This is a genomic window from Nonomuraea sp. NPDC051941, assembly GCF_044593615.1.
The window spans coordinates 225,134-273,295 of the sequence record NZ_JBIUCF010000012.1; the positions used below are offsets into that span (position 1 = coordinate 225,134).

Annotated in this window: 55 protein-coding genes and 4 pseudogenes; 35 read left to right on the forward strand and 24 right to left on the reverse strand. The window is 69.9% G+C overall.

Annotated elements, in window-relative coordinates:
- Positions 1–59: 59 nt before the first annotated feature.
- A complete protein-coding gene (locus tag ACIHFD_RS21950; RefSeq protein ID WP_397368457.1) occupies positions 60–677 on the reverse strand; it encodes an ATP-dependent Clp protease proteolytic subunit in 618 nt (205 codons plus the stop codon).
- Position 678: 1 nt separating this feature from the next.
- The gene (locus tag ACIHFD_RS21955; RefSeq protein WP_192783338.1) at positions 679–1,242 is read right to left on the reverse strand and encodes a ClpP family protease; all 564 of its coding nucleotides are present in this window, start codon (positions 1,240–1,242) and stop codon (positions 679–681) included.
- Between the two features lie 146 nt (positions 1,243–1,388).
- Here ACIHFD_RS21955 and ACIHFD_RS21960 point away from each other — a divergent pair, with 146 nt between their 5' ends.
- Together ACIHFD_RS21960 and ACIHFD_RS21965 are read left to right on the forward strand one after the other, a co-directional pair.
- The gene (locus ACIHFD_RS21960) at positions 1,389–2,609 is read left to right on the forward strand and encodes a sensor histidine kinase (RefSeq protein WP_397368458.1); all 1,221 of its coding nucleotides are present in this window, start codon (positions 1,389–1,391) and stop codon (positions 2,607–2,609) included.
- Complete coding sequence (locus ACIHFD_RS21965; RefSeq protein ID WP_350734287.1) at positions 2,606–3,250, forward strand: response regulator transcription factor; 645 nt, start codon at positions 2,606–2,608, stop codon at positions 3,248–3,250. The genes ACIHFD_RS21960 and ACIHFD_RS21965 overlap by 4 nt, the downstream gene beginning before the upstream one ends.
- Positions 3,251–3,302: 52 nt before the next feature.
- On the opposite strand, the gene ACIHFD_RS21970 is transcribed toward ACIHFD_RS21965, so the two are convergent.
- Together ACIHFD_RS21970 and ACIHFD_RS21975 are read right to left on the reverse strand one after the other, a co-directional pair.
- Positions 3,303–4,166 (reverse strand): DUF2268 domain-containing protein, encoded by an 864-nt coding sequence (locus ACIHFD_RS21970; RefSeq protein ID WP_397368459.1) that lies wholly within the window; start codon positions 4,164–4,166, stop codon positions 3,303–3,305.
- A gap of 39 nt (positions 4,167–4,205) precedes the next feature.
- A complete protein-coding gene (locus tag ACIHFD_RS21975) occupies positions 4,206–4,982 on the reverse strand; it encodes a hypothetical protein (protein ID WP_350734290.1) in 777 nt (258 codons plus the stop codon).
- Between the two features lie 55 nt (positions 4,983–5,037).
- On the opposite strand from ACIHFD_RS21975, the gene ACIHFD_RS21980 reads away from it, so the two are divergent.
- The 4 genes from ACIHFD_RS21980 to ACIHFD_RS21995 all read left to right on the forward strand — a co-directional run bounded on the left by ACIHFD_RS21980 (position 5,038) and on the right by ACIHFD_RS21995 (position 8,766).
- Positions 5,038–6,039, forward strand: coding sequence for an AAA family ATPase (locus tag ACIHFD_RS21980; protein WP_355198869.1), 1,002 nt, complete (start codon positions 5,038–5,040; stop codon positions 6,037–6,039).
- Positions 6,040–6,046: 7 nt separating this feature from the next.
- On the forward strand, positions 6,047–6,979 hold the full coding sequence (locus ACIHFD_RS21985) for a DUF58 domain-containing protein (protein WP_350734294.1): 933 nt from the start codon (positions 6,047–6,049) through the stop codon (positions 6,977–6,979).
- Positions 6,976–7,923: a VWA domain-containing protein gene (locus ACIHFD_RS21990; RefSeq protein ID WP_397368460.1), complete on the forward strand. Its 948-nt coding sequence runs from the start codon at positions 6,976–6,978 to the stop codon at positions 7,921–7,923. Before ACIHFD_RS21985 ends, ACIHFD_RS21990 begins: the two co-directional genes overlap by 4 nt.
- 78 nt (positions 7,924–8,001) lie before the next feature.
- The gene (locus ACIHFD_RS21995) at positions 8,002–8,766 is read left to right on the forward strand and encodes a sulfite exporter TauE/SafE family protein (protein ID WP_397368461.1); all 765 of its coding nucleotides are present in this window, start codon (positions 8,002–8,004) and stop codon (positions 8,764–8,766) included.
- Between the two features lie 15 nt (positions 8,767–8,781).
- Here ACIHFD_RS21995 and ACIHFD_RS22000 read toward each other — a convergent pair whose 3' ends face one another.
- Positions 8,782–9,618 (reverse strand): SDR family oxidoreductase, encoded by an 837-nt coding sequence (locus ACIHFD_RS22000; protein ID WP_397368462.1) that lies wholly within the window; start codon positions 9,616–9,618, stop codon positions 8,782–8,784.
- A gap of 78 nt (positions 9,619–9,696) precedes the next feature.
- Between ACIHFD_RS22000 and ACIHFD_RS22005 the strand changes: the two genes are divergently transcribed.
- From ACIHFD_RS22005 to ACIHFD_RS22025, 5 genes are read left to right on the forward strand one after another with little or no spacing between them, the layout of a single operon-like run.
- A complete protein-coding gene (locus tag ACIHFD_RS22005) occupies positions 9,697–10,068 on the forward strand; it encodes a helix-turn-helix domain-containing protein (protein ID WP_364241313.1) in 372 nt (123 codons plus the stop codon).
- Between the two features lie 40 nt (positions 10,069–10,108).
- Complete coding sequence (locus ACIHFD_RS22010; protein ID WP_397368463.1) at positions 10,109–11,080, forward strand: helix-turn-helix transcriptional regulator; 972 nt, start codon at positions 10,109–10,111, stop codon at positions 11,078–11,080.
- Positions 11,081–11,129: 49 nt separating this feature from the next.
- Positions 11,130–11,759, forward strand: a complete 630-nt coding sequence (locus tag ACIHFD_RS22015; protein ID WP_397368464.1) for a LysE family translocator — start codon at positions 11,130–11,132, stop codon at positions 11,757–11,759.
- Entirely contained in the window at positions 11,756–12,490 is a 735-nt protein-coding gene (locus ACIHFD_RS22020) for an alpha/beta fold hydrolase (protein WP_397368465.1), read from the forward strand. Before ACIHFD_RS22015 ends, ACIHFD_RS22020 begins: the two co-directional genes overlap by 4 nt.
- A 3-nt stretch (positions 12,491–12,493) precedes the next feature.
- Entirely contained in the window at positions 12,494–12,706 is a 213-nt protein-coding gene (locus tag ACIHFD_RS22025) for a hypothetical protein (protein ID WP_185074419.1), read from the forward strand.
- Here ACIHFD_RS22025 and ACIHFD_RS22030 read toward each other — a convergent pair.
- A complete protein-coding gene (locus ACIHFD_RS22030; RefSeq protein WP_350734307.1) occupies positions 12,703–13,125 on the reverse strand; it encodes an SRPBCC domain-containing protein in 423 nt (140 codons plus the stop codon). The genes ACIHFD_RS22025 and ACIHFD_RS22030 overlap by 4 nt on opposite strands.
- Entirely contained in the window at positions 13,122–13,460 is a 339-nt protein-coding gene (locus ACIHFD_RS22035) for an ArsR/SmtB family transcription factor (RefSeq protein ID WP_397368504.1), read from the reverse strand. Before ACIHFD_RS22035 ends, ACIHFD_RS22030 begins: the two co-directional genes overlap by 4 nt.
- 62 nt (positions 13,461–13,522) lie before the next feature.
- Between ACIHFD_RS22035 and ACIHFD_RS22040 the strand changes: the two genes are divergently transcribed.
- Positions 13,523–13,864 (forward strand): VOC family protein, encoded by a 342-nt coding sequence (locus tag ACIHFD_RS22040; protein WP_363968619.1) that lies wholly within the window; start codon positions 13,523–13,525, stop codon positions 13,862–13,864.
- On the opposite strand, the gene ACIHFD_RS22045 is transcribed toward ACIHFD_RS22040, so the two are convergent.
- The gene (locus ACIHFD_RS22045; protein WP_397368466.1) at positions 13,861–14,709 is read right to left on the reverse strand and encodes a hypothetical protein; all 849 of its coding nucleotides are present in this window, start codon (positions 14,707–14,709) and stop codon (positions 13,861–13,863) included. The genes ACIHFD_RS22040 and ACIHFD_RS22045 overlap by 4 nt on opposite strands.
- 63 nt (positions 14,710–14,772) lie before the next feature.
- Here ACIHFD_RS22045 and ACIHFD_RS22050 point away from each other — a divergent pair, with 63 nt between their 5' ends.
- Together ACIHFD_RS22050 and ACIHFD_RS22055 are read left to right on the forward strand one after the other, a co-directional pair.
- Positions 14,773–15,342 (forward strand): CGNR zinc finger domain-containing protein, encoded by a 570-nt coding sequence (locus ACIHFD_RS22050; RefSeq protein ID WP_350734313.1) that lies wholly within the window; start codon positions 14,773–14,775, stop codon positions 15,340–15,342.
- A 67-nt stretch (positions 15,343–15,409) separates the two neighbouring features.
- Positions 15,410–15,880, forward strand: a complete 471-nt coding sequence (locus ACIHFD_RS22055; protein WP_397368467.1) for a pyridoxamine 5'-phosphate oxidase family protein — start codon at positions 15,410–15,412, stop codon at positions 15,878–15,880.
- A 282-nt stretch (positions 15,881–16,162) separates the two neighbouring features.
- On the opposite strand, the gene ACIHFD_RS22060 is transcribed toward ACIHFD_RS22055, so the two are convergent.
- The 3 genes from ACIHFD_RS22060 to ACIHFD_RS22070 form a co-directional block, all read right to left on the reverse strand.
- A complete protein-coding gene (locus tag ACIHFD_RS22060; protein WP_397368468.1) occupies positions 16,163–16,924 on the reverse strand; it encodes an SDR family NAD(P)-dependent oxidoreductase in 762 nt (253 codons plus the stop codon).
- A 389-nt stretch (positions 16,925–17,313) separates the two neighbouring features.
- Entirely contained in the window at positions 17,314–18,426 is a 1,113-nt protein-coding gene (locus tag ACIHFD_RS22065; RefSeq protein WP_397368469.1) for an acyltransferase, read from the reverse strand.
- Between the two features lie 65 nt (positions 18,427–18,491).
- Complete coding sequence (locus ACIHFD_RS22070) at positions 18,492–19,568, reverse strand: AMP-binding protein (protein WP_397368470.1); 1,077 nt, start codon at positions 19,566–19,568, stop codon at positions 18,492–18,494.
- 166 nt (positions 19,569–19,734) lie between these two features.
- Between ACIHFD_RS22070 and ACIHFD_RS22075 the strand changes: the two genes are divergently transcribed.
- The 15 genes and pseudogenes from ACIHFD_RS22075 (at position 19,735) to ACIHFD_RS22145 (ending at position 31,697) form a co-directional block, all read left to right on the forward strand.
- Positions 19,735–20,070 (forward strand): hypothetical protein, encoded by a 336-nt coding sequence (locus tag ACIHFD_RS22075; RefSeq protein WP_397368505.1) that lies wholly within the window; start codon positions 19,735–19,737, stop codon positions 20,068–20,070.
- Positions 20,043–20,357: a hypothetical protein gene (locus tag ACIHFD_RS22080; RefSeq protein WP_397368471.1), complete on the forward strand. Its 315-nt coding sequence runs from the start codon at positions 20,043–20,045 to the stop codon at positions 20,355–20,357. The genes ACIHFD_RS22075 and ACIHFD_RS22080 overlap by 28 nt, the downstream gene beginning before the upstream one ends.
- A pseudogene (locus ACIHFD_RS22085) lies at positions 20,330–21,130 on the forward strand (phosphoketolase); the annotation flags it as partial. The gene ACIHFD_RS22080 and the pseudogene ACIHFD_RS22085, both read left to right, overlap by 28 nt.
- 4 nt (positions 21,131–21,134) lie before the next feature.
- Complete coding sequence (locus ACIHFD_RS22090; protein WP_397368506.1) at positions 21,135–21,590, forward strand: hypothetical protein; 456 nt, start codon at positions 21,135–21,137, stop codon at positions 21,588–21,590.
- A gap of 190 nt (positions 21,591–21,780) precedes the next feature.
- Positions 21,781–22,854, forward strand: coding sequence for an NAD(P)-dependent alcohol dehydrogenase (locus ACIHFD_RS22095; protein WP_397368472.1), 1,074 nt, complete (start codon positions 21,781–21,783; stop codon positions 22,852–22,854).
- Between the two features lie 80 nt (positions 22,855–22,934).
- Positions 22,935–24,764: a glycoside hydrolase family 15 protein gene (locus ACIHFD_RS22100; RefSeq protein ID WP_397368473.1), complete on the forward strand. Its 1,830-nt coding sequence runs from the start codon at positions 22,935–22,937 to the stop codon at positions 24,762–24,764.
- On the forward strand, positions 24,761–26,143 hold the full coding sequence (locus ACIHFD_RS22105; protein WP_397368474.1) for a glucose-6-phosphate dehydrogenase: 1,383 nt from the start codon (positions 24,761–24,763) through the stop codon (positions 26,141–26,143). The genes ACIHFD_RS22100 and ACIHFD_RS22105 overlap by 4 nt, the downstream gene beginning before the upstream one ends.
- A complete protein-coding gene (locus ACIHFD_RS22110; RefSeq protein ID WP_397368475.1) occupies positions 26,143–26,313 on the forward strand; it encodes a hypothetical protein in 171 nt (56 codons plus the stop codon). The genes ACIHFD_RS22105 and ACIHFD_RS22110 overlap by 1 nt, the downstream gene beginning before the upstream one ends.
- Positions 26,297–27,753 (forward strand): annotated as a pseudogene (locus tag ACIHFD_RS22115) (IlvD/Edd family dehydratase). The gene ACIHFD_RS22110 and the pseudogene ACIHFD_RS22115 overlap by 17 nt, the downstream one beginning before the upstream one ends.
- A 160-nt stretch (positions 27,754–27,913) precedes the next feature.
- Positions 27,914–28,081, forward strand: coding sequence for a hypothetical protein (locus ACIHFD_RS22120; RefSeq protein ID WP_397368476.1), 168 nt, complete (start codon positions 27,914–27,916; stop codon positions 28,079–28,081).
- On the forward strand, positions 28,027–28,584 hold the full coding sequence (locus tag ACIHFD_RS22125; protein ID WP_397368477.1) for an NAD(P)-dependent oxidoreductase: 558 nt from the start codon (positions 28,027–28,029) through the stop codon (positions 28,582–28,584). The genes ACIHFD_RS22120 and ACIHFD_RS22125 overlap by 55 nt, the downstream gene beginning before the upstream one ends.
- 424 nt (positions 28,585–29,008) lie before the next feature.
- The gene (locus ACIHFD_RS22130; protein WP_397368478.1) at positions 29,009–29,953 is read left to right on the forward strand and encodes an acyltransferase domain-containing protein; all 945 of its coding nucleotides are present in this window, start codon (positions 29,009–29,011) and stop codon (positions 29,951–29,953) included.
- A gap of 55 nt (positions 29,954–30,008) precedes the next feature.
- Positions 30,009–30,209, forward strand: a pseudogene (locus ACIHFD_RS22135) (hypothetical protein); the annotation flags it as partial.
- Positions 30,210–30,401: 192 nt separating this feature from the next.
- On the forward strand, positions 30,402–31,175 hold the full coding sequence (locus ACIHFD_RS22140; RefSeq protein ID WP_397368479.1) for a maleylpyruvate isomerase family mycothiol-dependent enzyme: 774 nt from the start codon (positions 30,402–30,404) through the stop codon (positions 31,173–31,175).
- 312 nt (positions 31,176–31,487) lie between these two features.
- Positions 31,488–31,697, forward strand: coding sequence for a TOBE domain-containing protein (locus ACIHFD_RS22145; RefSeq protein WP_397368480.1), 210 nt, complete (start codon positions 31,488–31,490; stop codon positions 31,695–31,697).
- Between the two features lie 122 nt (positions 31,698–31,819).
- Here ACIHFD_RS22145 and ACIHFD_RS22150 read toward each other — a convergent pair whose 3' ends face one another.
- From ACIHFD_RS22150 to pafA, 5 genes and pseudogenes are all read right to left on the reverse strand, one after another.
- Positions 31,820–32,167 (reverse strand): hypothetical protein, encoded by a 348-nt coding sequence (locus tag ACIHFD_RS22150; protein WP_397368481.1) that lies wholly within the window; start codon positions 32,165–32,167, stop codon positions 31,820–31,822.
- Between the two features lie 480 nt (positions 32,168–32,647).
- Positions 32,648–32,749, reverse strand: a pseudogene (locus ACIHFD_RS22155) (MaoC/PaaZ C-terminal domain-containing protein); the annotation flags it as partial.
- 92 nt (positions 32,750–32,841) lie between these two features.
- Positions 32,842–33,591, reverse strand: a complete 750-nt coding sequence (locus ACIHFD_RS22160; RefSeq protein WP_397368482.1) for a hypothetical protein — start codon at positions 33,589–33,591, stop codon at positions 32,842–32,844.
- 116 nt (positions 33,592–33,707) lie between these two features.
- Positions 33,708–33,932, reverse strand: coding sequence for a transposase family protein (locus ACIHFD_RS22165; RefSeq protein ID WP_397368507.1), 225 nt, complete (start codon positions 33,930–33,932; stop codon positions 33,708–33,710).
- 407 nt (positions 33,933–34,339) lie between these two features.
- Positions 34,340–35,698 carry a Pup--protein ligase gene (gene pafA, locus ACIHFD_RS22170; RefSeq protein WP_397368483.1) on the reverse strand — a complete coding sequence of 453 codons (1,359 nt, stop codon included), beginning with the start codon at positions 35,696–35,698 and terminating at the stop codon, positions 34,340–34,342.
- A gap of 504 nt (positions 35,699–36,202) precedes the next feature.
- On the opposite strand from pafA, the gene ACIHFD_RS22175 reads away from it, so the two are divergent.
- Complete coding sequence (locus ACIHFD_RS22175; protein WP_397368484.1) at positions 36,203–36,340, forward strand: hypothetical protein; 138 nt, start codon at positions 36,203–36,205, stop codon at positions 36,338–36,340.
- Positions 36,341–36,509: 169 nt separating this feature from the next.
- On the opposite strand, the gene ACIHFD_RS22180 is transcribed toward ACIHFD_RS22175, so the two are convergent.
- Both ACIHFD_RS22180 and ACIHFD_RS22185 read right to left on the reverse strand, forming a co-directional pair.
- A complete protein-coding gene (locus tag ACIHFD_RS22180; RefSeq protein ID WP_397368485.1) occupies positions 36,510–36,887 on the reverse strand; it encodes a cellulose binding domain-containing protein in 378 nt (125 codons plus the stop codon).
- A 540-nt stretch (positions 36,888–37,427) separates the two neighbouring features.
- Positions 37,428–38,171 (reverse strand): hypothetical protein, encoded by a 744-nt coding sequence (locus tag ACIHFD_RS22185; protein ID WP_397368486.1) that lies wholly within the window; start codon positions 38,169–38,171, stop codon positions 37,428–37,430.
- Positions 38,172–38,202: 31 nt separating this feature from the next.
- Between ACIHFD_RS22185 and ACIHFD_RS22190 the strand changes: the two genes are divergently transcribed.
- Positions 38,203–39,381 (forward strand): protein kinase family protein, encoded by a 1,179-nt coding sequence (locus tag ACIHFD_RS22190; RefSeq protein WP_397368487.1) that lies wholly within the window; start codon positions 38,203–38,205, stop codon positions 39,379–39,381.
- 381 nt (positions 39,382–39,762) lie between these two features.
- On the opposite strand, the gene ACIHFD_RS22195 is transcribed toward ACIHFD_RS22190, so the two are convergent.
- Positions 39,763–40,308 carry a MarR family winged helix-turn-helix transcriptional regulator gene (locus ACIHFD_RS22195; protein WP_397368488.1) on the reverse strand — a complete coding sequence of 182 codons (546 nt, stop codon included), beginning with the start codon at positions 40,306–40,308 and terminating at the stop codon, positions 39,763–39,765.
- 115 nt (positions 40,309–40,423) lie between these two features.
- Here ACIHFD_RS22195 and ACIHFD_RS22200 point away from each other — a divergent pair, with 115 nt between their 5' ends.
- A complete protein-coding gene (locus tag ACIHFD_RS22200; RefSeq protein ID WP_397368489.1) occupies positions 40,424–41,272 on the forward strand; it encodes an oxidoreductase in 849 nt (282 codons plus the stop codon).
- Between the two features lie 110 nt (positions 41,273–41,382).
- Here the strand turns inward: ACIHFD_RS22200 and ACIHFD_RS22205 are convergent, their stop codons facing one another.
- The gene (locus ACIHFD_RS22205) at positions 41,383–42,249 is read right to left on the reverse strand and encodes a PhzF family phenazine biosynthesis protein (protein ID WP_397368490.1); all 867 of its coding nucleotides are present in this window, start codon (positions 42,247–42,249) and stop codon (positions 41,383–41,385) included.
- Between the two features lie 576 nt (positions 42,250–42,825).
- Here ACIHFD_RS22205 and ACIHFD_RS22210 point away from each other — a divergent pair.
- Positions 42,826–43,263: an ester cyclase gene (locus ACIHFD_RS22210; protein WP_397368491.1), complete on the forward strand. Its 438-nt coding sequence runs from the start codon at positions 42,826–42,828 to the stop codon at positions 43,261–43,263.
- A 67-nt stretch (positions 43,264–43,330) separates the two neighbouring features.
- Here the strand turns inward: ACIHFD_RS22210 and ACIHFD_RS22215 are convergent, their stop codons facing one another.
- On the reverse strand, positions 43,331–44,194 hold the full coding sequence (locus ACIHFD_RS22215) for an aldo/keto reductase (RefSeq protein WP_397368492.1): 864 nt from the start codon (positions 44,192–44,194) through the stop codon (positions 43,331–43,333).
- 74 nt (positions 44,195–44,268) lie between these two features.
- Between ACIHFD_RS22215 and ACIHFD_RS22220 the strand changes: the two genes are divergently transcribed.
- Positions 44,269–45,177 (forward strand): LysR substrate-binding domain-containing protein, encoded by a 909-nt coding sequence (locus ACIHFD_RS22220; protein ID WP_397368493.1) that lies wholly within the window; start codon positions 44,269–44,271, stop codon positions 45,175–45,177.
- A 9-nt stretch (positions 45,178–45,186) separates the two neighbouring features.
- On the opposite strand, the gene ACIHFD_RS22225 is transcribed toward ACIHFD_RS22220, so the two are convergent.
- On the reverse strand, positions 45,187–45,807 hold the full coding sequence (locus tag ACIHFD_RS22225; protein ID WP_397368494.1) for an MFS transporter: 621 nt from the start codon (positions 45,805–45,807) through the stop codon (positions 45,187–45,189).
- A 24-nt stretch (positions 45,808–45,831) separates the two neighbouring features.
- Here ACIHFD_RS22225 and ACIHFD_RS22230 point away from each other — a divergent pair, with 24 nt between their 5' ends.
- Positions 45,832–46,488, forward strand: coding sequence for a TetR/AcrR family transcriptional regulator (locus ACIHFD_RS22230; RefSeq protein ID WP_397368495.1), 657 nt, complete (start codon positions 45,832–45,834; stop codon positions 46,486–46,488).
- Between the two features lie 21 nt (positions 46,489–46,509).
- Here the strand turns inward: ACIHFD_RS22230 and ACIHFD_RS22235 are convergent, their stop codons facing one another.
- Both ACIHFD_RS22235 and ACIHFD_RS22240 read right to left on the reverse strand, forming a co-directional pair.
- Positions 46,510–47,445: a hypothetical protein gene (locus tag ACIHFD_RS22235; protein WP_397368496.1), complete on the reverse strand. Its 936-nt coding sequence runs from the start codon at positions 47,443–47,445 to the stop codon at positions 46,510–46,512.
- A gap of 35 nt (positions 47,446–47,480) precedes the next feature.
- Positions 47,481–48,065, reverse strand: coding sequence for an NAD(P)-dependent oxidoreductase (locus ACIHFD_RS22240; protein WP_397368497.1), 585 nt, complete (start codon positions 48,063–48,065; stop codon positions 47,481–47,483).
- Between the last annotated feature and the right edge of the window lie 97 nt (positions 48,066–48,162).

Here is a 48,162-nt window from a genome sequence, read left to right on the forward strand (position 1 = left end):
AGCCTTGGGTTTCGGTGCTTGGTTGTGCGCCTGGGGCGGGGCCGGGGGAGGGGTGGGGGTCAGGGGGCGGGGGTCAGGGTGCGCTTTCGGGAGGCGTAGATGTCGTCCACCAGCCTGTACGTGCGCGCCTGCTCCGCCGTGAAGATCCGATCCCGCTCGATGTCCTTCCTGATCTCCAGGATCCCCCGCCCCGTGTGCCGGGAAAGGATCTCCTCCTGCTGGTCGCGCATGCGCAGGATCTCCCTGGCGTGGATCTCCAGGTCGCTGCCCTGCCCGCGGCCGCCCTCCGTGTGGGGCTCGTGCAGCAGGACGCGGGCGTGCGGCAGGGCGGCGCGTTTGCCGGGGGAGCCCGCCGCCAGCAGGACCGCCGCGGCCGAGGACGCCTCGCCGATGCAGACGGTGTGGATCTCCGGCCGCATGTACTGCATGGTGTCGTAGATGGCCATCATGGCGGTGAACGAGCCGCCGGGGGAGTTGATGTAGAGGCTGACGTCCTGGTCGGGATCGAGCGACTCGAGCGTGAGCAGCTGCGCCATCACGTCGTTGGCCACGGTGTCGTCGATGGGGGCGCCGATGAAGATGATCCGGTCCTCGAAGAGCTTGTTGTACGGGTTCATCTCCCTCATGCCGTACGACGTGCGCTCCGTGAACGAGGGCAGCACATAGCGGCCGCTCATATCAGTTCATCCCTTCTGCGATGTGGTCGACGATGCCGTAGTCCAGCGCCTCCTGGGCGGTGAACCAGCGGTCGCGGTCGGAGTCGGCCTGGATGCGCTCCAGCGGCTGGCCCGTGTGGTGGGCGATGATCTCGGCCATCCGGCGCTTGGTGTAGAGCATGTTGTCGGCCTGGATCTGGATGTCGCTGGCCGAGCCGCCGATGCCGCCGAGCGGCTGGTGCATGACGACGCGGGAGTTGGGCAGGGCGTAGCGCTTGCCCTTGGCGCCCGCCGTCAGCAGCACCTGCCCCATGGAGGCGGCGAACCCCATCGCCACCGTCGCCACATCGCACGGAATGAACTGCATCATGTCGTAGAGCGCCATCCCGGCGGTCACGGACCCGCCCGGCGAATTGATGTAAAGCGTTATGTCGCGGTGTGGGTCTTCGGCCGCCAGCAATAGGAGCTCCCCGCAGAGCCGGTTGCAAATCTCGTCGTCGACCTCCTGGCCGAGGACGACGATCCGCTCTTTCAGCAGGCGCTGGCTGAGCTGGTCTGGCCAGGCCGCACGCTGGGTCTCCGTCATGACCGGTCGCCTTTCTGTGCTGGGTATTTCCGAGAAAAAACGCTAGACCCGGCGGGTGTGAATTCTGGAATTATTTCGCTGGGGGCGCATTTCTCTAGGGGCGCATTCCACCGAGAGCGAATATCCATCGACATACAATCGCGGATGTGAGAAGGAACCTGCCCCGCCGATGGGCGTGCCTCATCCTGGGCGGCGCGCTGCTGATGCCGTACATGATGACCGGCGTCCTGATCGCTGCCCAGTGGCAGGGCCAGAACGCCAACCTGCTGCTGCCCATCCAGATCGGCGTGTTCGTGGCGGTGCTGCCGGTGGTGGCCGTCACCGGGCTGTTCCTGCCGATCCGGGCCCTGGAGGTGAACGCGGCGCAGGGGCTGCTCGGGGCGCACGTCGAGAGCCCGCCCAGGCAGGCGGGCCGCACCTGGCAGGAGCGGCGCAGGACCGCCGCCTGGTTCACCCTGCACCTGGCGATCGGCGGGCTGCTCAGCGGCTCCACGCTGGCCATCGTGCCGTTCACGCTGGTCACGCTCGCGCTGCCGTTCGCCGGGCGGGCGACCCCGGTCATCGGCGTCGTCGTGGAGCCGGGATGGCCCGCGGTGCTGTGGCCGCTGGGCGGGCTGGCGCTGCTGGGGGCGCTGGTGGCGACGGTGGCGGGCGCGGGCGAGCTGCTGGCCAGGCTGGCTCCCGTCCTGCTCGGCCCCACCCCGGCCGAACGCCTGGCCGCCGCCGAAGAGCACGCCCGTACGCTCGCCGAACGCAACCGCCTCGCCCGCGAGCTGCACGACTCGGTCGGGCACGCGCTGAGCGTCGTCACCCTGCAGGCCGCCGCCGCGGGCCGGGTCCTCGACCGTGACCCGGAGATCGCCAGAAAGGCCCTGGCCGCGATCGAGCAGTCGGCCCGCACCGCCCTGGAGGACCTCGACCACGTCCTGGGAGTGCTCCGCGAAGACGACCGGGCCGGTGGCTCTCGGAGTGATGGCGATCCGGGGTGGGGCAGGGCGCCGCAGGCCACGCTGGCCGACCTCGACGAACTCGTCGCCGCCTCGGGCGCTCAGGTGCGGCAGGAGGTGGGTGACCTGTCCGCCGTGCCCGCCGTGGTCTCCCGGGAGGCGTACCGCATTCTCCAGGAGGCGCTCACCAACGCCATCAAGCACGGCCACGGCCCCGTACGCCTGGCCGCCGCCGTACAGGACGACGACCTGAGGCTCGAGGTCACCAACCCGGGACGGGGGACCGGCGGCGGTCCCGGAGGCAGGGGCGTGACGGGGATGCGCGAGCGTGTCCGGCTGCTGCGCGGCGAACTGGACGCGGGCCCCACGGAGGCCGGATGGAGCGTCACGGTGCGTCTGCCGCTACGGTCGAGCCCATGACGCTCAGAGTCGTGATCGCCGACGACGAGGACCTCATCCGCGCCGGACTGCGGATCATCATCGACGCCGAGCCGGACCTGACCGTGGTCGGCGAGGCCGCGGACGGTGCCGCCGTCCTGCCCCTGGTCCGCCGTGAGCGGCCCGACGTCGTCCTCATGGACGTCCGGATGCCCGCGCTCGACGGCATCCAGGCCACCGAGCGCCTGCTGGCCCTGGACGCGCCGCCGAAGGTGCTGGTGGTGACCACGTTCGAGAACGACGACCATGTCTACGACGCGCTGCGGGCAGGGGCCAGCGGGTTCCTGCTCAAGCGCACCAGGCCGGACGATCTGATCAAGGCGGTCAAGCTGGTCGCGGCGGGGGAGTCGCTGCTGTTCCCGGCCGCGATCCGGGCGCTGGCCGGGCGCCGGTCCCAGGGCCCGGGACGGGTGGCCGGGATCGACCGGCTGACCGGCCGTGAGGGCGATGTGCTGCGGCTGATGACCAAGGGGCTGTCCAACCACGAGATCGCCGCCGAGCTGGTCGTCAGCCAGGAGACGGTCAAGACGCATGTGGGGAACGTGCTGGCCAAGCTGGGTGCCCGGGACCGGACCCAGGCCGTGATCGCCGCGTACGAGTCGGGCTTCGTCTCGCCGAGCTGAGACGGCGTCCCCCGAGGGGCCCCGTGGGGTCCTTCGGGGGCGGGCGAGCTGGTCAGGGGTGGATGGCGGCGCGGCGCAGGAGCTCGGCCGCGGGCAGCACGGTCGCCTCCGTGGCCGTGAGGCCGGTGGCGGCCAGGGCCCGGTCGACCAGGTGCAGTCCCACCGCGTACCCCGCCATGTCGGCGATGCCGCGCGGTTCCTGCCCGAACATGCGCGCCACGCTGTCCCCCACCACGTACTTCGACGTGTGCTGCATCCCGGCCAGCGAGAAGTCCGCCATGATCAGCTCGTACGCCCGCTCGTACGCCTCCCCGCTCACCATCGACGACCACGGCCCCATGGCCTCGGCCCCCGACAGCTCCCGTACGAACGCCTCGGCCAGCCCTTCGGCCACCACGTGCTCGCCCACGGTCACGGTCATCGGGTTCCACTCGACGTTGGTGTAGCGGACGTTGTGGTGGAACTCGTGCACCGCCAGGTGCCCGATCCGGCCGATTACCTCGTCCGACGGCCAGGCCAGCAGGTAGAGCCAGCCGGGCGAGCCGCCCATGCCGTAGTAGCCGCCGCCCACCTTCATCAAATGCTCGTTGTCCGGATTGCCCAACATGAGCATGACCTGCACCGACTCCCGCTGCGTGGCGTCACGCAGCCGGTCGGAGGCGCGCTCCAGCTCCCGCCGCACCTGCCCGAGCACGTCGGCGTCGATCATGCGCTGGACGGCGGGCAGGTAGCGCGGATCGTCGGCGTCGACCCGGAAGCCGCCGCCCTGGTGGTGGATGTCGACGATGTCGCCGGGCATCGGGATCTCCGAGCGCGTCGGCTCCAGGATGTCCCGCAGCGCGCCGGGCCGCCGTTCGAGCGGCTCGCGCAGCAGGGCGGCCATCGGCGTGAGGGTGTCGTGAACGATGAATTCCATGCCGCGGAAGCTAAAGCCTCCTGTTACGTCAGGCTCAAACTAATGGAACAGCGGGGACTCCTCACCCATCTCGTCGCCCGGTGTCTGACCGGGCGTGACCTGCCCGCTCTCCGACGGGGAGGGCGACGTCGACGGCGAGGGCCGCGGCTCGGGGCTGGCCGGCGTCGGCGGCGGCGTCGGCACGAACACCGTCGGCGGCAGCTGCCGGGGCTGCGGCTCGCTGTCGCGCCGGCCCAGCAACAGCAGCAGCAGGATCGCCGTCACCAGCATCAGCAGCAACACCAGCGCCAGCGCGGCCATCAGGACCCGCTTGCGGGTCTCGGTGAGCGGCCTGCGCTGCCGCGTCGGGCCGGGCAGCGCCGGCGCGCGGTCGGTCAGCCAGTACGGCACGAAGTCGGGCCCGTGCGCCTCGCCGATGAACGTCCCGCCCACCATGACGGGATCGAGGAAACGCTCGGCCCCGGGCCGGCCGGGCACGTACGGGACCGCCACCCAGGGCGCGTGCCCGCCGTCGAAGGCGAGCACGTCGGGCGTGTCGTCCAGCACCGCGCTCCGCGACCGCCCGGAACGTCCGAGCCAGCCGCGGAATCCGGACCGTTCGCCCCTGGCCTCCCTGATCGCGGTCACGAACCGGTCACGGGCGGCGGCGTCGAGCGCGGCCCCTCGGGTGAGCACGGCGACGGACACCGCGCGCCCGTCGGGTGCCTGGCCGAGGTACACGAAGCCGGCCGGGGCAGTGTGCAGGCGGGCCTGGACCACGTAAGGTCCCAGCCGGGGTGGATCGCCGTACTGCAGGGGACTTGCCACGTTTGCCATGAAAGCACAGACGTGGCGTCGTGCACGTTTGCGGCGCGTTTGGTGGAATGGCGTCATGAGCGTCGCCGAAGAGTTGCCAGGCGGAAACGACGCGGCACTGCTGCGTCAAAGTCTCGACGAGGTCCGGCGTGTCATCGTCGGCCAGGACCACATGGTCGAAAGACTCATCGTGGCCCTGCTGGCCCGCGGGCACTGCCTGCTCGAAGGAGTCCCAGGCGTCGCCAAGACCCTCGCCGCCTCCACCCTGGCCACTGTCGTGGGCGGCACGTTCGCCCGGATCCAGTTCACCCCCGACCTCGTGCCGAGCGACATCATCGGCACCCGGGTCTTCCACCCCTCCAACGAGAAGTTCGATGTCGAGCTCGGCCCCGTGTTCGTCAACTTCCTGCTGGCCGACGAGATCAACCGCGCCCCGGCCAAGGTCCAGTCCGCGCTGCTGGAGGTGATGGCCGAGCGGCAGGTCACCCTCGCCGGCGTCACCCACCCGCTGCCCAGGCCGTTCATCGTGCTCGCCACCCAGAACCCGATCGAGTCCGAGGGCGTCTATCCGCTGCCGGAGGTGCAGCGCGACCGGTTCCTGTTCCGGGTACGGGTGCCGCACCCCAGCGCGCACGAGGAGCTGGAGATCCTCCACCGGATGAGCGTCAAGCCGCCGGTCCCCGAGCGGGTGCTCGACCCCGACAAGCTGCTGGCGCTGCAGGAGGCGGCCGAGCAGGTCTCGGTGCACCAGCTCGTCGCCGACTACGTGGTGCGGCTGGTCATGTCCACCCGCAGCCCCGCCGACTACGGCCTGCCCGACCTCATCGACACCATCGAGATCGGCGTCAGCCCCCGCGCCACGCTGGGCCTGGTTTCGGCCGGGCGGGCGCTGGCCCTGCTGCGCGGCCGCGACTACATGCTGCCCGACGACGTACGCGACGTGGCGGTGGACGTGATGTCGCACCGGCTCATGCTCACCTTCGACGCCCTGGCCGACGGCGTCGACCCGGAGCAGGTCGTCAAACAGATCCTGCAGGCCGTGCCCCCGCCTCTCGTCGTCTGGAACCAGAACCGGTGAGCGGCCTGTGAACACGGCCGAACAGGCGCTCAGGCGGCTGGAGCTGACGGTCACCCGGCGGCTGGACGGGCTGCTGCACGGCGCCCACCAGGGGCTGCTGCCGGGGCCGGGCAGCGAGGCCGGCGACAGCCGCGTGTACGTGCCCGGCGAGGACGACGTGCGCCGCATGGACTGGGCGGTCACCGCGCGCACGACCGTCCCGCACGTACGCGACCTGATCGCCGACCGCGAGCTGGAGACCTGGGCGCTGGCCGACCTGTCGCCCAGCATGGACTTCGGCACCGCCGACACCGACAAACGCGACCTGGTGGTCGCGGCGGTCGGCGCGATCGGGTTCCTGTCGAGCAGGCTGGGCGACCGGTTCGGCGCGCTGGTGCTGCACGACGAGTACGTGCACCGCATGCCCGCGCGCACCGGCCGCCCGGCCCTCTACGGGCTGCTGCACTCGCTCATGGACGCCCCGCGCGGCCGGATCGTGCCCGACGCGCCCGATCTGGCCGAGGGCATCGAGGTGTTGTCGGCCAGCCGCAGGCGGCGCGGTGTGCGGCTGATCGTCTCCGACTTCCTCGACGCCCGCCCCAGCCTCGACCCCGACGCCGAACGCCCCTGGGAGCGCCCCATCAGGCGGCTGGCCGCCCGTCACCAGGTGCTGGCGGTCGAAGTGATCGACCCGCGCGAGCTGGAGCTGCCCGACGTGGGGCGGGTCGCGTTCACCGACCCCGAGAGCGGGAAAGTACGCGAAGTGCATCTTTCACCCAAGGTTCGGCAAGCGTACGCGGAGGCGGCCGCCCTGCAGCGCGAGGGCACCCGCGTGGCGCTGCGCCGCGCCGGCATCGCGCACCTCGTGCTGCGTACCGACCGGGACTGGGTGTTCGACATCGCGCAGTTCGTCCTCCGCCAGCGCCGCATGAGCCATCTCGCCCACAGGAGACCTACGTGACTTTCTTGGCCCCCGGCTGGCTTTGGCTGTTCCTGCTGGTGGGGCTGCTGGTGGCCGGGTACATCGTGTCGATGTTCGCCCGGCGCCGCTACACCGTGCGCTTCACGAACCTGGCCCTGCTCGACCTCGTCGCCCCCGCCGGCCCCGGCTGGCGCCGCCACGTCGGCCCCGCGCTGTTCCTCCTCATGATGGCGCTCCTGGTCGTCGGCGCCGCCAAGCCCGCCGACCAGGTACGCGTGCCGCGCGACCGCGCCACCATCATGATCGCGCTGGACGTGTCGCTGTCCATGGACGCCGACGACGTCCAGCCCAACCGGATCAACGCCGCCAAGGCCGCGGCCCAGGCGTTCGTCAGGGAACTGCCGGACCGCTTCAACGTCGGCGTGGTGTCGTTCGCCCGCTCCGCCAACGTCGTCATCTCGCCCACCACCGACCACCAGGCCGTGGTCACCTCCATCGGCACCCTCACCACCCGCCCGGGCACCGCGATCGGCGAGGCCGTCTTCAACTCGCTCGACTCGCTGCGCTCGTTCGACCAGCAGGCCGCCACCGACCCGCCGCCGGCCGCGATCGTGCTGCTGTCCGACGGCGACAACACCTCGGGCAGGTCCGTGAACGAGGCCATCGACGCCGCCCAGCAGGCCCGCGTGCCGGTCTCCACGATCGCGTACGGCACCCAGGAGGGCACCGTCAACATCGACGGCCGCCCGGTGAACGTGCCGGTCAACAAGCAGACCCTGCAGTCGTTGTCCGACGGGACCAGCGGGCGGGCCTACACCGCCGAGTCCGGCAGCGAGCTGCGCGAGGTCTACGAGCAGATCGGCACCTCGCTCGGCTACAAGCTGGTCAACCAGGAGATCACCCAGTGGTTCATCGTGGCCGCGATCCTGGCCGGGCTGCTGGTGGCGGGCGCGGCGGTGCTGTTCGGCTCCCGGATCCCCTGACGTCACCCCTCCCTCAAGGCCACGTGCTGTGCGACTTGTACACTCTTGGGGTTTCTTGGGGGAAATCGGGGGAGTGGCGTGCCGCTGGAGCAGGTCCTGGTGTTGCTGGTCGCGGCGGCAGGGGCGGGGTGGGTCGACGCCGTCGTGGGCGGGGGCGGGCTGGTGCAGCTCCCCGCGATCTTGATGACGGGGCTGCCCACCGTCGAGGCGATGGCCACCAACAAGCTGTCGTCGATCTTCGGCACCACCTCGGCGGCCGTCGCGTACGCCCGCTCCACCAAGATCGACCGGCAGGTGGCGCTCCCCGGCGCCGGGCTGGCCGTGCTGAGCGCCGGGCTCGGGGCGTCGGCGGCGGCGGCGATCTCGGCCGAGGTGCTGCGGCCCGTCGTCATGGTGGTGCTGCTCGGGGTGGCCGCGTTCGTGACGCTGAGGCCCGCGCTCGGGGCCATGCCGGTGCCGCACCTGCGGACCCGCGGCCGGGTGCTGGCCGCGGTGGCGGTGGCCGGGGTGGGGATCGCCTTCTACGACGGCATCATGGGGCCGGGCACGGGAACGTTCCTCATCATCGCCTTCACCACCATCCTCGGGCTGGACTTCGTCTCGGCCTCCGCGTCCGCCAAGATCATCAACGTGGGGACGAACCTCGGGGCGCTGGTGGTCTTCGGGCTCCAGGGGCACCTGAACTGGGGGCTCGGGCTGGGCATGGCCGTGTGCAACGTGGCCGGCGCCCAGCTCGGCGCGCGGATGGCGCTCAAGCGGGGCACCGGCTTCGTGCGGATCGTGCTGCTGTGCGTCGTGGTGGCCCTGGTGGCCAGGCTGGCGTGGCAGCAGTTCGGCGGCTGACGGCGCGCTGCGGGGTCAGGCCAGGAGGGAACGGACGTACTCGCCGATCGGCTGGGTGGGGCGGCCGATGAGGTCGCGCAGCGTGCCGGGGGTGTGCGAGAGCCAGCCGCGGGCGATGTTGACGTCCACGTCCGCCATCATCTCCGCGAACGGCACCGGCAGGCCGGCACCGGCCAGCACGCCCGCGTACTCGTCCTTCGGCAGGTCCTGGTAGACGACCTCCTTGCCGGTGGCCGCGGCGATCTCGGCGGCCAGGTCGGCCCGGGTCCAGGTCGTGTCGCCGGACAGCTCGTACACCTTGCCGTCGTGGCCCTCGCCGGTCAGCACGGCGGCCGCGGCGGCGGCGTAGTCGGCGCGGGAGGCGGAGGCCACCCGGCCGTCGCCGGCGGCGCCGTGCACGGCGCCGAGCTGCGGGGCGGCCGTGATCGCCGGCGCGTAGACCTCGTTGTACCAGTTGTTGCGCAGGATCGTGTACGTCACCCCGGACGCCTTGATGTACTCCTCGGTCGCCCGGTGGTCGGCGGCCAGGAGGGCCTCGGTGGTGTCGGCGCCGGGCGCGCTGGTGTAGACGAGCGTGGCCCCGGCCTCCTTGGCGGCGTCCACGACGGTCGAGTGCTGCTGCAGGCGGTTGGGGTCCAGGCCGGAGATGAGCAGCACCCTGGTGACGCCCCGCAGCGCGCTCCTGACCGTCTCGGGCCGGTCGTAGTCGGCCTGGCGCACCTCGACGCCGAGGTCGGCGCCCTTCTCCGGGGTACGCGCGGCGGCGACGACCTGCTCGGCGGGGACGCGCTTCTTGAGCTCCTCGATCACCAGCCGGCCCAGCTGTCCGGTGGCTCCGGTCACCACAATCATGATTTCTCCCATTCAGTACCAGCGCTTTGGTTAGTACTTTCTATCAGAAAGTACCCACGAACGCGTACGCTGGTTTCCATGGAGGAGTTCGAAGAGCTGGTGGCCGATGTCTTCTCACGCCGGTGCACCTCGCGCTCGGTGCTGGAGACGATCACCGGTCGCTGGGCGATCCTGGCGCTGGTGGCCCTGTACGAGGGGCCCTACCGTTTCAACGCGCTGCGCCGCCGGGTCGACGGGGTGAGCGAGAAGATGTTGTCCCAGACCCTCCACGCGCTCGAACGTGACGGCATGGTGCTGCGCGTGGCCGAGTCCTCGATCCCGCCCAAGGTCGAGTACAGCCTCACCGAGCTGGGCCGGGAGGCCGCCGAGCGGCTCATCCCGCTCCTGGAGTGGGTGGAGGGGCGCATGCCCCAGGTGATGTCCTCCAGGGAGGAGTACGCCGCCCGCTGAACGGCAGCTTTCCCGCGGGCCGCTTTCCTACAATGGGGCCATGCGTGCCAGCCGCCTGCTCTCGCTGCTCCTGCTCCTGCAGTCGCGCGGCCGCATGACCGCGCCGGAGCTGGCCGAGGAGCTGGAGGTGTCGGTCCGCACGGTCTACCGCGACGTGGAGGCGCTGTCGGCGGCCGGCGTGCCGGTCTACGCCGACCGGGGGCCCGCGGGCGGCTACCAGCTGCTCGACGGCTACCGCACCAGGCTCAACGGGCTGACCGCCGAGGAGGCCTCCTCGCTGTTCCTGGCGGGGCTGCCCGGCCCGGCGGCCGAGCTGGGGTTGGCCGAGGTGGCCGCCACCGCGGAGCTGAAGTTGCTGGCCGCGCTGCCGCCCGAGCCGCGCTCGCAGGCCTCGCGGATGCGCGAGCGGTTCCTGCTCGACGTGCCGAGCTGGTATCGCTCGGCCGACGACGTGCCGCATCTGAGCGAGGTCGCCGAGGCGGTGTGGGACCGGCGGCCGCTGCACATGACCTACCGGCGCTGGGGGCAGCAGGAGGTCGACCGGGTGATCCATCCGTACGGGCTGGTGCTCAAGGGCGGGTCCTGGTACATGGTGGCCGCGCCGCCGGGCGGCAGCGCCCGCACCTACCGGGTGGCGCGGATCCTGACCGTGGAGACGCTGCCCGGCCGCTTCCCCCGGCCCGAGGGGTTCGACCTGGGCGAGTTCTGGCAGGGCTACGCCAAGGAGTTCCGCGAGCGGATGTACACCGCCGAGGCCGTCATCAGGCTCGCCCCCGGCCGGGGCGAGCTGCTGGCGTACACGATGGGCTCCGACGTGGTCGGCGCCGCGCTGGCCGCGGCCGGCGAGCCCGATCCGGAGGGCTGGCTGACGCTGACGGTGCCGATCGAGTCGATCACGCACGCGCGCTGGCTGCTGCTGCGGATGGGGGCCGACGTGGAGGTGCTGGGGCCGCCGGAGCTGCGGGCGCTGATGGGCGAGGCGGTCGCAGAGCTGCGCAAACTGTACGAGTAGGCCGATAATCAGGCGACTTCCCGGTGCGATTTCTGGGAACATGCCGCGCATGTATCTTCTCGCTTTCGTAGGCGCGTGCGTTCTGGTGGCCATGGCGCCAGGGGTCAGCACGGCCATCATCCTGCGCCAGACGCTGCGCGCGGGCCGCGGCTCCGGCATGGCCGCCACGCTGGGCAACGAGACCGGCATCCTGCTGTGGGGGCTTGCGGCCGCCTTCGGCCTGTCGGCGCTGCTGGTGGCCTCGCAGCTGGCCTATGACGTGATGCGCGTGGTCGGCGCCGTGGTGCTGGTCGTGATGGGCGCCCAGGCGCTGTGGCAGGCCCGCAGGAGCGCGCCCTCGACCAACGGGGCGACCGAGGTCGAGGGGGCGGTGGTGCCGGGCCTGCGGGGGCCGTACCTGGCGGGCCTCGGGACGTGCCTGGCCAACCCGAAGGCGGCGGTGTTCGCGATGTCGTTCCTGCCGCAGTTCGTCGCGCCGGGGCAGAACGTGCCGGTCACGCTCGCGACGCTGGCCGTCGTGTGGGTGCTGGTCGACCTGGCCTGGTACGGGCTGCTCATCTGGACGGTGGCCAAGGCCAAGGCGGTGCTGGGGCGGCCCGCGGTGCGCCGGCGGCTGGAGCAGATCTCCGGCGTGGTGCTGATCGGGCTGGGCGTGCGGCTGGCGGTGGAGTCACGATGACGATCTGGCATTCCGAGCGGGGCACGGGCGAGCCCGTCGTGCTGCTGCATTCGACGTCGGTCGACTCGGGCATGTGGGACGCGCAGGTGGAGGCCCTGTCCGAGCGCTTCCGGGTGATCACGGTGGACTTCCGGGGGTACGGGCGCAGCCCCTACCGGTCGGACGGTCCGTACAGCGACAGCGACGACGTGGCGCGGCTGCTGGCCGCGCTGGAGGTGAGCCGGGCGGCGCTGGTCGGCTCGTCGGGCGGGGGCCGGGTCGCGCTGGAGCTGGCGGCGGCCGGGCTCGCCGGCCGGCTGGTGCTGCTGAACCCCGTCTCCAACCTGGCGCCCACGCCGGACCTGCGGGCGTACTGGGACGAGGAGGGACGCCTGCTGGAGGCGGGCGACGTCGAGGGGGCGGCGGAGCTGAACGCGCGCACCCTGCTCGGGCCCGAGGCGTCGCGGGAGACGTTCGGGCGCGTGGTGGAGATGCAGCGGCACGCGTTCGAGGTGCAGCTGGCCGCCGATCCGGAGCCGTCGCAGGTCGAGAAGGAGTTCGCGCCGGCGGAGATCGACGTGCCGGCGCTGGTCGTGGCCGGCGCGCACGACCTGCCGTACTTCCAGGAGAGCGCCCGCCACCTGGCCGGCGAGCTGCCCCGGGCGCGGCTGGTCGAGCTGGACTGGGCCGGGCACCTGCCCGCCCTCGAACGTCCCGAGGAGATCAACCGGCTGCTCCTGGACTACCTTTAGGACATGACGAACGACCTGGCGACCCTCCTTCGGCAGGCGCAGGACGACGACCCGCTGCTGGCACTGCACGCCACGACCGCCCTGCGCCGCGAGATCGAGCGTCTGGAGGCGGTCCAGGTGCGCCGGGCCAGGGTGGCGGGGCTGGCCTGGGCGCAGATCGCCGACGCGATCGGGGTGAGCAAGCAGGCCGTGCACAAGAAGTACGGCCGCCGCTAGCCCGCCCACGTGCCGGCGAACCAGCGCAGCGCGATGTTCCAGGAGTAGCCGCGCCGGATGCGTCCGGCCACGTCCGAGGGCAGCGTGTCCAGGCCGCGGTGCTCCAGCAGCACCTCGGTGCCGCCCTCGACCGGGCTGAAGGCCACCTCGATCTCCATCCGGCCGCCCTCGTTGAGCAGGTCGGCCCAGACGAGGCGGCGCGGCGGCTCCCAGGCGAGGATCCTGCCGGTGTCGACGTGGCCGCCGTCGGACCACAGCTCGCGCAGGAAGCCGTCCTCGAAGCGGATGGCGACCGCGCGGGCCGGGTCGACCCAGCTGTGGCGGCCGCGCACGTACCAGCTGTCGATCTCGTCGGTGAAGATCCGGAACGCGGTCGCCGGGTCGACGGGCACGGTGACGCTGGCCTGGACGGAGTTCACCGGCTGCGCTCCACGTGGTCCTTGAACGAGCCGAGCTGCTCGGCCCAGAACGCCTGCACCTGGTCCAGCCAGGCCTGCAGCGCCGTGAACGGCTCCTGGCGCAGCGTGTAGAGGCGCAGGCGGGCGTCGGCGCCGCCGGCCTCCGCCTGGACGAGACCACCCGCCCGCAGCACGCGCAGATGCCTGCTGAGGGCGGGGGCGCTCATCTGGACGGCCTGCGCGAGCTCGCCGGCCGGTCGCGGGCCTTCGCGCAGCAGGTCGATGACCTTGCGCCGGGTGGGATCGGCGAGCGCGGCCAGCGTCGCATCGATTTCGTTAACGTTGGTGTTAATTATTGCCTGCTTCCGTTAGGCTGTTAACCCTTAACGCTAACGGCAATTATTGCGGAGGTTCGTACATGAGTGTCGAGCTGGGTTACTACACGCTGTCCGTGGCGGACCTGGATCGGGCGGCCGCCTTCTACGGGGCGCTGTTCGGCTGGGAGTTCAGGCGCGAGCACGAGACGTACCTGCACGTCACGAACACGGCCGTGCCGATGGGCTTCGTCGCGCGCGGGCCCTCCTCGCAGCCGAACATCTACTACCACGTCACCGACATCGACGCGGCCGTCAAGCGGGTGCGGGAGCTGGGCGGCGACACCGGCGAGCTGTACGACAGCAAGTCGGGGCGCGGCTGCACCTGCACCGACGACCAGGGCACGGAGATCAGCCTCTGGCAGCCCGCTCCCGGTTTCGATTAGTCGGGGGCTTTGACGGTGGCGATGCCAAGGGTGCTGGTCATCGGCAGCAGCCCGGCCTCGAAGACCGCGCCGAGGAACGGCGAAGCCAGCCGGGCCAGCCGCTCGGCGCGCTCCTCCCCGAGCAGCCGCCACGGCTCCGCGGCCAGCTGGTCGGTCATCCGCTCGACCTGGTCGCGCAGCGCCCGCCCCCGCTCGGTGGCCTGCCCGTCGGGGCCGGCCAGCCCGCGGGCGGCCAGCCGTTCCCGGGCCGCGTCCCACTCCTGCTCGCTCCAGCCGCGCCCGGCGAAGTTCGCGGCGGGGGCGGCGCCGATCGCGGCGAACGACACCAGCGACTCGCAACCGTCCAGCTCCGCGGCCTGCAGCGCCGCCAGGTGGCCGTCGCCGCGGTGCTCGCGCAGCACGGTGGCTGCCTGCCACAGCACCAGGTGCGGCTCGTCGGCCCAGGACTGGTCCAGGTTGGCCGCGGCCAACGGCCGCCCGGCCACGCTCACGCTCTCGGCGACCCGCCGGGCCAGCTCCGCCGCCTCCACCGCCGCGTCCGCCGTCACCCTGTCGCCCAGCAGAGCGCGGTATGTGCGGTCGACGGCGGTCATCCGGGTCTCGAGCACCCGCTCGGGGGATGCGACCTCCCACACAGCGGGCACGTGCTCGGCGATCATCCGCGGGCTGAAGCTGTAGTACGCGGCGGTGGCCAGCCGGCTGCCGGCCCGCCCGAGCGGGGCCGTGCGGTAGGCGAAATAACTCGGCCAGCGCGACTCCACGTCGTAACCGAGCGCGCCCGCCTCCTCGAACGCCTGGGGCGAGAAGTAGAGCACCGCGTGGATCGGCTCAAGCTGGTGCCACATGCGGCGGGCAAGTCTGGACGATGCGCTCATCGCAATCCCTCACTGTCTAGGTAAGCTATGCCAGTGACGATAGAGGCTTGGCGCATCACTGGTCAATCGCAAATAGACAGTTATGTCGGGAGGTGGGCGGAGCTGGCCGTCCTGCTGGTGAACGAGCTGGCCGTCACCCAGGCCCGCGGCCGCCCCGTGGACCCGCCCGCCGACCGCCGGGCCGCGCTGGAGGCGGCGTTCGACCGGCAGGGCCGGCCGGCCAGCCGCGCGCTGACCGGCGCGGACGCCGACCGGCTCGCGGACGTGGCCGCCGAGCTCCACCCGGCCTTCAGCGGCGACGTCGCCGCCCTCAACGCGGCCCTGGTGCGCCACGCGGCCGTGCCCAACCTGCACGGCGACCCGCCCGTCCTGGCCTTCCACGGCCCCGGTGCGGACCTGGTCGACGCCTGGGCCGCCGACGCCGGCACGGCCCTGGCCATGGTGATCGGCGTCGGCCAGGGCCGGCGGCTGCGGACCTGCGAGGCGGGCGGGTGCGAGCTGGTCTTCTTCGACGTCACCAGGAACGCCTCGCGCCGGTTCTGCGGCCTGTCCTGCCAGAACCGCGCCAAGGCCAGCGCCTACCGCGCCCGCCGCCGCGCCTGACCACGGGATCCTGGGCACGCGCTCGGCGTCGCCCGTTCTGTCGGTGGCGGCGGGCATGATGGCGGCCATGGCTTCATGGCAGGAGTTCGAGCAGCAGGCGGCGGAGCTGGCCGGGCCGGCGCGGCGGCTGCTGGAGGCGTACCGGCACAAGGTGCTGGCCACGCTGCGCAAGGACGGCTCGCCCCGGGTCAGCGGCATCGAGACCAGCTTCCGGGACGGCGAGCTGTGGACGGGGTCGATGCCGGGGGCGGTCAAGGCGTCCGACCTGCGCCGTGACCCGCGGATGGCGATCCACGTCACCTCCAGCGCCCCGGAGGGGGACGATCCGTCGTCGTGGGAGGGCGACGTGAAGCTGGCCGGGCGGGCCGTGGAGATCACCGATCGGGAGGTGCTGGCGTCGTTCGGGCTGCCGAGCGAGGAGTCGCACCTGTTCCGGATCGAGCTGACGGAGGTGGTGTGGACGCGGGTGGAGGGCGACGAGATCGTCATGGACTCCTGGCGCGAAGGGGTGGGGCTGCGCCGGATCCGCCGCAAGTAAGACCCACGGCGGACCACCAAGCCCTCGCCCCCAGCCGGCTTTCCGAAGTCCGCCGGACTCCGCCACCGCCACCGCGGCAGCCGTTGCTGTCGCGGCTGTCGCCCTGAGCGGTTGGCCCTGCCCGCAAGGGGCCGCTGCCCACGGCGGGCTCGCCTGCGCGAGGGTCGGGCGGTTTCGGAGGGGCGGCAGTGGGGGAGGACGGCTCCCGCGAGCGGCCGGCCGCAAGGGACCGTTGCCGCGACCGCCGTTCCCCCTGGCGTGAGTCCTCGGCGCCGGATGGGGCTAGTGGACGGAGAAGCCGCCGTCCACGAAGAGCATCTGCCCGGTGACGAACGCGGAGGCGTCCCCGGCCAGGAAGACGGCCGCGCCCGCGAAGTCCCCGGGCACGCCGTTGCGGCCGACCATGTGGCGGGCGGCGAGCGTTTCGACGCGGCCCGGGATGGCCTGGGCAGGCTCGGTCAGCGGGGTCAGCACGAAGCCGGGGATGATCGTGTTGACGCACACCCCGCGACCCGACCACGCCTCGGCCTGGGAGCGGGTCAGGCCGGCGATGGCGGCCTTGGCCGTGCCGTACGCGCCGCTGTCGCCGAAGGCGCTGATGGACTGCTGGGAGCCGAGGTTGATGATGCGGCCCCAGCCACGGGCGGCCATCCTCGGGCCGAAGTGCTGGCCGAGGAGGTAGGGGGCGGTGAGGTTGACGGCGATGGTGCGCTCGTAGTCCTCGACGGTGAGGTCGGCCATGGGCTTGCGGATGTTGTTGCCGGCGTCGTTGACGAGGATGTCGGCATCGCCCGCCGTGGCGCACACGCGCCGGACGTCGTCGCGGTCGGCGAGGTCGGCGCTGATCCACGAGGCGGTGACGCCGTGCTCGCGCAGGCGGGCGGCGGCCTTGTCGAGCTCGCCCTCCCTGCGGGCCACCAGCATGACCTCGGCTCCGGCCCGGCCGATCGCCTCGGCGATGGCGTACCCGATGCCGGAGCTGCCGCCGGTCACCAGAGCGCGCCGGCCGTCCAGGGAGAACAGCTCCCGCAGATAGTCAGACATGATCGGCCAAGCTAGCACCCGAGGGGTACGACCGCGTCGAGCGGGCCATGGCGACCACCAGCCGGCTCCCGTTGACGATGCTGACGGCCATGGTCGCCGGCTCGATGGTCGGCGCCGGGTCTTCTCGTTACCGGGCAACTTCGGGCAGGCCGGGGTGGTGGTCGCGTGGGGGGAAGCGATGTCGCTGAAGCGCACCCGGCGTTTCTTCGTCAACCTCTTCCAATCCGATCGCGAGGGCACCGCGCCGATCGCCCGCAAGCCCGCCCAACGTCGGCACAGGCCGACTCGGAGACCGGGTCGTCCTCGGCTTCGCAGGGCACCGTCTCCCGCCGTCGCTGAGTCATCCCCACTGTCAGCTGCGGTTCGTGTTCTTTTGTCGGGTGCCGAGCTCAGCGACCTGCCCCTCTCCGAGGTTGGCGGGCGGCCAGCTCGACTCGGGCGAACAGGACGGCCGGCACGGCCAGGACGGCCGATGGGGCCAGGAGCCACAGCCAGCGCTGGGCCCACCAGCCGACGGTTGGCTCCGCAAGCAGGGTGCCACCCAGCCCTTCATAGGCCCACAGCACCACCAGGTACGCGGTCATGTGCCAGAGAAAGACGGTCAACGCGACCACGTTGAGAGCCACCACCGGCTTCCAGGCGGACGGTCGGCGCAGCAGGCGCTCGGCGGCCGGCGTGACCAGGGCCAGCAGCCCGAGTTGAAAGACGGCCAGAGCGGCGATGGCGGCGTTGGTCGGGAAGATGTTGGATTCGGCGCCGGTGGTGGCCACCATCGAGACGGGGTAGCCCGCTCCTGCCGTCAGCCCGACCAGCCCGGCCAGTCCGGCCCCGGCAACCGCCAGCCGCTGCGCCAGCGGGCGCCGCCCCAGCTCCCAGCTGCGCCAGGCGTAGCCGAGCTGGTGGCAGAACAGCCACACCAGGGCGGCGGTCACCCAGCCGGCCCAGGCCAGGCCGGCGCCGCGGTGCGCCACGCTGCCGAGGGCGATCAGCAGCACGAGCGCTACCAGGACCCTGGCTCCGTAGCGGGCGTTCAGGCTCGCGGTGATCGGCACTGCGGCGATCACCAGGCCGTACACGACCAGGAACCACAGCGGCGTCAGATAGCCGGGGAACCACTCCCACATCCATCGGTGCGGGCCGGGTAGGGCGGCCGCGATCAGCTCGCCGGCGAGCCAGACCAGGGCCCAGACGGCAGTCGGCCAGAGCAGCCGGCGCAGCCGGCCTCGGACGAACTGGCCGGCGGTCGTCCCGCCCGCCTGAGCCCGCTGCCAGCCGACCAGGTTGGCGTACCCACCGACCAGAAAGAACACCGGCATGATCTGCAGCACCCAGGTGGCCAGCCAGCCACCGGGCACGGCATGGATCGGGTTGGGCATGGTCAGGCTGCCGTCGGCGGTGCGGTGGGTGACCGACAATGTCCAGTGCCAGAGGGTGACGACCAGGATGCACAGCGCGCGGGCGGCGTCGACCACCCGGTCGCGGGACGTCGGCGTGGCCGCCACCAGCCGGTCCAGTGTCGATCGCTCGCCCGCGACGCGGCGGGTCTGCCGGTCTTGGCGTCTGGTGCTCAGCGGTACAGCTCCTCGATGTCGGCCGCGAAGTCCTTGTGGACCAAGGCACGCTTGACCTTCAGGGTCGGGGTCAGATATCCGTTCTGCTCGGTCAGGTCGACCGGAAGGATCCGGAACCTGCGGATCGACTCGGCCCGGCTCACCGCCGTGTTGGCCTCGTCCACGGCCGTCTGCAGCCTGGCCAGCAGATCCGGATCGTCGCGAAGCTCGGCCGGGCCGGCCTGCTCGGGCCTGCCGACGGCCCGCTTCCATGACGACAGCGCCGCGGCGTCCAGGGTGATCAGCGCGGCGGTGTACGGCCGCCGGTCGCCGACGACTACCGCCTGGCTGATGAGCGGGTGGGTGCGCAGGCGGTCCTCGAGCGCCTCCGGGGCGAGATTCTTGCCGCCGGCGGTGACGATGATCTCCTTCATGTGGCCCGAGATCGTCAGGAACCCGTCCTCGTCCACGGCGCCGAGGTCGCCGGTGCGCAGCCAGCCGTCGGCGGTCTGGCTCTCCCTGGTCGCCTGCTCGTTGCGCCAGTAGCCCTGGAACAGGATCGGGCCCTTGATCAGGATCTCGCAGTCGTCGGCGATCCGGATCTCGACGCCGGGGAGGGGCGGCCCCACCGTGCCGATCTTCAGTGCGTATGGCAGGTTCACGGTCGCGGCGGCGCTGGTCTCGGTCATCCCGTAGCCTTCCAACACGGTGATGCCAATTCCCCGGAGGAAGTGACCCAGGCGTGCGCCCAGCGGCGCTCCGCCGGAGATGGCGTAGCCGACCCGGCCGCCGAGCGCGGCCCGCAGCCGCCGGTACACCGTCCACAGGGCATAGTCCACCAGCGTCCACTTGTAGCTGGTGGCGGCCAGCAGCGCGACCCGATCGCCGGGCCGGATGCCGGCGGAGAGGAAGCCGGCCGCCAGGCTGCGGACGTCGGCCGCGAACTGCCTGGCCGTCACCCGACGCCAACCGCCGGCCGACCGGCGCTGGAACAGGACCATGTCACCGTTCACCCGGTCGTCGGCGAACACCACGTCGGCGAGCTGGGCATCGGGGGCAACGGTTCTCGGGGCCGGGACCGCGTAGACACGCATTGTCCATCTCCCTGTGCGGAAAAGGCCAACCAGGCGGCGTCGGCAGACTGCGGCACCGGGCGCCGCATGTACGGCGGCGAGAAGCAGCCAACTAGCCTGATTCCCCAGGTCACCAGGCACACACCTGACAGGCGAAGGCTGTACGACGGCGCAGGCCGGCGAGCACATCAAGCTGCGGCTCCTGGGACGGTGGGGCACCAGCCCTGGCCTGGCGCTGGTGTACGCGCACGCGTCCCGGCTGATCCAGCACACCGGGCAGCAGATGATCTACCTGGCCGGTCCCGGGCACGGCGGCCCGACGCTGGTCGGGGCCGGCTACCTGGCGGGCACCTACACCGAGATCTACCCGCACATCACCATGAACGAGGAGGGGCTGCTGCGGCTGTTCCGTCAGTTCTCCGCACTCGGTGGGATACCCAGCCACGCGTCGGTGCCGACCCGGGCTCGATCCACGAGGGCGGCGAGCTCGGCTACGTGCTGCTGCACGCCTTCGGAGCGGTGATGGACAACCCGAATCTCATCGCACTGGCGATGGTCGGCGACGGGGAGGCGGAGACAGGTCCGCTGGAGGGGTCGTGGAACGGGATCTCCTTCCTGAACCCTGTCCGCGACGGCGCGGTTCTGCCGGTTCTCCACCTGAACGACGCGAAGCTCGCCGGGCCGACCCTGCCGGCCCGCAAGGGACCGGGACGAGGTCCGGTCCCTTGCGGGCCGGGCACGGGTATGACGTCATCGAGGTCGAGGGTGACGACCTGCCCGGCATGCACCACCGGTTCGCCGACGCGCTGACGCGGGCGTGGACGTCGATCAAGGCGATCCAGGCGGAGGCCCGCAGCGGCGACTGGGACGGCACCCGGCCCCGCTGGCCGATGATCGTGCTGCGGACGCCGAAGGGCTGGACCGGACCGGACGTGGTGGATGGAGGTCAGGTGTCGGGCACATGGCGCTCTCACCAGGTGCCGCTGGCCGGGATAAAGGGCAACGAGGAGCACCTGCGGATCCTTGAGAACTGGATGCGTTCCTACCAGCCCGAGGATCTCTTCGACGACCACGGCGCGCCCGAGTCGCCGGCGCTGTCGATCAACCCCGAGGGAGAGCTGCGGATGAGTGGCAACCCGCACGCCAACGGGGGCCTGCTCACCGTCGACCTGGACCGGCACGGCTGGTTCGCCACCTACGAGGCGTTCGCCATGGTGTCGGGCTCGCAGACCGTGCAGCATGCGAAGTGGCTGCAGGAGGCGCACGATCTGGCGTGGCGGGTGCCGGTGCCGAGCCTGAACATCCTGCTGACCTCGACCGCCTGGTGCCGGGACCACGACGGTTTCAGCCACCAGGGGCCCGGACTGATCCAGAACGTGATCATCCACCGCGGCACGATCAGCCAGGTCTACCTGCCGCCGGACGCGAACACGCTGCTGTCGGTGGCCGACCACTGCATGCGGTCGCGGTCGCGCGTGAACCTCGTCGTCATCGACAAGCAGCCACAGCTGCAGTGGCTGCCCATGGACGAGGCAGTGGCCCACTGTGCCCGGGGTGCCGGGGTGTGGTCGTGGGCAGGGACCGAGGATGGGCGGTCGGATCCCGACATCGTGCTTGCGTGCGCCGGGGACGTGGTCACCATGGTTCCGGGAGCTGTTCACCGACCACGTCGACGTGCTGTTCGCCTTTCACGGCTACCCGGGCGCGATCCACCAGCCGGTGCACGGCCGGCCGGGCCCGGACAGATTCCATGTGCGCGGGTTCGTCGACGAGGGCACGACCACGACCCCGTTCGACATGGTGGTGCGCAACCGGGCATCTCGGTACCACCTGGTGATCGACGCGCGGAATGCCGCACGGCGGACCCCGACCGGGGCGAGCGAGCTGAAGGCATGGCGCGAGCAGCAGCTCCTCCGCCACGAGCGGTTACGTGGTCGAGCACTTGCAGGACATGCCGGAGGTGCGGGACTGGTCGCTGGGCGACTGGGCGGAGCAGGGCTGAGCGCGGTGGGCTGGCCTCGCGGAGGGGAACTGGCCCGCTGACCGGACATGTCCGGCCGATTGCGGCTTGACGGCGATCGTTGCTCGGCCCCTCTGCCATGGATCCTTTGTCCGCATAAGGGATGGTCCTTGCTGGAGCCTCGCTTCCGCACCCGTGCCAGGGGAAGGCCAGACATCAGCCGTGTCGCCGGGGTGTTGGGGGGCGACGCAGGCGGCGTTCGGGGGAGTGATCATGGCAGAACGTACCGAAGGGACGATGAAGGCGTTCGTGATGAAGGAGATCGGACGCGTCGGCTTCATGGACAAGCCCGTGCCGCGGCCAGGCCCGTTGGACGCCATCGTACGGACGACCAGTGCCCTGATCTGCACGTCGGATTCCCACACGGTCAAGGGCGGCATCGGGCCCCGGGAGAACCTGACGCTCGGCCACGAGGCGGTCGGCGTGGTGCACGAGGTCGGAGACGAGGTGCGGAACTTCCGCCCCGGCGATCGTGTTCTGGTCGGTGCCATCACCCCTGACTGGGGCGATCTCGCCTCTCAGAATGGGCATCCGTCACAGTCCGGCGGGCCGCTCGGCGGGTTCAAGTTCGCGAATTCCAAGGATGGAGTCTTCGCCGAGTATTTCCATGTCAACGAGGCCGACGCCAACATGGCGAAGATTCCTGAGGGCGTCACCGACGAGATGGCGGCTTACTGCGCCGACATGCTCTCGACCGGATTCATGGGCGCGCAGAACGGCCGCATCCCGCTGGGCGGGACCGTGGCCGTTCTCGCACAGGGGCCGGTGGGGCTGATGGCGACCGCGGGAGCACGGCTCTGCGGCGCCGGTCTCGTCATCGGGGTCGAATCGGTCCCCCGCCGGAAGAAGCTCGCGCAAACCTATGGCGCGGACGAGATCGTGGATTTCAGCAAGGAGGACGTCGTCGAGCGGATCCTCGAACTGACGCAGGGCCAGGGCGTGGACACCGCCATCGAGGCCCTCGGCACGGACGCGACCTTCCAGACCGCCGTCAAAATCACCAAGCCCGGCGGGACGGTGTCCAACACCGGCTACTACGGTGAAGGCGAATTCGTGCGCATTCCCCGCGTCGAATGGGGAGTCGGCATGGCCGAAAAGACGATCACGACGGGCCTGTGCCCAGGCGGCCGGTTGTGCATGGAGCGGCTGCTGCGAATCCTCCAGGCAAAGCGCCTCGACCCGACCCACATGACGACGCATTCGTTCGAGTTCGGGGAGATGGAGCGGGCCTTCGAGATATCGGACAAGAAACTCGAGGATGTCGTGAAGGTGTTGATCACCTTCTAGGGCCGCAGCCGGGCAGCGTTTCGCCCGCGCAAGCAGCGGTGCCTCCGACGGCGCGCCGTACGACGAAAGAGGAATCCGGCATGCTCGATCCCGATCCATCGTTCCGCCCGGTCCGCCGTCGGGATGGCTACCTGCCGCTGGAGGATCTGGGTCTCATCGGGGACGGCACGACCACGGCACTGGTCGGCCTGGACGGCTCGATCCCGTGGCTGTGCCTGCCCCGCTTCGACAGCGAACCACTGTTGTGCGGCCTGCTCGATCACGCACGAGGCGGGCACTTCACGCTGACGGTGGAGGACCTGCGGGAGGCCCGGCAGCGCTACGAGCCTGATACCGCGGTGCTGGTGACCGAGTTGCGTAGCTCGAGCGGTTCGGTCAGGATCACCGACGCGCTGGCGCTGCGTGCCGGCGCCGATCTCAGCGACGATGCGGGTGCGAGCCGGGCCGAGCTCGTCCGTTCCGCCCAGGTCCTGGACGGGACCGTCCGCGTGCCGGTGGAGCTGCATCCCCGCGGCGGTGGGCAGACCCGGCTCCTGGGCAGCGGCCTGGAGGTGCAGGCGTCGCGGCGGCCGGACCTGCGCCTGCATCTACGTTCCAACCGTCCCCTGACCGGCCTGCGCACCGTCCACGACCTCGAACAGGGCGATCGCCTTGATCTCGTGCTGTCCTGGGGCCGTATTCACCGCCACCACCGGTTCGACCCCGAGGCCATGCTGCGCGAGACCGCCGAGGCATGGCGCCGGTGGATGAGGAACTGCCGCTACAGCGGGCCGGAGGAACCGCTGGTCCGCCGCGCCGCGATCACGCTCAAGCTGTGCGACGACTGGGTCAACGGCTCGCTGGTCGCCGCCCCTACCTCCTCCTTGCCCGCGCCGATCGGTGGCGTACGCAACTGGGACTACCGCTACACCTGGATCCGGGATGCCGCCTTCGCCGTGTTCGCGCTGCGCCGCATCGGCTTCGGCAGCGAGGCCGACGCCTTCCTCGGCTGGGTCCTCGACGCCTTCGAACAGAGCCGCCGACCGCGGATCATGTACAGCATCTGCGGCGATCCCGTACCTGAGGAGATCCAAGACGTCGGCCTGGAGGGCTACCGGCGTTCCGCTCCTGTGCGATGGGGTAACGGCGCAGCTGATCAGCGTCAGCACGACGTTTACGGCGAGGTGCTGGACTGCGCCGACCAGTGGCTGCGCTCCGGGAGTGAGATCCAGCCCGCGCTGTGGTCCGGCCTGGCGGAGCTGGCCGACACCGCCGTGCGCGAGTGGCGGCAGCCGGACCAGGGCATCTGGGAGGTACGCAGCGCAAGCCGCGTCTTCACCTACTCCGCCGGAATGTGCCAGGTGGCCCTGGACCGGGCCGCGGCGATGGGCGAGCGGCTCGGCCTGCCCGGCCAGGTCACGAGGTGGCGCGCCACGGCCGACAAGCTGCGTCAGCTCATCGTGGACCAGTCCTGGAACGAGGACGCGCAGTCCCTGGGCGAACACCTCGACGGCAGCGGCGGACTGGACGCCAGCCTGCTCGCGCTCCCGCTGCGGAAGGTCATCCCGGCCGACCACCCGCGGATGGCGGCCACCACCGCGGCCATCGCCGAACGTTTGTCCGCCGGCGACGGACTGCTCTACCGCTACCTGCACGACCACTCGCCCGACGGCCTGCCAGGCGACGAGGGCGCCTTCGTGTTGTGCAGCTTCTGGCTGGTCGAGAACCTCGTCCTGCAAGGCCGTGCCGAACAGGCCGAGGAACTCTACGCCTCGCTGTGCGCCCGGGCCAGCCCGCTCGGGCTGCTGCCGGAGCAGATCGACCCGTCGACGGGCACGTTCATGGGGAACTTCCCCCAGGCATTCAGCCACATCGGCGTCATCGCCGCCGGCGTCAGGCTCGCACGAGCGAAAGAAGGGATGATGACATGATCAACAGGCTCGTCATCTTCGGCGCCACCGGCGATCTCAACGCGCGCTACCTGCTTCCGGCGCTGGCCGCCCTGTGGACAGCCGGGCATCTGGACAACGGCTTCCAGCTGACCTGCGTGGACCGGGCCGACTGGACCGACGAGGGGTTCCGGCGCTGGGCCGTCGATCAGCTCGACCGGCATGGCCTCTCCTCCTCTGCCGACGCCAGGAAGGCGATCGTGGAGTCCGCCCGCTACCTGCGGGCCGACGCCACCGACGTCACCGATGTCGCTTCGGCCATCGCCGGCGACGGTCCTGTAGCGGTCTACCTCGCTCTTCCTCCAGCGATCTTCCCTGGCACGGTGGCGGCTTTGCGCGGCGCGGGCCTGACACCGGGCAGCCGGATCGTGCTGGAGAAGCCGTTCGGCGAAGATCTGGACAGTGCTGTGGCGCTGAATCAGCTGCTGTCGGAGGTCGTGCCGGAGCAGGCGGTGTTCCGTGTCGACCACTTCCTGGCCATGACGACCGTTCAGAACGTGCTCGGCAGCCGGCTGGCCAACCGGGTGCTGGAGCCCATCTGGAACAGCGCGCACATCTCCGAGGTGGAGATCGTCTGGGACGAGACCCTGACGTTGGAAGGCAGGGCGGGCTACTACGACGGCGCCGGGGCGCTGAAGGACATGCTGCAGAACCACCTGCTCCAGGTGCTGTGCCTGGTGGCCATGGAACCACCGCTCAGCCTCGGCGAGCGTGACCTGCGCGATCGGAAGATCGACGTGCTGCGCTCGGTACGCCGTCTCACGGACGACGACGTCGTGCACCGTACCCGCCGCGCCCGTTACCTGGCCGGCCGCATCGGTGACCGGGACGTTCCGCTCTACGTCGAGGAAGAGGGCGTGGACCCTCGGCGAGGTACCGAGACCTTCGCCGAGGTGGAGCTGGAACTCGAAAGCTGGCGCTGGTCCGGGACGATCTTCCGGCTCCGCACCGGCAAGGCGCTCGGACACGATCGCAAAGAGGTCGCGGTACGGTTCCGGTCCGTACCTCACCTGCCCTTCGGCGACGGCGAGCAAGGCGCGCCCAACGTGTTGCGCTTCGGGCTGGAGCCGGAGGGCATGACCCTCGCGCTGACCGGCGTCGGCCCCGACGGACGCAGCCTTGCCCCGCTCACCCTCACCGCGCAGCTGGAGGCCCCCGGCTTGCCTGCCTACGGCCGGCTGCTGCTGGACGTCCTGCAGGGCAACGCAGCCCTGTCCATCCGCGGCGACGAGGCCGAGGAGTCCTGGCGGGTTCTCGCACCTGTCATGTCGGCCTGGTCCAGGGACCTGGTCCCGCTGCTCGAATACCCGGCCGGATCGGACGGGCCTGCCCGCCCTGGTGGGGCGGCGAGGAGTACCTGATGCCATCGACGAAGGCGGCCCCAGGCGGCCTGCGCAGCCAGGCATGGTGGGACAACGCCGGCAATCCGGAGATGACGGCTCTGTATCTCGAACGCTTCCTCAACTTCGGCCTGACCCCGGGGGGAACTCCAGTCGGGCCGGCCGATCATCGGCATCGCCCAAACGGGTAGCGACCTCGTTCCGTGCAACCGCCACCATCTCGCCCTCGCCGACCGGGTCAAGGACGGGATCCGCGACGGCGGTGGCATCCCTTTCGAGTTCCCCGTCCACCCGCTGCAGGAGACCGGCAAGCGCCCGACCGCCGCCCTGGATCGCAACCTCGCCTACCTCGGGCTGGTCGAGGTGCTCTACGGATATCCACTCGACGGGGTGGTCCTGACGACGGGCTGTCACAAGACCACGCCCGCGTGCCTGACCGCCGCGGCCACGGTGAACATCCCCGCGATAGTCCTGTCCGGAGGGCCGATGCTCAACGGCTATCACCATGACCGGCAGATCGGATCGTCAGGCTCGGGACTGGTGATCTGGCAGTCGAAGCGGCTGCTCGCCGGCGGGCAGATCGACTACGACGAGTTCATGGCGCGCGTGGCCGCTTCCGCCCCCAGCATCGGTCACTGCAACACGATGGGCACCGCGCTGTCGATGAACAGCCTGGCCGAGGCCCTGGGGATGTCCCTGCCAGGCTGCGCGGCGATCCCGGCCCCCTATCGCCGGCGAGCGCAGATGGCCTACGACACAGGCCGCCGGGCGGTGGCCCTCGTGCATGAGGACCTCACCCCACGCAAGATCATGACCCGGCAGGCTTTCGAGAACGCGATCATCGTCGCCTCGTCAATGTGCCCATCCACATCAACGCCATCGCTCGCCACGTCGGGGTGCCGCTGTCCATCCAGGACTGGAAACGGGTCGGAGCCGACATCCCGGTGCTGGCGAACGTCGCCCCCGCCGGGGAGTTCCTCGGCGAGGACTTCTACCGCGCCGGCGGCGTCCCCGCGGTCATGCGGTCATTGCTGGCAGCAGGGCGCCTGCGCGGCGACGCCGTGACCGTATCCGGACGTACCGTGGCCGAGAACCTGGCCGAGGCCCCGCCCGCCGACCCGACGGTCATCCGCCCGTTCGACGAGCCTGTCGCCGCGCGCGGCGGACTTCTCGTCATGACCGGCGACCTCTTCGACTCCGCGGTCATGAAGACCTCGGTCATCACCGACGACTTCCGCGCCCGCTACCTGCCGCATCCCGATGACCCGCAGGTGTTCGACCTCCGCGCCATCGTCTTCGACGGGCCCGAGGACTACCACGCCCGCATCGAAGACCCCGAGCTGGGCCTGGACGAGAACTGCATCCTCGTCATCCGCTACACCGGGCCGATCGGCCACCCGGGATCGGCCGAGGTCGTCAACATGGAGGTGCCTGCCGCGCTGCTCCAACTGGGCATCACGACGCTGCCCACGCTCGGAGACGGCCGCCAGAGCGGCACCTCGGACGCACCGTCCATTCTCAACGCCGGCCCCGAGGCCGCGGCCGGCGGCAACCTCGCCATCCTGCGCACCGGCGACCGGATCCGCATCGACATGGACAACGCGCGTGTCGACGTCCTCCTGTCCGATTAGGGGATCGCCGCGCGATGGGCCCAGTACCCGCCGGTCACGTTGGACAACCAGACACCGTGGCAGGAGATCTACCGTTCCACGGTGGGGCAGCTGGACAGCGGAAGCTGCTTGGAACTCGCCGTGTCGTACCAGGATCTCGTACACACCAAGGGGATTCCCCGTGACTCGCACTGACGCCAAAGGCACGATCCTGATCGCCGACTTCGACATCGGCGACGTGGACATCGAACGCGCCATCGTCGAGGGGGCCGGGTTCGAGCTCCTCGCCGCACGGTGCAAGAGCGAGGACGAGGCGATCGAAAGGGCCAGGACGTCGACGGCGTCCTGACCCAGTACGCGCAGGTCGGTTTCCGCGCCATCGACGCGTTCACCCGGTGCCGGGTGATCGCCCGCTACGGCACGGGCGTGGACATCGTCGACGTCACCGCCGCCACCCGACGGGGCATCCAAGTCACGAACGCACCGAACGAGTGGTGCGCCGACGAGGTCGCCGACCACGCCGTCGCGCTCTGGCTCGCCGCCGCCCGCAAGATCTGCCAATACGACCGGGCGACCCGGCAGGGCACATGGCAGTGGCAGAGCGGAGAGCCGATCTGGCGGCTGAGGGGCCAGGTGTTCGGGCTGCTGTCCTTCGGCTCCATGGCACAGCTCATCGCCGAACGCGCGAAAGCGTTCGGCGTCGAGGTCTGGGAGCCAGGGCCGGTTCCACGCCGGGTCGTCGGGCTCGTCGGCGAGGAATCTGCGGAGCGGCGCGTGCTCGCCAGGGGAGTTGTAGCGCTCCCTCGGCTCCAGGCGGGATCTCGATGTCGGCCTTACCGGAAGGGTCAGTGATGCGGTAGCCGCGCACCACGAGACTGCCCCGGTCTGTGGCGTACAGCGTGGGCGAGCCGCCGTTCTGCGAGGCCGAACCGAGGAACATAACCCTCATGCCTGCCTGAGGGGACTACGGCCTCGACGTAGCCGTCAACCCTTCGGACGTGATCGCTCCAGGGCGTCGTACATGGCCCTCCGGGAAGTCAACTCCAACCACCAGGCGAGTCATGATGGCGGCGTACGGCACTGGCCGATCAATGACGTAACCGCCCACCACCAGTACCGGCAGGGAACCACCGAGTGAGCGTCGAGCAGCAGGCCATCACCGGCGAGCATTGGCGGCATGCCCGCACCGGGGCCCTCCTCGGTGGCAGGACGGCCGGAGAGGGGCAGGACCTCGACTCTTCTCCGTGGCGTTGCCAGTGATCGTAGGATCGTCCGCGTGGATCTGGATGACATCGCCGCCCGGCTCGGGGTACCCGTCGAGGACGTCGACCGCGTGCACCGGCTCGCCGGCGACCGGCCGTCGGCTCCGCTGCCCGCCAAGGCCGACGCGCGCGCGATCCTCGACCGGCTCGCGGTGCGGCCGGACGACGCCGACGAGATCATGGCGGGCTGGCCCGACCCCGACTCTCCCCTGTGGACTCCGGAGCTGCGCTGGCTGCTCGACCGCTCGATCGCCCTGGTCCGCGCCGATCTCGGGGGCCACGGCTGGCTGCCGCCCGGTCCGGAGCTGCCGCGCGAAAGGGGCCCCGCCTGGCGGCATCTCTACGTGTACGCGTACCTGGCCCTGGTCGACGTCGTCACGGGGTACCACCGCGACCACGGCATCGCCGATGCCGTGTCGTGGGTGACCCTGGCGGATCTGGGCCGCAACCTCGCGATCGACCGGCGGATGCACCGCGAGGGCTGGCCGGTCATGCAGAGCTGGCTGACGCTGCACGCGCGTGGCGGCATCTACGAGCTGGGCCGGCTGCAGCACCAACGCGGCGGCACCACCATCGACCTGCACATTCCCGAGTCGGGGCCGATGACCCCGGAGGCGGTCGCGGCGTCGCTCGACGAGGCCCGCACGTTCTTCCCCCGCCACTTTCCCGACGAGCGCTACACGGCGTTCTCCTGCGGCTCGTGGTTGCTCGACCCGCAACTACTGGAGTACTTGCCCGAGGACTCCAACATCGTCCGGTTCCAGCAGAGGTTCGAGCTGGAGCCCTACGAGGAGCCGGAAGGGCAGGACGCCGACGTCGAGGTGCTGCGGTTCGTGTTCCGCACCCTGACCACGCCGCTCGACCAGCTACCACGCCGCACCGTGCTCCAGCGCGCGATCGTCGACCACCTGAAGGCCGGCCGCCACTGGCAGATCCGCCGCGGCCGCTTCCCGATTTAGTGCTCTGACCGGGAACGTTTACCGGGTTGGCGGCGGGCGGGCCGGAACCGGTTGGATGAGACGGACATCCGACGGGTTCGGGGGCGTGGTGGCGGAGCTGGTCAAGAGCAGGAGGCTGACCGACCAGGAGGGCCGGCAGTTACAACGAATCGTGTGCCGGGGCAGCACCAACACAGTGCGCTGTCGACGGGCGATGATGCTGCTGGCCTCGGCCGGCGGCAACCGAGTTCCAGTGATCGCCCAGTTGGTGCAGGCGTTGGTAGCGGGCCTGGTGGTTGCGCTGGTGCTCTTGGCCCAGATGGTAGGTCCAGTAGCGGTCGAAGTCGTCGTTGGCGAGCAGTGCGCGGAGTTTCAGGACGCTTCGGCGTCGGCGCTCCGCCCGGCCCTCGACGCGTTCGTCCGACAAATTCGCTACCCGGCGGCCGGAGCGCCGTGATACACAACCGAGGTGCAAAACATTTTGGAGTTTCCCGAGGTCCTGCGGCTGATCGAAGACCGCTCGGCCGCGTTCCGCGCCGCGATCGCGTCCGCCCCCGACCTTGACGTCCAGGTCCCGACCTGCCCGAACTGGACGCTGCGCGAACTGGCGCAGCACCTCGGCGACGGCCGCCGCCGCCAGGCCGCCATCGTCGCGGCGGGCCCGGGCGCTGAACCCCCGGCGAGGACGGACCCGAAGGGCGCCCCGACCGCGCCCCGCGACCGCGAAGCCCTGGACGCCTGGCTCGCCGAGTCGACCGAGCTCATGCTCGACGCGATGCGCGAGGCCGGCCCGGACCGCGGCTGCTGGACCTGGTGGGGCCGCTCGCAGGCCCCGGAGACCAGCGGAGCCGTGGCCCGGCACCAGATCCAGGAGATCGCCGTCCACACCTACGACGCCCAGCTCACCCAGGGGGCCGCACAGCCGCTGCCGACGGACGTCGCGGTCGAGGGCGTCGACGAGTTCCTGACGACCGTCTCGGCGACGACCGTCCCCTGGCCGTTCAAGCCGGCGACCATCGACCTGCACACGACCGAGGGCCGCTCCTGGCGCCTGACCCTCAACGCCGACGGCGTCCGCTGCGACGACCTCGCCGCCGACGCGGAGCCGGGCGACATGGCGATGCGAGGCGCAGCGAGCGAATTGGTCCTCTACTTCTACGAGCGCGTCCCGCTCGATGGCCTGGAGACCACCGGCGACACCGAGCCGATGGAGCAGCTCGCAGACTGGGACCCGAACGCGTAAAACGCCCACTTGTGGCGCATCTGTCGGTTGTGCGCGCGCTCCTGCGGGCGCCACTGGGCCCGGGGTTGCGGACATCGCGCGGCTGCGGGCAGGCTGCGGGCCTGCTATTCAAGGGCGAAAGGCGCACCTGGAACTCGGTTGCCGCCGGCCGAGGCCAGCAGCATCATCGCCCGTCGATAGCGCACTGTGTTGGTGCTGCCTCGGCGCACGATTCGTTGTAACTCGTGGTGGCGGAGCTGGTCAAGAGCAGGAGGCTGACCGACCAGGAGGGCCAGCGATTACGAGGCGAGTGCCGAGTCAGGAGTGGACGCTATGCGATTGAGCGCACGTAACAAGATTCCGGCCCGGGTGACTGGGCTCGCCAAAGGCGAAGCGACAGCGAATGTGGAACTGGACGCCGGTGGGATGCGGTTGGTCACCTCCGTCACCGTAGAGGCCGCCAATGAGTTGGGACTGGTGGAGGGCAGTGAGGTTATCGCCGTGATCAAGGCGTCCGACGTGATGCTGGGGTTTGAGAGCTAGCGCGGCGTCATCTCGGGGCTCCAGGTCGATGGAGAAGCGAGCGCCTCGAAGCTGGCAAATGCGGTGGTCCCCGATCGGTTCCGTGACCACCCTGGCCGGCGAGCGCAAGGCCGGCCGCCCGCTCAGGGTGAGCAGGATGCCGCTGCGGGCAGAGGTCGCGTCAGGCGGGGTCGAGGGTGGAGGCGTAGGACGCCGCTGACGTAGCGGCCGCCCTTGACGTCGCCGGGTACGACCAAGCGCGGACCTTCCTTGGATCCGGTGGCCGTGACGAACAGGCGCAGCTGGGCGTTCGTGACGTTTGGGTCGATGCGCGGCCCGGCCAGCTTGAGGACGTTGGCGAGCAGAGGGCCAGTGAAGGTGTGCTTCTCCGCGCAGTGGGAGGTTTGGTAGCGCACGCGTACGGTGTGCTGCGGCAGGCCGCGCAGTCGCGCCATGCTGAACGAGCGCGGATGGTCGACCTGGCCGCGCACCTTGACCGCACCGACGGCGTTCTGCTGGGCGGAGGAGGGGCCGGCCGCCGCACGGCGAGGTGGGGAAGGCGCTGGCTGGAGTTTCGCGCTCGGACAGGTCCGAGATGTCCGTCCGGTCCGAAACTGCTGCCGGACGAGGCCATCGCCCTGCAAATGGGACATGTCGGCCCGGACATCGGTCCGGCCTTCCCATCGAACGACGGAGTGCGCACGATCATGCATCACCTGCAACAAGCAGAACTCTTAGCCGTGGTGACAACGAGAGCCGAGTGTAGGTTTCTTCGTGAGTCGCGCTACGTTCCTCGGTAGCTGGCCGGTCGGCGCGCCCTTGACGTCGGTGAGCTTGCCCACGGCCCTGCTGCGCGCGCCGACGAGCCGGGCCTGGGGAAGCGGACCTTGTTCAGGCCGTAGTTGACGCCCATCGCGATGCAGCCCCCTCGACCAGCTCGAACATGAACGACGGCAGTGGCGACAAACTCAGGCGATCGTGCCGCCGAACGGCCCTTCCTTGGCCCGCTCCACGTCCACGTGGATCCACTGATGATCAGTGATGGCATCGGCGAAGAGGTTGACCTGGTCATCAGTGACCGTCCGTCACTCCGCAGGGCCGAATTTCTCGCCGACGGCCGTCTTGAGCTCCTGAACATTCGCGAAGGTCCGCATGGTCCCGAACGCTATTGCGCGGGCGGGACGGCTGCCAGGTTCAGCACCGTGAACATGCCAGGTTCGCCGTCCCAGTAGATGATCGTGCTGGGCTCGGAGGAGGTGCCCACGCCGTACCCGCCGCTGCCCTTGCCGGTGGCGGCCACCTCGCCGGTGGCGGCGTCGTAGACGGTGGTCCCGGCGAACAGGAACCGGTCGAGGATCGGGAACCGGGTCAGAGCCATCGAGACGTCGCGGAGGCCGTCGAGGGCGATCGTGTTCGTGCCGTCGAGGTACTGCATGAACGATCCTTGCCCGTTACGCCCGAAGAACCAGGAGGGTCCGCACCGCAGGCCCTGCGCCGACGCGGGCACGTTGATCTCGGTCTGCGCGCCCCGCGCCAGGTCCACGAGCTTGGTCTGGTTGCGGTCGTCCCCCTTCGGACCGTCGGCCACGTCCACGGCGTACGGCCATTTCATCAGGTGCAGCCCGTCGCCGCCGGGCACGCGCGCCGCCTCGCCGCCCGCGAGGGGGATGCTCCAGACGCCGCCGGAGAGCTCGGACCAAGAGACGTGGTCGCCGTCGACGCCGATCGCGTCGATCTGCGCGTGCTTCCCGGTGAACGTGCCGAGCAGCCTGGGCCCGCCACCCGCCAGCGGGACCGTCCAGATCTCGCGCACGGCCGCGCCGTCCTTTTCGCTGTCGGCCCAGGCCTTGGTGAGGGTGGGCTGGTTGGCGGCGACCTTGGTGAGGAGAGGCAGGCCGGCGGCGCTGTCGGACACGCTGGCGGCGGTGACCAGGACGGCGAGTAGGAGCCGAGGGTGCGGACAACGGCAAGCAGTTCACCGGCCGGTCGGGCGAGCCGAAAGCGGGAACCTGCTCGGCGAAGGTCCGCTTGTCACAGGCAGTGTTGTCGCAGCAGCACCTCCTGCCCGGCCACCGGCAGATCCGACAGGCACCGCTCATAGCGGCTGTGAACCCGCACCGACTCACAGCCACAGGCCGGACATTCACCCCTCGGCTCCGTCTTCGCGGCTTTCACCCGCACGGTCGCTCCCATCCGATGCACCCGCTCGATACGAACGGTGGCAAGGTGTGGGAACACGACCGCCGACAACTCCATGATCGACACAGAGCAGCGTCCCGACACCGACACTGGCCCGCACCCGGCTCAACATGATCGTGATCTTGGAAGTGTGGCCGATCACGAAAAGTGGACCACACCCAGTAGTGACAGCGATGTCGGTGAGAGGCAGCAGCGCTCCTGGGCTTGCGGTGGACGATAAGTGTGCTCCGCAGGGTGAGGGGGTGCTGGTGCACCCGAAGTCCAAGGTCGAGTTGTACGCGGCGACCCGCCGCGATTCCCGCGCAGGCTCAGCGAGTCGGGCCTGCAGCGCAAGTACGGTGTGGGCTTTCGTACGATCGACAAGGCCCTGGCCTCGGTCTGGCCGGCGCCACGCAAGCCACTGCCAGCGCGTGCATCCCGGCTTGACCCGTTCAAGCCACTGAGCTACTTCCAATCCCTCTCGGTCACATGCTGGCGATGAGTTTGTCCACCCTCTCGTCGACGCTGCGGAACGGGTCCTTGCACAGCACGGTGCGCTGCGCCTGGTCGTTGAGCTTCAGGTGCACCCAGTCGACGGTGAAGTCGCGCCGCTTCTCTTGCGCCTTGCGGATGAACTCGCCACGCAGCCGCGCCCGGGTGGTCTGCGGCGGCACCGACTTGGCCTCGAAGATCTTGATGTCGGAGGTCACCCGCTCCACCGCGCCGCGCCGCTGCAGCAGGTAGAACAGCCCGCGCTTACGGTGCACGTCGTGGTAGGCAAGGTCAAGCTGGGCCACCCGGGGCGAGGACAGCGGCAGGTCGTACTTCTTCCGGTACCGCTCGATGAGCTGGTACTTGGTGACCCAGTCGATCTCCCGGGACACGGTGTCCAGGTCGCCGGTCTCCACCGCCCGCAGGGTGCGCTCCCACAGCTCCAGCACCCTCCGCGCGATCACGTCGCCGCCCCGCTGGTCCACGAAGTCCTTGGCCTTGCCCAGGTACTCCTGCTGGATCTCCAGCGACGACGCCTCACGCCCGTTGGCCAGCCGGACCCGCCGTCGCCCGGTCATGTCGTGCGAGACCTCGCGGATCGCCCGGATCGGGTTTTCCAGGCTCATGTCGCGCATCACGATCCCGGCCTCCACCATGCGCAGCACCAGATCGGTCGCGCCGACCTTGAGCAACATGGTGGTCTCGCTCATGTTGGAGTCGCCGACGATGACGTGCAGGCGGCGGAACCGCTCGGCGTCGCCGTGCGGCTCGTCACGGGTGTTGATGATCGGGCGGGACCGGGTCGTCGCCGACGACACCCCCTCCCAGATGTGCTCGGCGCGCTGCGACACGCAGTACACCGCCCCCCGCGGGGTCTGCAGCACCTTCCCCGCGCCGCAGATGATCTGCCGGGTGACCAGGAACGGGATCAGCACATCAGCCAGCCGCCCGAACTCCCCGTGCCGGCCCACACAGTAGTTCTCATGGCAGCCGTAGGAGTTGCCGGCCGAGTCGGTGTTGTTCTTGAACAGGTAGATGTCGCCGGCGATGCCCTCCTCGCGGAGCCGCTTCTCGGCGTCGACCAGCAGCCCCTCCAGGATCCGCTCACCGGCCTTGTCATGGGTGACCAGCTCCACGATGTTGTCGCACTCGGGGGTGGCGTACTCGGGATGGCTGCCCACGTCCAGATACAGCCGGGCGCCGTTGGGCAGGAACACGTTGCTCGACCGGCCCCAGGACACGACCCGCCGGAACAGGTAGCGCGCCACCTCGTCCGGAGACAGCCTGCGCTGACCCCGGAAGGTGCACGTGACGCCGTACTCGTTCTCCAGACCGAAGATGCGTCGATCCATTACCTCACAACTATTCTCCCCGCCCGCGCGACGGGGGAGATCGTCTTTCGCCGGCCCCGGCCGGGGATTGATGTGTGGGTACCCGGAAAGCCGACAACACATGCGCCACGAGGCCGGCTTGCAACGGAGTCTGGCTGGAGCCCGCCGCGGCCCTTGCCGGACGATCAAGGACCATGATCCTTGCCACTCACCGGCGGGGGATCACATCCCACCGTGCCAAGCCATCCCCCTCCGCGAGCTGCATCGGTTGACGCAGGGCCGGCCGTGGCGCCCAGGTTGGCGATCGTCGACCGACCTCCTGCACGCCGAGACAGGGACAAGGATCGACCTCGGCGCGATGCCCCCCGAGAGGATTGCTCGATGCCGGGCAGCGTGGGCGCGGCTCACCGGACGTCAGACATGCGTCGTCCACGGCGACCCCAACAACCCTGGCAACGTCCGCATGACCGCGAATCAAGCCGCGCTGATCGACTGGGACGAGTCGCACGTCGACGTCCCCGCCTCGTGCTGCCCGACAACGCCGCCGGGCTGGACGACGGCGCGTACGACATCGCCGCGCAAGCGTCGGCCGCAAGGGAAGCCGCCATCTTCTGGGACGACGAGTTCGCGGTCAAGCGGCTCGCCGAAGTTCGAGCGGTCTGAGAACGCGTTCGAGGATTGGGGTTATTGGCGGTCGAGTGCGCACATCACTTGGCCAACCCGTGGTCCTTCGTGTTGGCCATGGAAAGGGACGCTACTGTTCGCCAGTGTTGCGGTGCGCCGCAATGGAACCGGTCGTGCAGGCTCGCGACGAGCTGCCGGTGCGGGCAGCTCAGCACGGCAACAAGGGTCCGCCGTTGACCCTCAGGCCGCCGCCGTGGCCGTCGCTGACGCCGGTGGCCAGAAAGCCGAAGCTCACCCGGCCGTCAGGCGGGATATAGCCGTTGTACGACTGGTTGCCGGCCGACATGCTCTGGCCTGGTTGGGTCACGATCGCATCCCACGCGTTGGTGACCTTGGTGCCGTCGTCCCACGTCCAGGTGGCCGTCCAGCCGTCGACCGGCATCGGGTCGTTGATGAGGGTGACCTTGATCTGAAAACCGTCGGTCCACGAGCTGACTTTCTCCCACTCGCACGCAATGATCGTCGCTTGCGCGGGGGAGGCGTACGTGCCGATCAATACGATCGCTCCGGCGAGAGCCGCCGTCACCCGAGCCAACCGCGATGTACGTCGTCTCGTCATGACCAACCCTTCGGCAGGAGCGGGCACGGCCCGGCACCGAGGAACGCTTCCCCTCGGAGGTACCTCTCTCGGAAGACCGGGGTCAATGCGGGAACCGGCCTGCGCCAGAGCCTGCGCACCGACCACGGCTTCACCTGCCGCCATTCCCGATCAGGGGCTCATCCTGGGATTTTCGAACTGAAACTTTCACGTGTCATCCCGCCGGAGCGCTTGCCGCCAAGTGCGAACGGTCCGGGTCATCCGGGCCCGGCGGCGCGGGCCTCCTCGCGTTCCTCGAATGGTCTGGCATGGCTGCCGATGGCCCACAACCGGCGGCCGAGAGGGTTGTAGACGCCGGCAGGGGCGCGCGGCGCACCCTTGCGACGAGCTCGTCCCGCGCCTTACCGGCGTCCGTGCCGCGCAGGGAGCAGTCGGTGCAGCGGGCGCACCAGTCGCGGAAACGGGTGAGATGGCCCGCTGCGACACATCGCTCATCTACGAAAGGCCCAGGCCCGGTCAGTGGAACAATCAGGAACCCGTGTCAGCGGTCACCGTCTCCGGGTCCGGCGCTTTGATCGACACCTTGCCTCCCCACCCGGTGAAGCGGCTGTCGATCGTGATCGTCTTGCCGTCGAAACCGCTCTTGTCGATTACTCCCGTTGCCGCGTACGAGCTCCTCACCCTGCTCACGAGCCCGGCCGAGGTGAGGCTGAGGGTGTAGGTGACTTTCGTGTCGTCGTGCATGCGCAGCGGGATCGACGCGTCGAACCAGCGCGACACCTTCTCCAGTTCCTTGAACGTGATCTTTCCTGTGATGGTGCTTCCGCTCAGCTTGCCTTTCTTGATCAGCGCGGATAACGTTCCCGGCTCCGCGGGGTTGATGACCTGCCCGTAGAAACCGCCGGCGCCGCCGGGCATGCCGCCGGTCTTGAGCCACGTCTTGCCATCTGGAAGGCGCTCTTTCCAGATGCCGCCCGAGGTATAGCTGATCTTGCCGACGCTGATGGTCCGCTCAGGCTCGGCGGGGCCCGTCTTGCAGGTGATGTCTGAGGCGGCGATGCCCTTGGCGTTGAACTGGAACGTTCCCTTGCGGCTCTGCAGCTTGACCTTGCCGTCTCCGATGAGAGTGGTGGTCTCGGTGAACCGTACGCCGTGCCCGGAAACCAGCTTGCTCTTCAGAGCCCGGACGGGATCCTTGGGCGCAGCCTGCGCGGGAGCGGCGGTCACCAGAAAAGCGCAGCCGGTAACCAGAACTGTGATCGTCTTCTTCATGGAATGTGATCATTCCGGGAGCGGGTAACGGATGGGCCACGGTCCCGCGGTACACGGTTGGCAAGAGGTCAACGACCAGCTCGCCGAGCTCGGCAAGCAGTGCGGCACGGTGGTCGCCAGGCAAGGGCGGCCGTCATCGGTCAGTAAAGTGATCAGGATGACGGACACCCGGCTGATCACCCACCGTGACGTTTCCACGGCCATGGCCCGTTACGACGACCGGGAACTGGCCGAGCTGCTGGAGCGCGAGGCCGTACCCCTCGGCACCGGCATCGGCGGGGCGTCCGCTCGGCTCGCGGTCGGCGGCACCTCGGTCTTCGTCAAACGCGTGCCCCTCACCGAGCCCGAACTGCGCCACCCGCACTCGACGGCCAACCTGTTCGGGCTGCCGCCCTTCTGCCAGTACGGCATCGGCTCGCCCGGCTTCGGCGCCTGGCGCGAGCTGGCCGCGCACACGATGACCACCGAGTGGGTGCTGACCGGCCGGTTCCCTGGCTTCCCGCTGCTGTATCACTGGCGGGTGCTGCCCAACGCCGAGCCCGCCCCGCTGTACGAAGAGCTGGCCGACATCGATCGGGCAGTCATCTTCTGGGAGAGCGCGCCCGGCGTGCGCCGCCGCCTCGAAGCGCTGGCAGAGGCTCCGGCGAGCCTGACGCTCTTCCTGGAGTACTTCCCATACAACCTGCACCAGTGGCTGGACGAGCGGGTGCGCGCGGGCGACGCCGACCGCGCCTGCGCCCTGGCGGACCACGGGCTGCGTGAGGCCGTGTCCTTCATGAACGCGGGCGGCCTCCTGCACTTCGACGCGCATTTCGACAACATCCTCACCGACGGGCACCACTTCTACCTGACCGACTTCGGGCTGGCCGTGTCGACCCGGTTCGACCTGTCAGAGGAGGAACAGGCCTTCTATCGCCGGCACCTCACCTTCGACCGCACCTACACGCTGACGTACCTGGTGAACTGGCTGGCCGGCGCCTTCCACGGCGTCGACTGGCCGGGGCGTCGCGAACTGGTGCGGGAATGGGCGGCAGGAGAGCGGCCGACCGGCGTGCCCGGCGGGGTCGCGACCCTGCTGTCGCGGCACAGCCCACTGGCCACCGTGCTGAACGGCTTCTACCACGATCTGCAGAGTGAGAGCAGGAAGACGCCGTACCCGCTGGAGGAGATCCGCCAGGTTGCCGGACGGCACGCCCTACCGCTCGAGTGAAGGGTCACCCACCGCTTGAGGAGACGCACGCCGAACGGGGAGGACGCTCTGCTCGGGTGAGGCTCACTCGCCGCGATGGTCCTCGCCTCAACGTCCACGACCTCGACCTGGCCAACCGGCCCGCGCCCATCCGCGATCGCCGGGCTCAATAGGCTGATGGGCGCGGGGTTGCACGTACGGGCCGTCCTGAGCGTGCCGCCTCGCGCGGTTCCGGCCTGCGGGCTCCGGCACGGCGCGGGGCTCCGGCAGGGCATCGTCGGCGAACCGCGCCGTCGCCCTATCCCAGAGGGGCGTTCATTTTCGGGAATCCAGCCGCCGGTGGTGCGGGAAGAAGCGGCTGAAGCCTCTTGATGAGCACCGCACAGGTCACCGACCGGACATCTACCGAGCTTGTTGATGGCGAGGCGCCGGGCCGAACTCGTCCTCCAGGCGGGCCAGCAGTTGGGCGAGCAGTCGATTGAGCTGATCGAGGTCGTCGGACGCCAATGCGTCGGTGAGCAGGCGCTGTTCGCGAGTGGTGCGGTCACGGGTGGCCTGGCTCCAGCGCCGCCGGCCCAGCTCGGTGAGGCGGACCGGGCGGCTGCGGCCGTCGACGGCGGGGACGGGCTCGACCAGCCCGGCCTTGCTGAGGCGGTCGATGCGCACGCTCATGGTCCCGGCGGTGACGCCGAGTTCGTCGGCCAGTTGCTTGGGGGTGCGCTCGTAGGGCGGGCCGGAGCGTTGCAGGGCCGACAGGGCGGTCCAGTCTCCGGGGGTGAGGTCGTTGGCGGTGGCGACGTCGGCCAGGAGGTGTTCGAACAGGCGGGAGATGCGGCCGATGCGCTGCCGGGCGGCCTCGGTGACGGGGTCGGCGTCGGCCATCTGGGAGATCCAGGCGTCAATCTCGGCGGCGACCGAGTCGCCTGCGGGTGCGGGGTCAGGTCTCACGTTTGACGTCCTTTGAGTATCAAGCTACTTTGCTTTGAGTCTCAAACTTTGAGTCCCAAAGCAAAGTCTACCGGGATGCTCACCCCGCCGATCACGACCTGGAAAGGACCCTCACATGATCACCTCAGCCTCTTCCGGCAAGGTGTGGTTCATCACCGGCACCAGCACCGGGCTGGGCCGAGCGCTCGCCCACGTCGTGCTGGAGCACGGTGACCGGCTGGTGGCCACCGCGCGCGATCGCGCCACCCTCACCGGTCTGACCGAGCAGGCGGGCGACCGGGTCCTCGCCCTGGACCTGGACGTCACCGATCCGGTCGCCGTCCGCCGTGCCGTCGATGCCGCGCTGGAGGCGTTCGGCCGGATCGACGTGCTCGTCAACAACGCCGGATACGCCATGCGCGGCGCCCTGGAAGAGATCACCGATCAGGAGCTGCGGCGCCAGTTCGACACCAACGTCTTCGGCGCCATCGACGTGACCCGCGCGGTGCTGCCGGCCATGCGCTCCCAGCGATCCGGGCACATCGTGCAGATGTCCTCGGTCGGCGGGGTGACCACCATGCTGGGCGGCACCGCCTACGGCGGGACCAAGTTCGCGCTGGAGGGACTCTCCGAGGGGCTCGCCGCCGAGCTGGAGCATCTGGGGATCGGCGTCACCATCGTCGAACCCGGCCCGTTCCGCACCGACTTCGCCGGCCGCTCGTTCCGCTGGGCCACTCCCATCGACGACTACCGGCCCGTCATCGAACCGGCCAAGGCGACCTTCGTCGCCCAGCACGGCGCTCAGCCGGGCGACCCGGTTCGCGCCGCCCGTGCGATCGTCGCCGCCGTCAACCTGGACACCCCGCCACTGCGGCTTCCCCTCGGCGCCCGTTCCTTCGACCGCATCCGCGCCAAGCTCCGCGCCCGCCTCGACGAACTCGACCGCCTGGAGCCCCTCGGCCGCGACACCGATTTCCCCACCTGACCACTCACCACTTGGCGCTCACCGTCGAGGACGGCGACGTCACCACGGTCGAAGGGCCCGCCTCCGGGCGGACGTGGAACCGGCGTGCGACCAGCGCGCGCCCGGCCGGCTCAATGCGAGGGCAGCTTGATCATGCCCTTTCCGAAGAATCGCACCAGCCCGCTCACCATGATCTCACCGGAGACGTCCACGATGATTTGACTGGGGAATCCCATCTCCATGCCTTGATCAATCGTCATCCGAGCCTGCCCGGTGTGCTCGCGAAGATACGCGCCGAACGCCCCCGCGGCTGACCCCGTAGCCGGATCCTCGCCGGTCGTGAAGTCCAAGGCAAAGCAGCGGGAGCGCCACCGTCCGGGACCTTCTTCGGCCACCAGATAGCAGTTCAGACTGTCCGGCTCGGCGAAACCCTCAAGCGCCTTGTACAGGGAATCGCGATCCAAAGTCGCGCGAGCCAGTGCGGAGACTTCGCGCAGCGGCAGAATCAATGCGGGCAGCCCGGTCGACACTATTTGCGCCGGCAGTTCGGGGTGGGCGTCCTCCGGTGCGACTCCGAGCGCCGCGAGAACATGTGAAGACGATACGGTCGCCCCGAAAACCGGTGAATTCTGGGCAATGGCCACCATGGCTTCATCGCCTGCCGACTCGACGACGAGTCGCTGGCGGCCGCTCATGGTCTGCTGTGTCAGCTCGGTCGAACCGAGGCCGGAATGCCAGACATGAGCGGCCGCGGCGCCGAGCGACGGATGCCCGGCGAAGGGAACCTCGCGCGCGACCGTGAAGATTCGATGCGTGTAGTCGCACCAGGGGTCATCAGAGGCCACGAGAAACGACGTCTCGGGCTGCAGGAATCGGCGGGCGATCAGGGCCATCGTCGATGTGTCGACAGCGTCCGCTCCGTGTATCACCGGCAGCAGGTTTCCGCTCATCGGCGTGCGGCTGAAGACCTCTACCAAACTGAAGGCGAATTCGGCCATATTCCTGTCCGATCGTCAGCGTCTGCGGCTCATTCTGAATGGGGGAGTCGGGACCGGACGCTATCACCGCCGACGCCGAGTATGCGGCCCGCGACGTGCTGCCACATGAGTCCACCGCCACCGATGCGGACGACCACGGACGGTGATCAGGCCCAGACCGATGACCTGATCGCCGTCCTTCCGAGTGGCGCACGTCGTTCCGATCAGGACCGGAATCCGGCAGGACCAGGACTCGTGGGGCGGTCAGAATCCCGGCTCTGACCGCACGTGGTCGGCGCTACCTCGCCAGAAAACGAAGAACCCGATCGTTGACCTCTACGGGCGCCTCCAGGAAGGGGAAGTGGCCCACGCCCCGCAGTCGCGGCGGGAAAGCTCTCGCGGTAGAGCCCGGGGGCCGCGCGTACGTCGGGCCCCGTGCACGGAACGACCTCCCCGGACACGACGCCTTCGCCCGACCGCGGATGGATCGGGCACATGCCGCCTTGGCCCCTATCTCACGCGGCCATGACCGGCGGCTTACCTGCCTCTCGGTAACGTGAGTGGTCAAACTACGACCTAACCCACTTCAGAGGCCCCATGACCACCTTCTGGGATCTCAAACACCAGCTGGCCGACGCGGTCAATGCGCACGACCTGCCGAGGGTGCTCGCCTGCTACAGTCCGGACGCCGTGTACGTCTCGCCTGCGGGCGTCGCGGAAGGACATGACCAGATCGCGTGGCTCCACGAGCAGATTCTCAAGGCGTTCCCCGACTTCCACATGACGGCCTGGTACGAACTCGGCGACTGCGATAACCCCGCCGTCACGGAATGGACGTACACCGGCACCCACAAGGGCCCCCTGCTGCTGCCCGACGGGCGAGAGATCGCGGGAACGGGCCGCCGCATCACCGTCCGGGCCACCTGCGCCACGTTCGTCGAGAACGGGAAGATCATCTCGCACCGCGAGTACTACGACCAGCTGGAGCTGTACAGCCACCTCGGCTTCGGCCTGGCGGAGCTCCACCCCACGTAGACAGGCCTGGAGCAGCCGGCCCGCCCGTGAACAGTCCGCCTGTGGCCTCGCCAGGCGAACAGACCGGTCAACCGGCCGGCTCCAGGCTCTGGGCTTCGCGCCACACCGCATCCAGGCGGCCGAATTGTTCATCGGTCAGCCTGATGTCCATGGCCGCCATGTTCTCCTCCAGGTGCACGACGGAGCTGGTGCCGGGGATCGGCAAGGTGACGGGTGAGCGGGCCAGCAGCCAGGCGAGTGCCACCTGCGCGGGGGTGCCACCGATCTGCTGTGCGACCTGGGCAAGCGGTCCTCCCGCGAGGGCGTGCGCTCCGCCGGCCACCGGAAACCAGGGGATGAAGGCGATGCCCGCGGCCCCGCAGTAGTCGAGCACGTCCTCGTGCCGCCTGTCGGCGAGGTTGTAGAGGTTCTGCACGCTGGCGATGGGCACCGTCCGGCGGGCCTCCTCAAGCTGGGCGACGCCGACCTCCGACAGTCCGATGTGGCGGATCTTGCCGTCGTCCCGCAGTTGCTTGAGCGCCCCCAGCTGTTCGGCGAAGGGGACCTGGGGGTCCACACGATGGAGCTGGAAGAGCTCGATCCGCTCCAGCCGGAGGCGGCGAAGGCTAAGCTCGGCCTGCTGGATGAGGTACTCCGGGCGGCCCAGCGGCTTCCAACGGTCGCGCCCCGGGCGACTCTGCCCCGCCTTGGTGGCGATGACCAGGCCGGATGGGTACGGGTGCAACGCCTCGGCGAGCAGCTCCTCATTGGCGCCCAGGGCGTACGCGTCGGCGGTGTCGACAAGGGTGACGCCGAGCTCGACGGCTCGCCGCGCCACCGCGATCGCGGCGGGCCTGTCCCTGGGCGGCCCCCAGTCCGTCAGCCGCATCGCGCCGAACCCCAGCCGGCGCACAGACAGGTCTCCACCGATGTCAATGGTCTCGTCAGCCATAGCCAGCACCTTGCCGTACGCAATTACAAAGGACAAGCGACTCTTTCTGCCACATATTGCGTAGCATTTCTAAGATGTTGAATCTGGATCGGCTTCGTACTCTGTACGCGATCGCCACCCACGGGTCGGTCACCGCAGCCGCGGACATCCTGCATGTCACCACCTCGGCGATCTCCCAGCAGATGGCGAAACTGGAGCAAGAGGTCGGGCAGCGCCTGCTGGAGCGCAAGGGCCGCGGCGTGCGTCTCACCGAGGCCGCCGAGTTGCTCGCCGTCCACGCGGGGCAGATATTGGCGCTGGCCGAACGGGCCGAGGCGGACCTGGAGGCCTGCCGTGGCGTCGTCGCCGGGCAGCTGACGCTTGCCGCCTTCGCGACGGCCGCGCGGGGGTTGGTCCCGCCCGCGCTGCGGGATCTCCGTCGTGATCACCCGCGGCTGCGGATCATGTTGCAGGAGTGCGAGCCGCACGAAGCGGTGCCGGGGGTGAGCCGCGGCGATCTGGACATGGCCATCGTCCAGGATTGGTGGGACTCTCCCTTGTCCCTGCCCGGCAACTTGAGCAGGGCCAGGCTGCTCGACGACGTCGCCGACATCGCGGTGCCGGAGGGGCACCCCTTGGCCTCGCGGACCACCGTGGAGATCGAGCAATTCGCCGGCGAGCCATGGATCACCTGGAGTGACGGCTGGATCTGCAACTCCTGGCTGGTGGAAACGCTGCGTGCTCGCGGGGCCGAACCGGATATCGCCTACACCGCCGGCGAACACCACACCCAACTGGCCCTCGTCGCCGCCGGCCTCGGCGTAGCGATCATTCCCAGACTCGGCCGTGACCCCGTCCCCGACGGGGTCCGTTTCGTCGAGGTGCGGCCACGCCTGACCCGCCACATCTACGCGGTGTGGCGCACCGATGCCGACCGGCGGCCGTCCATCCATGCGGTGCTCCGATCCCTGCGACAGGATCGCGGAAGCGCAGGACCGAAGTAGCCGGCCGGCTCAGGATGGCGGCGTTCTCCTCCGAGGGAACAGCGCCGCGGGGACGAGGGCGAGCACTGCCAGGGCCAGCGCCCAGCCGAACGTGACGCCGAACGCGGACTCGGGGCCGGCGTGGGCGCCGGCGAGCTGATTCTCCAGCACGATCAGGAAGATCGCGGTGCCCAGTGATCCGCCGATCCGGTTGAGGACGTTCAAGGCGCTCGCGGCGCGCGGCGTTTCCCGCTCGTCGACAGACGCGTAGGCGGCTCCCATCGTAGGACCCATCACGCTTCCGAGGCCGAGCCCCTGGACCACCAGCGACACGCTCAGTGACCACGCCGCCGGTCCCGCGCCCGCCTGGGTGAACACGGCCGTTCCCGCGGCCATGAGCAGGAGGCCGGTGAGTACGACGGCGCGCGCGCCGTAACGGTGGGCGAGCCGTCCCGCGGCGAACGCGCCGACGGCGGCGCCGAGCGCCTGCGGGATGAGGAGCAGGCCGGTACGGAACGCGTCCGTGTGATGGACCTGCTGGTAGAAGAGCGGCAGCAGGACCATGGAGCTGTAGAGCGCGGCGCCGAGCAGGAACGAGGTCCCGGTCGCCGCCGCGAAGCCACGGCGGGCGAACAGCCGCACGTCGATCATCGCCGCGTCGCCGGCCCGCAGCGCGTGGATGACGTAACCGCCGACCAGCAGCAGCCCGGCGCCGAGGACGGTGCCGAGGACAGTGGTGGCGACGGACGATCCTGGTCCGCCGCGTTCGCCGCCACCCAGCTTTTCAAGGAGCGCGGCTTCGACAAGGTGACGATCGCCGACATCGCGAGCGCCGCGGGCGTGGCCAAGATGACGGTCACCAACTACTTCCCCCTCAAGGAGGACCTCGTCCTCGACATGGGCGAGGAACACGTCACCACGCTCACCCGGGCGGTCGGACAGCGCGAGCCGGGCGAGTCCGCCCTGGCCGCCCTGCGCCGCGACTATCTCGAACGGGTACGCCGGCGCGACCCGCTCATCCCCGACGACGACATCGCCTGGCAGCGCCTGGTGCGCGACACCCCGGCGCTCCGCGCCCGCCTCCGGCAGATCCACGAGCAGGCCGAGCACGCTCTGGTGGCCGTGCTGGCCGACGAGACCGGCGATGCGGGAATCACGACGACACTCGCCGCCGCCCAGCTCGCCGCCGTGGACCGGCTGCTGTTCTACGAGGGGCAGCGACTGGTCCTCGAAGGCAGGACCTCCGACGAGATCTTCGCGATACTCGCCGACACCGCCGACCGCGCATTCGGCCTGCTGGAACCTGCCTTGGGCGGCTACGCCCGCCGTTGACGGCGCTGAAGCACCGCGACGTTATGCGCGCGCGTATCTGGCGGCCATGGCATGGAAGATTTCCTTGGGCGTCCACCGGGTCTCGTCGAGCATTTTCACCACGCCGTAAGAGCTGAGGTCCTGCTCGCCCTGCAGAGTGAATGCCGCGAACGTGAACCAGAGCGCCGTGTCGATGCCCTCGTCGTGGAAGAGGTCGAGCAATTCGGTGAAGTAACGCACCTGCTCGCCCTCGTCTCGCACGGCCGCGTTCGGCGGCTGCCACGCCATCGCGCCGAGCTCGCCTGCGCCGGTGTAGGCGCAGGTCCCGAATTCGGTGACGACGACCGGCTTGCCGTGCGCGAAATGCCGGCGCAGGTCCTCACGGAATCGACCGGCGTTGTACGCCGCCCGGTAGCCCCCGACACCGACCAGGTCGAACGGGGACCAGTCGACGAGCTCCCATTGCCCGGACGCGTAGGTGACGCGGCCCCCGAATCGTTTCCGCACGGCCTCGGCCACCTCGCCCAGCCGGCCGTTGAGCCGCTGCATGATCGGACCGAGAGACGCCCAGAATTCCGGCCCGCCCCGCATGGCTTCGAATCGATCGAGGAAAGTGTCACCGGGCAGGTAACCGCCGCAGTACGCGCTCATCTCGCACCCGGCCACGAAGATCACCTCGGCGCCGTTCCCGCGCAGCGCCTCGGCCCGCTCCGCACACTCGATCAGACAGTCCATGGTCTCTTCGGGCGTGAGGTCAACCGGGAACGGCGCGAACCACACCTCCAGACCGGCCGCGGCCGCTTCCCCGGCGGCCACGCTCAGCCGCTCAGGATCCCTGCCTGAGACGCGGACCACGGAGCAATGTAAATCATCGGCTATCGTGCGCATGTCGCGCCTGACGGCCTCCACGTCGAACGTCTTACGCGACAGCTGCTCTCCAGGCAGGAATCCGGTGTCGTAGTTGATGCCGTGTTTCATGGATGACCTTTCTGCTTCCTCAGCTGGGGCGGCTGCTACCGAGGTCCGCAGATCCCCAGCGCCTTGCCGATGAGATCGGCGTTTTCGACGGTGTCGAGCAGCGCCATCGCATAGTCGGCGCGGGACAGCTGCATCGCGCCACCGGTCGCGTTGGCCTCGAAGTCGACGTGCACCCGCCCGGACGGCGGCTTGTCATTGAGCATGGTGGCGCGTGCGATGCTCCAGTCCAGGCCGCTGACCTGCAGCATGCCCTCGGCCCGCGCGAGGTCCACGTACGCCTCGCGGAAGAACAGCCAGGCCAGGGCGACCGCGAGACGCGGACGGGTGGCGGGCACCGAGCGGCTGCTGGTCATCACCAGCCGCGACACGCCGCGCTCCCGCATGGCCGCGATGAGGTTGCTCGCGATGCGACTCCCGCCGACGGCGGCGATCACCGCGTCCTGGCCCTGTACGGCCGTGCGCACGGTGTCGAGGTCGTGGGCGTCGCCCTGGTGTACGCCGGTCAGCCCCGGAAGGTCGTGCAACGAGTCCGGACGGCGGGCGAAGGCCGTGATCTCGTGCCCGCGCCTGATGCCCTGCGCCAGGACGTGCTTGCCGGTGCGACCGGCCGCGCCGATCACTAAGCTTGAGGTTTAACCTTTGAGCTGCACATTTGCCGCGATCGGCAACAGAGGTGATTGATCCGACATAGCGGATTGTGTCCTCTGCAATACGGCG

Bases quoted from the DNA above. Each gene is read 5' to 3' on its own strand.
- ACIHFD_RS21950 (WP_397368457.1), bottom strand. From the start codon at position 677: ATGAGCGGCCGCTATGTGCTGCCCTCGTTCACGGAGCGCACGTCGTAC.
- ACIHFD_RS21955 (WP_192783338.1), bottom strand. From the start codon at position 1,242: ATGACGGAGACCCAGCGTGCGGCCTGGCCAGACCAGCTCAGCCAGCGC.
- ACIHFD_RS21965 (WP_350734287.1), top strand. From the start codon at position 2,606: ATGACGCTCAGAGTCGTGATCGCCGACGACGAGGACCTCATCCGCGCC.
- ACIHFD_RS21970 (WP_397368459.1), bottom strand. From the start codon at position 4,166: ATGGAATTCATCGTTCACGACACCCTCACGCCGATGGCCGCCCTGCTG.
- ACIHFD_RS21975 (WP_350734290.1), bottom strand. From the start codon at position 4,982: ATGGCAAACGTGGCAAGTCCCCTGCAGTACGGCGATCCACCCCGGCTG.
- ACIHFD_RS21980 (WP_355198869.1), top strand. From the start codon at position 5,038: ATGAGCGTCGCCGAAGAGTTGCCAGGCGGAAACGACGCGGCACTGCTG.
- ACIHFD_RS22000 (WP_397368462.1), bottom strand. From the start codon at position 9,618: ATGATTGTGGTGACCGGAGCCACCGGACAGCTGGGCCGGCTGGTGATC.
- ACIHFD_RS22005 (WP_364241313.1), top strand. From the start codon at position 9,697: ATGGAGGAGTTCGAAGAGCTGGTGGCCGATGTCTTCTCACGCCGGTGC.
- ACIHFD_RS22010 (WP_397368463.1), top strand. From the start codon at position 10,109: ATGCGTGCCAGCCGCCTGCTCTCGCTGCTCCTGCTCCTGCAGTCGCGC.
- ACIHFD_RS22015 (WP_397368464.1), top strand. From the start codon at position 11,130: ATGTATCTTCTCGCTTTCGTAGGCGCGTGCGTTCTGGTGGCCATGGCG.
- ACIHFD_RS22020 (WP_397368465.1), top strand. From the start codon at position 11,756: ATGACGATCTGGCATTCCGAGCGGGGCACGGGCGAGCCCGTCGTGCTG.
- ACIHFD_RS22025 (WP_185074419.1), top strand. From the start codon at position 12,494: ATGACGAACGACCTGGCGACCCTCCTTCGGCAGGCGCAGGACGACGAC.
- ACIHFD_RS22040 (WP_363968619.1), top strand. From the start codon at position 13,523: ATGAGTGTCGAGCTGGGTTACTACACGCTGTCCGTGGCGGACCTGGAT.
- ACIHFD_RS22045 (WP_397368466.1), bottom strand. From the start codon at position 14,709: ATGTGGCACCAGCTTGAGCCGATCCACGCGGTGCTCTACTTCTCGCCC.
- ACIHFD_RS22055 (WP_397368467.1), top strand. From the start codon at position 15,410: ATGGCTTCATGGCAGGAGTTCGAGCAGCAGGCGGCGGAGCTGGCCGGG.
- ACIHFD_RS22060 (WP_397368468.1), bottom strand. From the start codon at position 16,924: ATGTCTGACTATCTGCGGGAGCTGTTCTCCCTGGACGGCCGGCGCGCT.
- ACIHFD_RS22070 (WP_397368470.1), bottom strand. From the start codon at position 19,568: ATGCGTGTCTACGCGGTCCCGGCCCCGAGAACCGTTGCCCCCGATGCC.
- ACIHFD_RS22090 (WP_397368506.1), top strand. From the start codon at position 21,135: ATGGGCGGTCGGATCCCGACATCGTGCTTGCGTGCGCCGGGGACGTGG.
- ACIHFD_RS22095 (WP_397368472.1), top strand. From the start codon at position 21,781: ATGGCAGAACGTACCGAAGGGACGATGAAGGCGTTCGTGATGAAGGAG.
- ACIHFD_RS22100 (WP_397368473.1), top strand. From the start codon at position 22,935: ATGCTCGATCCCGATCCATCGTTCCGCCCGGTCCGCCGTCGGGATGGC.
- ACIHFD_RS22105 (WP_397368474.1), top strand. From the start codon at position 24,761: ATGATCAACAGGCTCGTCATCTTCGGCGCCACCGGCGATCTCAACGCG.
- ACIHFD_RS22110 (WP_397368475.1), top strand. From the start codon at position 26,143: ATGCCATCGACGAAGGCGGCCCCAGGCGGCCTGCGCAGCCAGGCATGG.
- ACIHFD_RS22145 (WP_397368480.1), top strand. From the start codon at position 31,488: ATGCGATTGAGCGCACGTAACAAGATTCCGGCCCGGGTGACTGGGCTC.
- ACIHFD_RS22165 (WP_397368507.1), bottom strand. From the start codon at position 33,932: ATGGAGTTGTCGGCGGTCGTGTTCCCACACCTTGCCACCGTTCGTATC.
- pafA (WP_397368483.1), bottom strand. From the start codon at position 35,698: ATGGATCGACGCATCTTCGGTCTGGAGAACGAGTACGGCGTCACGTGC.
- ACIHFD_RS22185 (WP_397368486.1), bottom strand. From the start codon at position 38,171: ATGAAGAAGACGATCACAGTTCTGGTTACCGGCTGCGCTTTTCTGGTG.
- ACIHFD_RS22190 (WP_397368487.1), top strand. From the start codon at position 38,203: ATGGGCCACGGTCCCGCGGTACACGGTTGGCAAGAGGTCAACGACCAG.
- ACIHFD_RS22200 (WP_397368489.1), top strand. From the start codon at position 40,424: ATGATCACCTCAGCCTCTTCCGGCAAGGTGTGGTTCATCACCGGCACC.
- ACIHFD_RS22205 (WP_397368490.1), bottom strand. From the start codon at position 42,249: ATGGCCGAATTCGCCTTCAGTTTGGTAGAGGTCTTCAGCCGCACGCCG.
- ACIHFD_RS22210 (WP_397368491.1), top strand. From the start codon at position 42,826: ATGACCACCTTCTGGGATCTCAAACACCAGCTGGCCGACGCGGTCAAT.
- ACIHFD_RS22215 (WP_397368492.1), bottom strand. From the start codon at position 44,194: ATGGCTGACGAGACCATTGACATCGGTGGAGACCTGTCTGTGCGCCGG.
- ACIHFD_RS22220 (WP_397368493.1), top strand. From the start codon at position 44,269: ATGTTGAATCTGGATCGGCTTCGTACTCTGTACGCGATCGCCACCCAC.
- ACIHFD_RS22225 (WP_397368494.1), bottom strand. From the start codon at position 45,807: ATGATCGACGTGCGGCTGTTCGCCCGCCGTGGCTTCGCGGCGGCGACC.
- ACIHFD_RS22235 (WP_397368496.1), bottom strand. From the start codon at position 47,445: ATGAAACACGGCATCAACTACGACACCGGATTCCTGCCTGGAGAGCAG.